Source organism: Brevibacillus sp. FSL L8-0520 (assembly GCF_037963895.1).
In the GTDB taxonomy this organism is placed as follows: Bacteria; Bacillota; Bacilli; order Brevibacillales; family Brevibacillaceae; genus Brevibacillus; species Brevibacillus borstelensis.
In genome coordinates this window covers 1,177,501-1,235,171 of sequence record NZ_CP150171.1, presented here as the reverse complement: position 1 = coordinate 1,235,171, position 57,671 = coordinate 1,177,501, and the positions used below count along the sequence as shown (strand labels likewise).

Sequence of the window (57,671 nt, the reverse complement as noted above, 5' to 3'; positions counted from 1 at the left end):
CGGAGATGCCCTGCTCATCTCTGATTTTTCCATGGAACCGATCACAGGCAGGCCCGTCCTCGTACGTCAAGAGGGACAGTATATCGTTCGTATTGCCAAAGAAGTCAATCCGGTAGAATGCGTTTTTACCTGCACGAACGATCTTCCGCCTCTGATCCTGCCCTCCGAAAACATACGCATTACAGGGGTGGTTTCCGGGATCATCTCTGAGCCGGCGATACACCGCGGAATCGACAGGCAATGAGACGGCTGTCATTTCATTTTCGATCCAATCCGGCGACCGTCGATTTCATCCATTCCTTCAGCACAGCGGCGGTCTGCTGCCACTGGTCTCCCGGGGGAATTGCGGCGGGCTGGTCTCCTTTTTGGGCCCCATAGCTTCCGAATTGAGCATGATTGCCCCCGGGAATCTTCAAGTAGACCGTATTGTCAGGGAGATACTGACGGGCCATTTCATAGGCCGAGCTGTTCACCACACCGTCTCTTGATCCGATCAGAGACAGCACCGGAATGGTTTTTTCCTTCAAGCTCCCTTTTTGATCGGGATACGATGCCAGAAAAAAAGTCCCCAAGACACGCTCGGGATGACTGGCTGCATACCGTGAGGCCATCGTCCCGCCGAGTGAATGCCCGCCGATCACGAACGGTTCCTCCGGATAAGCCAGCAGCACATCATTCGCACGGTCAACCCCGGTAAAGGCAAGATTCAGCGGCATTTTCACAATAACGGTCCGATGGCCGGACATAGCCATCAGCCTGGCAAGAGGCGCATAGCTCTCCGGACCGACCAATCCGCCCGGATACAGGATGATCCCGGGAGGAATATTTTCACCGCCTTCAAAGACGATCAGCCCCCCTCGTTCAGTTACGTTGACGCCATCCCCGTCACGCATAGCCTGCATCGCGGCATCATCCGGCTGATACGGATCGAGATACCAGGCGGCAATCGCTACCAGCACAGCCACGGCCACAAATACATAGATCAAGTAGCGGATAAAGTTTTTCCTCATCACTGTTCCCCCCTCTCGCATTGACTCATTTTTCCTATCAGTAGTATGCACTTTCATTGAAATCGTTTTCTCGATTTTTATTGACAATGAGATTCGACTATTTTTATAATGAATTCAGAGAATACGAAATAGGAACACTGTTCCTCATTGTGGAACAATCAGGAGGTGGAGAAAGATCAAGACTCCAAGAGATACCTCTTCGGTTCAATCCGTCGATCGAGCTTTGCACATTTTAAACCTGCTCAAGGAAAATGTGGACGGCTTGGGTATTACTGAATTATCCAACCGGATGGAACTCGCGAAAAGCACTGTACACCGCTTGCTCTCTTCCCTGAAAAACCAGGGATTCGTCAGACAAGACCCGCTTAGCGAGCGTTATCTTCTCGGTCTGAAGCTGATTGAACTGGGGTCGATCGTATCACAATCATTGGAAATACGAAAAATTGCCAACCCGATCATGAGCCGGCTGGTGCAGGAAACGGGCGAAACCTCCCATTTGGTCGTGCTGGAGGATGGAGAAGTGGTCTATATTGAAAAAATTGAAAGCCCTTACACCATCCGCATGTATTCGCTGATCGGCAAACGTGCCCCCGTTCATTGCACGGGTGTCGGAAAAGCGATCATTGCCCATATTCCGGAGAGTGACGTCAGAAAAATCGTCGAGCAGAAGGGTCTGAAGAAGTTTACCGAAAACACGATCACCACGATCGATGATCTGTTCGCGAATCTCCAGGAAATCCGAGAAAAAGGCTACTCGCTTGACAAAGAAGAGCATGAGCCCGGCATATACTGTGTCGCAGCTCCCATTCTCAACCACAATGGCGAGTCCGTCGCCGGTCTCAGCGTATCCGGCCCAACGATGCGCATGGATGAAGAGAAAGTGAAGTTTTGCATGGATCGCGTCGTCTTTTACGCTCGTGAAATTTCCAAACACCTTGGATTCCGAGGGTAATTTTTTTCACAGTATTTAGGAACAATGTTCCGCATTAAGGAACAAATGACTTATAAACAAATTGTCTACGCACTGCCCATGTACTGCTTTCAAAGGAACACTATGAACACATTCCTTAATTATTGGAGGATGACATCATGAAATTGAAAAGCATTTTCTCTGGTCTCGCCGCTACCGCTCTTATCGCATCTCTCGTCGGATGCGGTTCTGGCAACTCCTCTGCTCCCTCTGGCGATCAAGCAGCAGGAGAGGCAGAAGCGTATCCGAAAAAGCAAATCGAACTGATCGTTCCTTACGCAGCCGGCGGCGGAACCGATGCAGTCGCCCGGGCATTTGCGGACTCTGCGAACAAAGTTCTGCCCCAATCCATCGGCGTCGTGAACAAGACAGGCGGCGGCGGTGCCGTAGGCATGAGCGAGGGAGCCAAGGCAAAGCCGGACGGCTACAAGCTGACGCTGGTCACAGTGGAAATGACAACGCTTCCTCCACTCGGTTTGGCCACCTTCAAGCCGGATGACTTCAAACCGGTTGCCCGCCTGAATGCGGACCCGGCAGCCATTACGGTCAGTGCAGACGCTCCTTGGAACACGATCGAGGAATTTGTCGCCTACGCCAAGGAAAACCCGGGCAAGGTGCGTATCGGAAACTCCGGTACAGGCGCGATCTGGCATCTGGCTGCAACCGCGCTGGAACAGAAAATTGATACCAAATTCAACCACATTCCTTTTGACGGGGCCAATCCTGCTGTGACAGCTCTGCTCGGCGGGCACATCGAAGCTGTTTCCGTCAGCCCGGCAGAAGTAGCTGCACAGGTGGAAGCGGGCAAGCTGAAAATGCTGGCCGTCATGGCTGACGAGCGCCTGCCGAAGTTCAAAGACGTACCGACGATGAAAGAAAAAGGAATCGATCTGTCCATCGGTACATGGAGAGGAATCGCGGTTCCGAAAGATACACCGGACAACGTCGTCACCGTATTGAAAGACGCCGCGAAAAAAGTAACGGAAGACAAGGCGTTTACAGATGTACTGGAAAAAATGAACCTGGGCGTATCCTATGCTGACGATGCAGCCTTTTCAGAAGCTGTGAAAAAAGACAGTGAGCTGTTTACGAAACTCGTCTCCGATCTGGGGTTGAAAAAGTAAGAAGCGCTGGACACGGGCGATGCTGTAGTGCACTCCCCGTGTCCTCCGTTTTAGGGAGGGTAGCTCGTGAAGAAGACTGATCTGTTTGTCGGTATTGCTCTCATTCTTTTGTCCGTAGCGGTCTGGATCACGTCGGGGCAATTTCCGTCGGTCGGCGATACAGATGTCGGCCCCGGATTCTTTCCCCGCCTGATCGCCGGCGGCCTGATCCTGATGTCGCTGGTGCTGATCGCAGCCGCATTCCGTCCCGGACAGGCGGCCGAAGAAGCCGGGCCTCCTACGTCCTGGAGACGGACCATTCTTGGTTTTGTCTGTATGTTCGTATTTTTGGCACTCGTCTACCTCGGCGGTTTCCATCTGGCGACACCAGTGTTTTTGCTCGGTTTCATGTGGCTGTTCGGCTATCGGAAGCCGTTTGCGTCGATTCTCGTAGCCGTCCTGGTTACGCTGTTTATCTACCTCATCTTTGAAACAGTGCTGCAGGTTCCCCTTCCTGCAGGCGTCTTGTTCGAGTAGAGAATAAGGAGGGAACCGCATGTTTGATCTATTTGTAAACGGGTTAACGAACATCCTGACTGACCCCTTTGCCCTGCTGATGGCTGTCGTCGGCGTCATTATCGGGATCGTGGTAGGGGCTCTTCCCGGACTCACCGCCACCATGGGAGTCGCACTGATCTTGCCGATGACGTTTGGAATGGAGCCTGTCGCAGGTCTTTTGCTGCTGTCCGGCGTATATTTCGGCGGCGTCTACGGCGGCTCGATTACAGCGATTTTGTTGAAAACACCAGGAACTCCCGCAGCCGCGGCTACCGCTTTGGACGGCTATGCCCTGGCACAAAAAGGGATGGCGGGAAAAGCACTCGGTGCCGCGACTCTCTCCTCCTCTATCGGAGGCACGATCAGCATCATCATCCTGATGTTTCTCTCCCCTGTTCTGGCTACGATCGCTCTCGAATTCAGCGCACCGGAGACCTTTGCTCTGGCTGTATTCGGTCTTAGCATCATTGCCAGCATTTCCGGCAAATCGCTGGTCAAAGGACTGATTGCCGGTCTGGTCGGGCTTTTGCTCGCCACGGTCGGACTTGATCCGATCCTCGGCTTCCCGCGTTTCACCGGCGGCAGCGAACAGCTTTTGAACGGCGTCCCGTTCATTCCGATCATGATCGGCCTATTCGCCGCCTCGGAGGCGTTCAAGTCGCTCTCTGACATGAATGTAAAAGAAAAGGTCAAAGTGAAAATCGAAAAAATCGTACCGAGCTGGGGCGAATTCCGCGGCATTATCCCGACGATCCTCCGTTCGACCGGGCTTGGAACCTTTATCGGAATTATTCCGGGAGCGGGCGCCGATATCGCAGCCTTCGTGGCGTACAACGAAACGAAACGGTTCAACAAAGACAAAGAGCCTACGGACAAAAGCAGGATGGCTGGCGTTGCCGCATGCGAATCAGGTGCCAATGCATGTACCGGCGGCGCTCTGGTGCCGCTTTTGACACTGGGAATTCCCGGAGATGCCGTTACTGCTGTCATGCTCGGCGCTCTGATGGTCCAGGGACTGCAGCCAGGTCCGCTTCTGTTTAAAAACAACGGCGACCTCGTCTACACCCTGTTTATCGGGATGATCATCTGCTACGTGGTCATGTGCTTGCTCGGATTGTTCACGGCTCGCTACTTTGCCAAGGTTGTGCAAATTCCGAAAGAGATTTTGACCCCAGTCATCCTGGTTCTATGCATTGTCGGATCATATGCGATCAACAACAGCTTCTTTGATGTGTTGATCATGGCGGTAGCGGGTGTGATCGGCTTCTTTATGCAAAAACACGACTTCCCGGCTTCGCCGATCGTGCTGGCTCTGATTCTCGGCCCGATGGCAGAAAGCCAGTTCCGCAGAGCGCTAGCGCTTTCCAGCGGCAGCTACGATATTTTTTATACGCGGCCCATTCCGCTCATTCTTTTGCTGCTGTCGGTCATTACCCTGCTCACTCCGATCGTAAAAGCCATTTGGCAGCAGAGAAAACGCGCTCATCAATAACGCAGCCTGGAGGAAATCATGATGGACGTAGTCACTTTTGGAGAAACGATGGTACTGTTTACTCCGGAGAGCACTGGACTGATGCGCTATGCGCACACCTATACGAGAAAATTTGGAGGCTCGGAAACCAATTTTGCCATTGGGCTTGCCCGCCTCGGCCATTCTGTCGGCTGGATCAGCAGGGTAGGCAACGATGAGCTGGGCAAAGCGATGCTCTCGTTTGTCCGGGGAGAAGGAGTGGACACGAGCTGCGTCCGCCTTGATCCCGATGCGCCTACCGGCCTTTATTTCAAGGAAATCCGCAACGCCAGCGATGTCAACGTGTACTACTACCGCAAGGGCTCCGCTGCCAGCCGGATGACCGCTGCCGACCTCGACGAAGCCTATCTCGCGCAAGCCCGCTATTTGTTCGTGTCGGGGATCACGCCTGCGCTGAGCGAATCGTGCCGCGAGATGGTATTTGAAGCGATTCGCATGGCAAAAGCAAGCGGATTGACTGTCGTCTTCGACCCGAACCTGCGGAAAAAGCTGTGGACGGAAGAACAGGCCCGCGAAACGCTGCTTGCCATCGCCGCCCAGTCCGACATTATTTTGCCCGGACTGTCCGAAGGGACGTTTCTCTTTGGAGAAACCGATCCTGTCAAACTGGGAGAGCGATTCCTCAGCCTTGGTGCCAAAATTGTCGTTTTGAAGCTGGGCGAAAAAGGAGCCCACTACTTTACGCCAGAGGAAAACCTGCACATTCCCGGCTTTCATGTCGAGCAGATGGTTGACCCTGTCGGTGCCGGTGACGGATTCGCGGCCGGGTTTGTCTCCGGTCTGCTGGATGGCCTTCCGCTTCCCGAAGCGGTCAAACGGGCCAATGCTGTCGGTGCCATCGTCACGATGGTGAACGGCGATGTCGAAGGCCTGCCGGAACGCTCCGATTTGAAACGGTTCGTGGAATCGCCCGGCGAAGAAGTGATGCGGTAAAAGCTCGTTTTCGATAATGGGAAGGAGAATATGAGATGACCAAACTAGAGAAAATCCTCGACAGTGGTGTGGTAGCCGTGATTCGCGGGGCCAAGCCGGAAAAGATCATGGCGGTGGCAAAAGCGCTCTACGAAGGGGGCGTGACTACACTGGAGATTACGGTGGAAACGCCGAAAGTGCTCTCTTTGATCGAACAGGTTGCCAGCGAGTACGGAGACAAGCTGGTTATCGGTGCGGGAACAGTGTTGGACCCGGAAACAGCCCGCGCCGCCATCATGGCCGGGGCCCAGTTCATCTTTTCCCCGACCGTGAATCCGCAAACGATCCAGATGGCCAAGCGCTACGGTGTCGTGAGCATTCCCGGCGCCCTGACACCGACCGAGATTTTGACGGCGTATGAGCACGGCGCAGACGTGATCAAAGTATTTCCGGCCAACGTATTTGGCCCCGGCTACTTGAAAGACGTGCACGGTCCGCTTCCGCACATTCCGCTGATGCCGACCGGAGGCGTCGATCTCTCCAATGCAGCCTCCTATATCAAGGCCGGCGCGGTCGCCGTTGGCGTAGGAAGCTCTCTCGTCAGCTTCAAGGGAGCGGTGGACGAGGCGTATCTGAACAGTCTGACCCAAACAGCGCGCCAATTCGTCGAGATCGTCAAGGCAGCGCGATCCTAGAGAGGAGTCGAAACAGATGACAAAACCGCTTGTTTTTGTCCCTCACCGCATCGCTGAATCAGCGCTTGCCCTGCTACGCGAGCGCTGCGAAGTGGATTATCGCGACATCGAGGAAAAGCTGGACGACGCATCGTTTGCAGCCGGTCTGCAGCGGGCCGACGGGTTGATGATCTACTCCCGGCACAAAATCAATGCCTCCGTCCTGGAAAAGGCTCCCCGTCTACGGGTCGTCAGCAATATCGCGGTCGGTTACGACAATCTGGACCTTCCCGCATTGACAGCCCGCGGCATCCTCGCGACGAATACCCCGGACGTCTTGACCGAGACAACCGCCGATCTGACCTTTGCCCTGCTGATGGCGGCTGCCAGACGTGTACCGGAGGCTGACCGGTTTGTGAAAAACGGCCAATGGAATGAATGGCTCCCCAGTCTGATGCTCGGAAAAGACGTGCACGGCGCGACCATCGGGATCGTCGGGATGGGCAGGATCGGAGAAGCTGTCGCCCGGCGAGCCAAAGGCTTTGACATGAACATTCTGTACTTCAACCGCTCCCGCAAGCCGGAAGCGGAAAAAGCTCTGGGGGTACAGTTCACCTCGCTTGACGATCTGTTGTCCCGGTCCGACTACGTGGTGGTGATGACGCCATTGACCCCGGAAACAGAGGGCCTCATCGGAGAACGCGAGCTGGCTCTGATGAAAAGCGACGCCATTTTGATCAATACCTCCCGGGGACGTGTCGTCGATGAACAGGCCTTGATCCGTTCTCTGACGGAGCGCCGGATAGGCGGAGCCGGCCTGGACGTCTTCCAGATGGAGCCAACGCCAAAAGACAATCCGCTGCTTTCCTTGCCCCACGTGGTCACACTCCCTCATATTGGCAGCGCCACGAGGGAAACCCGGGAGAAGATGGCGCTCAAGGCCGCGCGCAACATGCTTGCAGGTCTTTTTGGGAAACGTCCGGAAAATTTGTTAAATCCTTCTTGACTCCGCTTTTTCAGCGTGATAATATCTAACCCATACGAAATCGGAAGGGTGACTTATGAACAATGGACATCTAATCCTGTCTCCATGAAAACAACCGTTTGAAAATAACCATGTCTGTGGGAAACGAAACGGTTTCTGGATAGGATTGGTATGGATGTTCATAGTCGCATGCATCTTTTTTCGGTGTCGACAGCTTGCTTTGTTGTCGGTATGAGGATGCACTCCTGAAGGGTGAACTTGCTTCCCAGAATCTCAGAAGCATGGCACATTCCTTTGGATAGAAGGAAGCCCCTTTGAGCTGTTTTTGGGCTTATGTTTTGTCTTCCTTGCGATCACGATCTCTTCGCCTCCTGTCCAGGAACTTGGATGAGGAGGTTTTTTTATGCGAGAAAAAGGAATCTTTCGCAATAAAGTCATACAAACGATCCTGCTGTCTGCGCTGTTTTTGCAAATCGGCGTATGGGTCCGCAACTTCGCGATCCTGCTGTTTGTCATGCAGCAAACAAACGGCGATCCTTTGGCTGTCTCGATGATTTACGTGGCGGAATACGCTCCGATCTTTATTTTTTCCTTTATTGGCGGGACGTTCGCTGACCGTTGGCGCCCCAAGCGAACGATGGTCTGGTGTGATATTTTAAGCGCGCTGTCTATCTTCGGAGTCCTGCTTGCTTTTGTGTTCGGAACCTGGAAAGCGGTCTTCTTCGCGACGCTGATCTCGGCCATTTTGTCCCAGTTTTCGCAGCCGTCCGGCATGAAGCTGTTCAAAATGCACCTTCCTGCCGAGCAGATGCAAGCGGGTATGTCCATCTATCAAACGCTTTTTGCCATTTTCATGATCCTTGGCCCTGCCCTCGGGACGTTTGTGTTTCAGACATTTGGGATCGGTGTAGCAATCGCGGTGACCGGTGTCGCTTTCCTGCTCTCCGGCGCCGTTCTTGTGCGGCTGCCCGCCGACCACGTAGAGGAAAACGGGCAGCAGCCGACAACTCTATGGCAGGAAATGGTCGACGGCATCCGTTATGTGTTGAAAAGCAACATTCTGACAAAGCTGGGCTTATGCTTTTTGGCAGCGGGCCTAAGCATCGGACTCATCCAGCCTCTGAGCATTTTTCTCGTGACGGAGCGATTGGGCTTGCCTATGGAATCCCTCAAATGGCTGATGACAGTCAACGGGATCGGCATGATTGTCGGGGGTGCGCTGACCATGACCGTTGCCAAAAAAGCCTCTCCGCAAAAGCTGTTGGTCATCGGCATGCTGGTCAATGCAGTAGCCATGAGCATCGCGGGCTTATCGACCAACCTCTGGCTGACGTTGACGGCCCAGTTGTTCAACGGCCTGTTTATGCCTTGCATTCAGATCGGGATCAATACGATGATCTTGAAGCATACCGAGGGCGCTTTTGTCGGCCGCGTGATGGGAATCCTGAGCCCTCTCTTCACCGGAGCCATGGTTTTGACGATGAGTATCGCGGGTCCATTGAAAAAACTGCTCTCACTCGTCTCTGTTTTCGAGATGGCTGCGCTTCTGTTCATTGTCGGCCTGCTCTTCATCGTACCGCTTTTGCGGTCGCAAGCAGGTTCGGAACAAGAAGCTTCCGGTTGAACCTGTTGAATGACAAAATGAAACCACGCGGGAGAATTGCACCTGCGTGGTTTTTTGTATCCTGCCGGAAGAGTTCCGGTTTTTGGGTTTTTGGTTTTCGGGTTTCGGTTTTCGGGTTTCAGCTTTTCGTTTCTCCTCTATCGGAATATGCCGGCTAACCTGCTTTCCTGCTTTCTTGCTTTCTGGCTTTCCCGCTTCCAGCCTTTCCCCTACCCGAACGCCTGTGCAGCAATTGCGTACAAGTGGCCGTTCCTCTCCGGCAGCTTTTCCGCATTCCTGATCATGATCGGAGGCTGGCTCGCCTTTTGAAATCCGCACTGCTCCAGAAAAACCAGGAATTCTTCATGTCCAGACGGTACATCGATCCGCAGCTTGCCTTGATATCCACTCGCAAGCTGTTCCACGATTTGTTTCGCTCCCTGCAGGTCAAAAGCGACGATCGGGCCGAGAATCAGGTTGACCGGCCCCTCTACAGACAGGCCATAGCCAATGACAGCTCCATCCTGCTGCTTCAAGACGACGCCATTTTGCGCCTGCTGGATGCGATGAATCAAAAATCTTCTGCGGTCCGCGCCGACTGCGGCCTTGTCCAGCTCCACGATTTGCTCCAGATGCTCCCCGGTCAGCTTCTCTACAAATGTATCTCCTGTATCAAACGATGCTCGATGCCGCTGGTACGCTTCGCATAAGTATTTGTGCACGCAATCTACGGACACAAAGCCCATGCTTTCGTACATCGGCTTTCCCTCCGGTGTGGCGATCAGCATCAGGGCTGTATCCGCTGAAGTCGAGGCGGCATCGATACAAGCCTGTGTTACTTGTTTCCCCAGCCCCATCCCTCTGCATTCAGGATGAACGATGACCATGCCGATGGAGGCAAGCGTTTCGCCGTATGGAACAATCGCGGCGCTTGAGTACACTTTTCCCTGGTCATCACGGTGTCCGAATACTCTCCCTGCAGCAATGAGGGTTGCCAGCTCTGCTTCATGGTAATCCCAGCCTACCGAAGCAGACAGCTCGATCAGCCCCGGAATATCCCCGCTGGCAAGCTCGTCCAACCTCAATTCGTGCCGTTTGCTGACAGTCATGTTCTTTTCTTCTCCCTTTCTCCCGATCTTCCTGGATTTATGTGTCTTTCCTCTCCTTTTTTTGCCGCTCGCGAAAGCGCCGCACTTTCATCAGGTTGCCGCACGCCTTATCGTCGCACCAACGGCTGGAGCGGTTGCGGCTCTCGTCGTAATACACCCAGAGGCAATTGGCGTTTTCGCAGATCTTCAATCGCCGCAAATCGGTACCAGCCAGAAGCTCGGCGAAGGAAAGTGCGATTTTCCCTATGACCAGGTCCCATTCTTCGCCTCGTACAACCTCCTCTATTTGAAAGCCATCCGGCCGATGAACGATGCGGCGGCAGCTAGGCACAGCCGCAAGCACCTGATTGATGCCGACCAGATCGCTTGGATCAGGTGCTTGTCCTGTTGCCACCGCTTCCGTGACATTTCGCATCTGCTGCCGCAGTTCTCTCAAGCTCTGGAGCAGCATAGGGTCTGTAGGAAGGGGGACTTTCAGCTCCCACTTCGTCGAAAAATACTGCCACCATTCAGGCTTGCCAAGCCGGTCATCCCGCTGTCCGGACCCTCGCCAGTCTCTGCAATCGCTGTTGATAAAATCAAGACATATCCACTCCACGGAGTTTTTTCTCCTCTCTTGAACCACTCGCCAAAATATGGTAAGGTATTGTTTGTAACCACCAAAATGTATTTAAGTAGTTACAGACGGTATTCTTCTCCAGATTCTACCTTCATTATACCGCCGTCAATCACTCTTTCCCAGATGAGGAGGACTTGCATGAACCGTATGGAGTTGCTGTTGCACGAGTGGGATTGTACATTCGCCAAAGAAGATTGGTATCCCCCCTTGAAAGACGCCTTGGCAGGACTCACCGCAGCCGAAGCAAGCTGGCGGCCGCCTGGCGAAGCTGCCAACACCATTTGGGAGAATCTGAGCCACTTGCTGTTTTACAAGGAACGGCTGCTTCACCGTTTGAAGGGCACCGAACAGCCTTCTACAGCTTCCACCAACGACGACACCTTTGCCCCATCCGGAGGACCAGAGGACGAGGAGGCCTGGCAAGCGGACGTCAAGCGGATGGAGACTCTCCACTATGAACTGAGAGACGTGCTCGCTTCCATTCCGGAGACCTCCTTCGATCAGCCGTCGCCTTCAAAGCCTTTGGGGCTGAGCGTATTCAGCATCATCATGCACGATGCGTTTCATACCGGACAGATTGTGCAGATTCGCAAACTGCAAGGCACCTGGCCCGCACGCAGGTCTTTTGATTAAGAATCCGCTTCCTAGACAAATACCCAAACCCGCCCGGCTATGCCCTCATACATTGTAGGGAAGTTCATCGGAGCGAGGCGATTCCATGAGTCAAAAGTCCGAAGGTATGTCGGCTGACGATCTTGCTTTATTGGCGGCTGTGATTGTATTAATCGGAGACTTTCTGGCGCTATTGGCCTTGGTGCGGGAGCGGCAGGAAAAGACTAAGAAATGAAGAAAAGCCGTTGCTCGCGACAGCAACGGCTTTCATTCGTAAATGAAGGAAATCGCCCTCTGCTTTTAGTAAGGCGATCCTTCTTTGCTTTCATTGATCGGATCACCGGGCTTCGGTGTGATTCCATACTGAAACGGGTTGCCTTTGCCCGATGGAGCCTCTACCTCAACGGCCGGAAGCTTGTCGACTGCCTGCTTGAATTCAGGGGCGTAATAGCTGGTCAGCTTGATTGTCGCCGTCATCCTGCTGTCTTTGGGGACGGTAAATTCATCCTTCTCCGCCGCAGTGACAGTGAATTCATCTACCCGCAAATATCGGGACAATCCCTGTACCTCCTTGAGGAAGAGGTACAGCTCATCGTATCCTCCCTTTACAGAAAGCGTGATCTCCACGCTTCCCAATGCGGTTTCCGGCAGCAGTCTCCTGAGCGTGTCTGCCGTGGGCATGGCAAGTGCAGCGCTGCGGTCCTTGGCATTAGGTTCAGATGCTATTCCTGTTGCTTCCGCTGTACCTGTTTCCTTTTTGTCCGTATCTGAGTTTGTTTTCGGCTCTTTGGCTCCAGTTGACTCTTCGGCCGCTGTATCCGCCCCCTGCTCTTCTTTCGAAATGATCTGCTCCGCCATGTCTTTCGTCGACAGCACTTTTGGCTGGGCAAAGCTGGCCGTAAGAATCTCGACCTTGCTGATCGTCTGGAGCTTGCCCAAATCCTTCACGAGCTGATCTGTATAGGGAGAGACGGGGATTGCCTCCGTTACCTTTGCCAATGCTTCCTCGGAAACGGCATCATCCTTCTTTTCCTCTGCATTCCTGCTGCTCAGCCCTTGCACCGTCGCTTGCAGCTGAGCCAGTTCTACCGTTAGCTTGCTCTTTTTTGCCTGCAACGGCGTGAGATAGATATAGTAGAAGACAGCGAGCAGGGCAAACAGCAAAGCAACAAACAAGAACAGGTATTGACGTGTTTTCTCAGCCATGTTCACTCTCCTACTTCTTCTGCTCTTGTGTACGTGCAGCAAGCTGCTTGTTCAGCACGCCCAGGTCCAGGGTGAGTACCTTCACTTCAAATGTAGCCGTGTAGCGGGGCAGGATGTCTCCGCCCACCGCACTCAACGCTGCCGAATGGGGCCTGCCTTTCTCGTCCACCGGCCCGGTCCACTTCACGGGTACGGAAGCGATTGTTTTTATCTGCGCTTCCCGTACGTATGGCGAAGCCTGCAAATTGTGCAGATAGGCGGCCACATCGTCATATTGCTCAAAGCGGCCGGTGAGCTGCACCGTGCCATCCAGGGCATAACTGATTTTCAGCAGCTTTCCCATCTCCGGCAGGTTTTCGGAAAAATTGTCGAGCAGGAGCGTTGTCGGGTAGAACAGATGCTGCATCTTCTCCGACAGCTCTACATAGTCTTGCAAAGTCGCTGTATTTGCTTTCAAGCCGATCCGCTTTTCCGCTGCCTGGACCATTTGTTTTTGCTGCGCGATTTCCTGCTGCAATCTTTCCACCGTTGCCTGATCGGCATAGTAGGCAAAGCCCATCCAAGCCGCCCCGATAAGCCAAAGCAGCCCTGTCGCGGAGAGCAACAGGACTCCGCCTCTAACCTTTTTCTTTTTTGGTAATAGGTTAATGGTTACCACTTGCGTCAACCTCTCAAGGTTAGTCCCGCCGCTGCCGTAAAGGCCTGAACATTCAGCGGTTGCGTATGCTGAAGGCGGATATGGTGGATGGGCAGAGGAACGATCTCAAAGCTCGTCATGCGATTTTTAAGAAGCTGGATGGTGTGCTCCAAATCGTCATCTTCACCGGTTACATAGATCGTCTGAATACGGGTCCCGTCATTTTTCATGCTGAACTGATAGAAGTTGATCACGCGGTCGACTTCCCTGACCAGATCAGCTACAAATAATGCATGGACGGCAGCAGCACCGTCTGTCCCCCCGGATGCGGAAGCCTGCTCATAATGGGCGAGATGGATTGGAATGTTTCGCAAAAACTCCGGAATATCGCTTTGAAAAATGCTGACGTTGACCGAATGCCGTCCGAGCTGCAGGAACATGAAGTCGGTTTTGTGGACTTCCCCGCTCTCCTCCAGCAGCCGGTACAGAGCAAGCGGTTCGATATCAACAGCCGTTACTTCGATATCGAGTACTTTCAACAATTCGATATATTGGTCGATCAAATCACCAGGAGCGGCAATCACCAAGTATTCATCCTCCGGCTGCGGCTCCTCCGCGAGGCTGTACTCTCCCAGCTCGTCCATCTCCAGCGACGGCGGCACTTCTCTGATCTTGTGAAAGTCAAAATAGGGCCTTGCAAAAGGAAGGTGAATGGTCGTCCCCAGCTCGATTTCGAGCAAAGAACGAATATCGTCCGTCGTCAGCTTGGGCTGAATGGTTTTTCGAATCACCACGGTTGACGTCGGAACGGAGAGAACCGCCTTCTTTTTGGAAAGCCGCAGCTCCTTCTTTGCTAGAGTCAACTGTATTTTTACCCGCTCGATATCCGTGATCCGCCCGTTCTCGAAGGTTCCTTCCTCCAGCGGGATCAGACCTGCCTGCCGTATCTCCACGCCTGTGTCCGTTCGCCGTGCTTCTGTAAAGCGAAGCCCGTCTTCTTCCACGGCAATGCCGATACGAACGGGATTCGTCATAAAAGGGATGCGCAGTTTCATCCGCCTCTTTTCCTTTCTGTCAGCCCCAGAGCTGATGCAATTCCAGTTCCTGTGTTTGGGAAATCCGGTTCCTTAATGCATGCGCAAGCTTTCGCCCTGTCGATGATTATTGTGTTATAGGAAGCTTGCCACTTGACGAAATTCTTCATTTTTCGACACATTTCTTCTATCACTCACTTATTTTTCGACACACCCTCCCGGTCAACCTCTGCTTAGCGGAAAAGGAAATTGCTATTTCATTTGCTGTCAGAAGAACACATCCACATACCAGCCGATGATCGCATCTCCTTTGAGATAGGCAAGCAGTGACCCGGCAGCGATGAATGGTCCAAATGGCACCTGCGTTTTCCTCCCCGCCCCTCGAAAGAGCATAAGTATGATGCCAAACAGCGTTCCCAACAGAGCTGACAAAAAGATGGAAAGCGCCAGCAAAGGCAGGCCCAGAAACAGACCCACTACGGCAAACAGCTTGATGTCGCCTCCGCCTACACCGCCGCGGGACAGTACGGTGAGCAGGAAGAACAGGCCAAATCCGACTGCCATGGCGATCAAGTGCATCCAGTAGGGCTGTGTCGGGTGGACGAGCAGCCGGAGTATGAGAAACAGAGCCAGCGCAGGCAGAGTCACCTTGTCCGGGATAAGCCGATAGGCGAGGTCAGCCACGCTCACAATGACGAGCAGCGAGACAAACAGCAAACCCATAAACATTTCGGCGCTCCAGCCGTATGTGAGGTAGACAAGGGCAAATGAGATACCGCAGATGCTTTCCATGACTGGATAAAGCAGCGAGACTTTTGTCCGACAATAGCGGCATGCCCCCCTATTCAGCAAATAGGAAAGAACAGGGATCAGATCGAGGGGACGCAGCCTGGTGTTGCAGCTTTTGCAATGAGACGGCGGTTGGACAATGGATTCCCCCTGCGGGACTCGCAGACCGACGACGTTGAAAAATGAACCGAATACGAGGCCGAATACAAACAGGACGGCCGTGATCAGGTACTCCATGGCTTCTCTCCTAGTTGGTGGAACGGGTATAGTTTGCTTTGATTCAGGAAAAAACTTCCTGCACCGCATTGGGATGTAGGAAGTTTTTATTGGTTCATTTTGTTGCCCGTGTTTTAAAAAGCGCTCGTAGCCGTGGCTGTAGTGGAAGAAGCCTGTTTCCAGGCTCCCTCCGGTTCCGCCCTGCATAGAAGCGGGGCCTGTACGCGCCGAGGCGATTCGGGTGGGAGCGTCAAAGTCGGACAGCTTTAGGGTCAGGGTCACTCAGAGGTGACGCTCCTGTTTCCTGCGACTCGCTGCTCTGCTGAGCCAGGCTGGACAAGTCGTACATCAGGAAACAGGCTTCTTCGGCGAGCGTTTGTTTTCTCAATAGATATATATTCTCTTATAAATCTTGAGTTGATTTTTTACTTTTTACCATCAAGGTATACTTTGTCTCGATCCAAGGCACTAATATCTTCATCTACAAAAACCCTATCTCCTTCCTGCAACTTTACTTCAATTACTTGCTTCGTAATTTTTGTATCATTGTCCTCTTTAGCGGTAATTGTGACTTCGCTTTTCTTAACATCGTAAGTTTTATCTTCCCCTGGAACCTGAATGTCACTAATAAATCCTTCTTTTTGCAACTCTTCCAAGGTATAATCCCCAGTCGCTTTCCCTTCAGCAGTAGCTGCCATTCTCGCCGCATTTGCCAACATTTGCGCATTCGCGATGTGCGCATCCTTGCGGCTATTTTCAATGATATTTCCTACTGACGGAATCGCAATCGCCGCAATAATCCCCAAAATCACCACAACGGCGAGCAGTTCCACCAGCGTAAGGCCTCGTTGATCCTTCAAATAACGTCTAAACATATAAGTTCCTCCCCACAAAAACATCTTTCATGCCTAGTGCACTTTTCCAAAAATCTCAAACATCGGAATCATGATGGCAAGTACAATCGTACCCACAATCGCCGCAAGCAGGACGATCATCAATGGTTCGATCAGCGACTTGATTTTGTCAACGGCACTGTCCACCTCCGCCTCGTAGAAATCAGCTACCTTTTCCAGCATCTGATCCAGTGATCCGGTCTCTTCTCCGATGGCGATCATGCGTGAGACGAGCGGCGGGATTACCCACGCACGCTTTAGCGGCTCGGATAGCGGCCTGCCCTCGCGCAAGCTGGTTTTTGATTCATGCACGGCTTGACTGATAATCTTGTTGCCAACGACGTCTTCTACAATCGTGAGTGCTTGCAAAATCGGCACCGAGCTGGAAAATAGCGTACTCAGCGTCCGGCTCATGCGGGCCAATGCGCCTTTCTGCATAAGTTTGCCAAATATCGGCAATCTCAGTGTAGCATAATCCGCAAAATATCGTCCATAAGAAGTATTGACAATAATTCGAAATACAAAATATATGCCAATTAGACCTATTGCATATAGGTACCAAGAACTAACTACACTTTCACTAGCTGCCATGACCATCTGGGTCATCGCGGGAAGCTCGGCGTGAAAGCTGGCGAACATCGAGACAAAGGTAGGCACGATGTTGATCAAAAGGTACATCGTTACGGCAATAGACAAAATCCCGACTGTGATCGGGTACATCATCGCCGACTTGATTTTTTCCCGCGTGTAGTGCGACTTTTCGTAGTAGGTAGCAAGCCTGTCCAGGACGATTTCCAGACTTCCCGACGCTTCCCCGGCCCGAATCATGCTGAGAAACATTGCTTCAAAGACCTTCGGATGCTTGCCGAACGCCTCAGACAGCTGTCCGCCCTTGCGAATCTCCGCTTCTACCTCCTCCAGTATCTTGCGCAAGACTTTACTCTCGCTTTGCTGGGCAAGAATATGGACGGAATCGACAATCCCGATCCCCGCCCTGATCAGGGTGGCAAGCTGGCGCAGAAATACGACGAACTCCTGCGACTTCACCGGCTTGCCGAAATGGATTTCGCGCTGCAGGAAGCCTTTCGCTTCCTGTTCAATCGAAAGCGGGGCCAGCCCTTGACGCTTCAGCTCAACGATGGCGACTGGCTTGGCGGCAGCCTCGATCTTCCCGCGCTTGCGCCTGCCTGTGCGGTCCTTCGCTTCGTAAATAAACGTCGGCATCTACTCTAGCGCCCTTTCATTCAAATAGTGTTGCGCGGCTTCGGGAGTAATCTGTCCCTTGTCCACTAGCTCTTTGACGGAGCTTTCCATCGTGTGCATTCCCAGTTCGCGTCCCGTCTGCATCAAGCTTTTGATTTGATGATTCTTCTCGCTGCGTATCAGGTTGGCGACAGCATGTGTATGAACGAGAATCTCAGTGGCGACTGCCCGGCCGCCCCCGACCTTCGGAAACAGGCGCTGCGAGACGATCCCGACCAGAACGGAAGACAACTGCATCCGAATCTGGGATTGCTTGTCGCCCGGAAAGACATCGATAATCCGGTCGATGGTCTTGGGCGCATCGGTTGTATGCAGCGTCGCGAGCACCAAATGTCCCGTCTCCGCCGCTGTGACTGCTGTCGAGATCGTCTCCAGATCCCGCATCTCGCCGACCAATATGACGTCAGGGTCCTGCCGCAGCGAAGCCCGCAGTCCGCTGGCAAAATCTTTGGTATCAAAGCCGATCTCCCGCTGATTGACCATGGAGAGCTGATGCTTGTGCAAATACTCGATCGGGTCTTCCAGCGTAACGATATGCTTTCTCATCGTCCTGTTCATGTAGTCGATCATCGCCGCCAATGTAGTCGACTTGCCGCTTCCCGTCGGCCCTGTAACGAGCAGTAACCCTTGGGGCTTGTGGCAAAGCTTCCGGATTACCTCCGGCAGTCCCAGCTCTTCCAGTGACGGGATGCCTGTCGGAATGACCCGGGCGACAAGCCCGATGCACCCGCGCTGGTGGTACGCATTGACGCGGAAGCGCGAGATGCCCGGCAGTCCGTAGGAGAAATCCAATTCTCCCTTTTCCAGAAAGGACGGATACAAATGCTGCGGGATCAGCTCCTTGGCCATTTCCTCGGTGTCGCTTGGCGCAAGCGGAGAAATGTCGAGCCGGCGCAGTTCCCCGTCAATCCGGAATACGGGAGAGGTGCCTACTGTCACATGCAGGTCCGATGCCTTTTTTTCAAAAGCGTATCTGAGCAGCTTTTTGATTTCGACGCCAGCCATCCGTTCTTACCCTCCTTGGCATTGATCCGGCCACTATTCCGGCAGTGCGATCCGGTAGATTTCTTCCAGGGTGGTCAACCCCTGTCTTACCTTCAACAGGGCATCGTCAAACATCAGCACCATCCCGTTTTTTACGGCGTGTCGCTTGTATTCGACAGCGGGGAGACGCTGAATAATCATCTGCCGAAACGCATCGTCCATGACGAAGCTTTCGTGGACCGCCAGCCTGCCGCGATACCCTGTCATGCTGCAACTGCCGCATCCCACGCCGCGCCAAATCGTCTCAATGCGCAGTCCGCGCTGGGAAAAGATCGCTTTTTCCTGCTCGGTGGCCGGCATCTCTTTTTTGCATTCCTTGCAGATACGCCGGACGAGTCGCTGGGCTACGACTCCGTTGAGCGAAGAAGCCAGCAAAAACGGAGGAATGCCCATATCCAGCAAGCGCGTAACGCTGCTCACGGCGTCGTTGGTATGCAGCGTGCTTAGCACCTGATGCCCTGTCAATGCTGCCCGGATCGCGATCTCGGCCGTATCTTTGTCGCGAATCTCCCCGACCATGATAATATCCGGGTCCTGACGCAGGATGGAGCGCAGCACGGATGCGAAGCTCATGCCGATTCCGTCGTTTACGTGCACTTGATTGATTCCGTCCAACTGATACTCGACCGGGTCTTCCACCGTAATGATATTGACATCCTCCTGGTTGAGGTGGTTGAGTGCCGCGTACAGCGTGGTCGTCTTCCCGCTTCCCGTCGGTCCCGTCACCAGCATGATGCCGTTTGGCCGGTTGATCAAATTCCGGAAATAGGAGAGATTTCGATTGGTCAAGCCCAGCTTGTCTATTTCGATCAAGGCATTGGACACATCCAGGAGGCGCATGACGATTTTCTCGCCGTAAATGGTCGGAAGTGTCGATACCCGAACGTCGATCTCCTTGTAGTCCACATGCATCTGAATCCGGCCGTCCTGGGGAGTGCGCCGCTCCGCGATGTTGAGGTTGGACATGATTTTGATCCGCGCTGTCAAAATGCCGATCATGTGGCGCGGCAGCACGCGCTCGGTCCGCAAGACGCCGTCTACCCGATAGCGGATGCGGACCCCGTCCTCCTGCGGATCGATATGGATATCGCTGGCACGCAGCTGGACTGCCTGTTCAAACATCTGGTTGACCAGGCGAACGATCGGGGAATCTTCATCGACGATGCGAGATTCTTCAATCTCGTCCGCCTCGATCTTTTCCATCAGCTCCTTCACCGAGCCCTGCATGCTGTACATCCGGGAAATCGCCCGCTGGACCTCGTCCCGGGTAGCAATGACCGGCTCGATGACAAAGCCTGTGCTGAGCCTCAGCTCATCGATCGCAAAGTAGTCGAGCGGATCGATCATCGCCACGGTCAGCTTGTTTCCCTCTTTTTTCAACGGAATGAGAGAATATCGTTTCGCCACCTCTTCCGAAACGATGCTGGACAAGGACGGGTCTATCTTGACGCGATACAGGCTGACGTGAGGGATTCCCAACTGGAATTCCAAAATCTCGATCAGCTGCTGCTCCGTAATGTAGCCCTGCTGCAGCAAATGATCCCCCAGCTTCAGCTTCGACTTTTTCTGCTCGACCAGCGCCTCCTGTAGCTGCTCTTCGCTGATCAGGCCGCTTTCGACGAGGATGTCCCCCAGCCGTTTCCTACCCATGCCCGTCACCTCTCAGGCGCGTCATGCAAAATAATGACGCCGTTGTTTTTCTCGACCTTTACCGCTGCTCCCGCACCAACCGAAGCTGAGCCTTGAGGAACGGCAGCCCCTGCGTTTTCCGGCAAAGGGGCTATATCGGGAGGTCTTGCGCTGCTGCCTGTATCGCCAGGAGTGCCGCTATCCTCAGATGGCTTCACGCTTCCGTAGATGATTTCCGGCGGCAATTCCTCTTCCGCTTCGCTGCCGACCCATGGCTCCGCTTCCGCTTCTGTCGGCCAGTCGTCCTCCCGGCTTTTCGTTCGGACTGCTCCCTCTTCTCTCGGACCGACAGCGATCACGTTCGGGACAGGCTGATACAGGTTGTCCGAGACGAGCACCTTTTGATTCAAACCCGGATCGTAGAGGAACACCTTTGCCCGCAGCCCTTTTTCTCCGACGCGCACGATCCGCTCCTGATTCGGTTTCATATCGCGGTCTACCCGAACGATCGTACCGGGGCTAAAGGTTTCGGTCGTTTCCGCCATGAGCTGCGGCTTGCCCTTCTCCAATGACTGACCGCTTCCGTAGAGCGCGACCCGTAAACGGCCCTGCTCAACCGCTGCATGGATATAGACCGGCGTCTTCATTCGATTGGCCAAGCGCAAATCCATATCCCGTCCGTTTACGAATGCTTCCAGTCCGATCCTTTGAAAATCGACCGGGCGTTTCGCGCTGTGCCGCTCCACCACGCTCAGAGAGCTGGTGAGCGCCGTTTCGTACAACGCAGAGGCTACCTGTACGGCGCTTCCGCCAAGACCGTCGGGTATTGCCTGCCGTTCATCTATGAGCTGGAAGCCTTTTGCTGTCGTAAACGGCCCGGCAGCTTCATTGAAGGAAAACACCTGGTCCGGCATCAGGATGGTGCCATTGAGCAGTTCGGCAGCCCTTTTCACGTTCACCAGGCGAGAAGGCCCCCCCGTGCCAATCGTCCCGTTCCACTCGCCCAGCAAATCCACGCTTTTCTCCAGATCCTTTCGTGTGATTGCCGGCTCGTCCTTTTTCGCCTTGATCGGTATGCGCAGACCGTAGCGCAGGGTGCGAAACTCTGTTTCGACAGCCGAAACAGTCTCTTCCACATCGACCTGATAACCAGCCTGATCCGGTATCACGACTGCTTTATTGTTTTCGATTCGGAGTGTAGCCGCGACCGCTTTCCGGTCAATTTCGCCGGCGATGCGCTCCACCTGCCGAACCAGCTCGGAGCGGTCGTAGTGAACGGCCAGCGGTACTGTGCCGTCCGCTTGTTTCCCTGCCAGCCGCTGAAACCATCCTGCCAATCCCGCAGAATCGCGAGAGCGCTCAACGGCTTGCCGGATCGTCTCTTCTGCCTCGAAACGCAATCCCAGCTTTTCCTTGTCAAGTAAATAGGTGCGATCTTCGAGGGTAAGCACGGCGGGCATTCCGGAGAGGTCCTCAACCTTTCGTTTCACGCTGGCCCGCGCTTCTTCTATCGTCAGCCCGGCTAGCGAAAGGCCGGCTACCTGTACATCGGACAGCCTCCCGCCCGCCTCCGAATCCGGTTGGTCCCACAAGCCGGAGGCGAGCAGGGAGACCGCCCCGAACACACATGATTGGATAAGCAGGAGCGCAAAGGCCCCGCCAAACAACTTGTACTGTTTTTTTTCCAACACGATCCCGCTCACTTCCGATTTGATGTGTCCTGCTCATGCTTTGCTCCCGAGGCATGGCCCGGCGATGTTCCAGTGCCTGTCGATGTTCCGGCACCTGTCAAAGAAGGATCATCCACACGGTCCAGTTCTTCCTCGAACCGGCTCAACAGCCTGCCGGATTCATCATGCAAAGACCCGACCAGGGAGAGCTCCTCCCAAAAACGTTGTCCATCAGGGGACGTCTGCGGCTCCCCCGGCTCCGTTCCGGGTGAATCTGCGTCCTGCGAAAAGAAATCAGCGTTTATCGGCTCATCCGAAAATCTCCACCCGAAATCGTCCAAGTCCTGCTCCGCCGATTCTGCCGTCATTTCAGAACCTGCTTTTATCTCTGCCATTTCTATCTTCTCGATCTTCTCTATCTTCTCTGCCTTCGCTATCCTCTCTATCTTTCCGCTTCCCGTGTCCTCCTCCTCAAACTCAAAGAACGGCAAGGGTGATAAGCAATCCGCTTTCGTTGCATCCGCTGCATCATCCGTTTTCAAACCGGATTGTCTTCTCGTATCTATTCCCGTGTCTTCGAAGCTGCCAAACTCCGCAAAAGCTGGATCAGCAGCGTGGTAGTACGGGAACGCTTCAGCGGGGCTTCCCTGTTTTTCAGCCCATTCAGATTCATCTGCCGGTTTACGTTCCGGTTCAGGCCACGGTTTAAGCTCTGATTCAGGCTCTAATGCAGTCTCCGATTCGGTCCACCGCCCAGCCTCGACGCCGTCCGCTTCCTGCTCCATGGCAGCCGCAATCTCCTGGAACGCTATGCTCTGTCCCTGCTCATACCAGTAAAGCCGCTCTCCACGCTGATCAGGAGCAGTCAAATCTTTGGAAGCAGCAGCGTTTCCGCCACCAGGCAGCCCCTGCTGAGCAGCAGTATCGGCAAATACTTGAGCAGCGAGAATCCCGGTGTTTTCCGTAAAGTCATTTTTGGCAAAGTCTCTCGCAATGAAATAGGAAAGGAGCAGCGTGATCAGGATGGTTGCAACAGCCGTTTCCAACCTCCCGAAAAGAGACAGGGAAAATGGCAGGAGCGCTCCGAGCAGGAAGGCACCCCCGGAAGCTGTCATCACGGACAGCCGTTTACGAGAAAAGAGGCGGCGACGGAGCAGCAGGTACAACAGAAGGGTTAGAAGCAGGTACACAATGTAATAGCCGCTTAAACCTGATAGAAGCATAGGATCACCTGTTTTATAGCCAAAAGGCGTAGATCATAGTACATTAGTAGTAGATTAGCATAGTTCTTTGGTTGCATCCATTTTTATGCAATAACTTAATTTCGACAGGTTTCATGCATCTCCTCTAAAATTTTGTCGAAAAATATTCTCCCTCCCTCGAAATGTCACCTTTTATCCATATTGGAATACGCTTTCAACCGATTATCATGAAATACGAGAATTAGTAAGAAAGGAGGAATTGCGATCGTGTGGGAACAAAGCAGAAATGAAAACGGGATGACGCTGATCGAAGTGCTCGCTTCCATTGTCATACTCTCCATCGCTTTCCTATTGCTGAGCAATTTTCTCGTGCGCGGTCTGGAGCTTTCCGGAAAAGAGGACAGCAAGCTGGTTGCGATGAATCTGGCAAGGCAGTTGGCAGAAAGCTGGCGATCAGGGAACGGAGACTTGAAGACTGCAGCGCTCCCGGATGATTCCCTCCGAGACTATGCCTCCGACAAGCTTACTTATCCAAAGCTTGCGGCATTAACCGACCACCTGAAGAACAAGGAGATTTCCTTTCCCGATGTGGAGGTCAACGAAAGAATCTATCAGCCAAAGCTCTCTCTTTCTTTTCTGGACAAGCACAACGGCGGGTACAGGCTTGACGATCAAACGATGATCCTCATCACAGTTCGCGTCACTTCTCCCGAGGGACAGCAGCTTGCCATGCTGCAGACCGCCGTCGCCGATCCCCGGACAGGAGGAACAACGCCATGAAGCTGAGGACTCGAATCTCTCGCCTCCTGCGTGATCAATCCGGGATGACGCTGCTGGAAACGCTCGCCTCCCTGTTCATCTTTCTGATCATCCTGATCCCGTTAACCTCTGTCTACGTCTCAGGCGTCCAGGTCTTCAACCAGACGCGGGAACAGACTGACCTGCGCAATGTCGCTGACTTTGCCATCGGTGAAGTGATGCGGACTGTGCAGGGAGCGACTTATTTTGAACTGGAAAAAGACGGCGGTTCACTCGATTCCGAAAACGAGGAAATGGACACTTTGCGCCAGATCATGCAGAGCAAAAAGGCCGGCGAGCTGCTTTTGGCCGAACAGGGAGGAGCGGGAGCGGGAGGGTACGGAGCAATAGACGCGGAAGAAGGCACCCGAGAAATCGGCGTATCGCCCCAGTTCTCTACTGGCCTTGTCGTTTTCACCAGCTCGACTGTCTATGTCCCTTCCGATCAAGACTCTTCCGATGCCGAGTCCGGCAGCACGCAATCCTTTGTAAAACGAAATGTCTACCGCTTTACTCCCTCTGATCCTTCAGACGGGCTGGTCAAGTCATTTCGCTTTGAACCGGGTTATCTCGTCCGCGGACTCTTTTTGACCTCGGCGGACAACAAGACCTTGTCTCTCTATCTGGTGGTCGCACCGTACGGAGAAAGGGTTGTCGACCGCGACGGGCAGCAGATGAGGTTTCCAAATCTGGAGGAGGTCAGGGCCGAGCTGGAGCGAACAGAAGCATCCGGCAAAGTCAACAGCTACATTCGCCTGGTCAAAACGGAATTCGCCGTCTCCAATCTGCAGAGGAGTGAGTAGATGAACCGCCTCAACAACGAACGCGGAAGCGCGCTCTTGATCGTCCTGTTTATCGTCGTGCTGTTTACGGTGCTCGGGCTGTCCATCCTCAGCTACGTCGCGCAAAGCTCCCGGCAGCACGTATTCTCCGAAGACGAGATTCAAGGGAAAATGCTGGCTGACATGGGCCTGGCCTACTTTCAAAAATACGCCGAGCAAAACCTTTCCTTTGACGATGAGGAACTTGCACAAGCGCTGGAAGATGGGAGCGGCCAGGAAAAAATCAAGAACGTCCTAAGCAATATCGCCGCTGAAATGAACGACACCGACTGGGAGAAGGGCCCTTACAAGCAAACCATGCTCCCTCCCCTGCCGGACGGGACAGCCCAAGGCTTCGCCATCGGTTACCGCATTCTGGACGAAATCCGTTTGCAGAAAGATCCCGGACAGCCATACGTGCTGAAGCTGAAGGTCTCCGCGATCGGCATTCCGGCTCGCGGAAGCGAAGACCTGTCCGTAGTGAAAAGCCGGGTTCGCCTGGATTCTACCGTGTACATAAACACGATCGCCGCACCGTTTCATTATGCAGTCAGCACTCCCGGAGAGCTGCGCCTGTTCGGCGGCTCCAACATCATCGGCAATGTGACGGCTCACCATGTGGTCACTGCGACACACTACCGGTACAGCGAGGAGACCCCCGATGGGCAAGGCGCCGAGTGGACATCAGGCTCTTTTGAAAAGAACCTTCCATATTTGGAAGGCGTACTGTCGCTTTCACAGAATGCGAATCGTTCCGGCGGACTGGTTAGCGGACTGTATCAGCTTGAGAGACTGGAGGAGGAGGCTCCTTCCGCTGCAACGCTCGCAGACGAAGCCGACCAGGCACTCATCTCTGACCGGCAAAGCCTGGCGTCGCTTTTTTCTCCCAAGACGCTGCCCAAAGACAGCAAAGAGACGCTTCTCTCCGCGCCATCGGACAGGCCGTACGAGCCCGGCTATGAGCCTCCCGTCGTGCAAAATACAATCGATTCGGCCAGGTCTCTGTCCTTCCCTGGAGGAGAGTCGACGAAACAATACATCTCTCAAATGATACGTGAGGGAAAAGCAAGCTCGCACGAAGAAAGAGTAGCAGCAGACGAGTCCGTTCAATTGGAAGAGCACAGCGGGGACTACGCGTATCTGAATGAAGGGTTCCGCCTCATCGACATTCCTACCGGAAGCGAATCCATCGCGATTCTGGCCGAAGACAGCAAGGAAGGCTTGGACGGCTCCTCCGCCGTATCCCTGACCGCCCGCTTGACCGGGGATGAATTGGCCGGGGGATCTGTGCGCAAGCTGTATATCGCACCTGCCTCTTCGGACGAGGATTCTTTGGCTACGGTTGAAATGGGCAGACTGGGCTCCTTCATCCCGGATGCGGACGCCTCCGAGAGAAACAGCGGAGAGCCCTTCACCTTTGAGGGAACGATCTATATCAAAGGAAATCTGGACATCGTCGGTGACATCCGCATCAACGGCACCATTTTTGTCGATGGCGATGTGCTGATCCGGGAGATTACCAACCTGGACGACAAGAATCTGGCGATCGTCGCAACCGGCAAGATCAGCCTGACCTCCCGTTACACCGAGGAGACCGATCATACGAGCAGCGTCGATGCGTGGAAATCGCTTCCGCCCATCTCGGCCTTTCTCTATTCGGAAAAGTCAATGGAAATCTACTCGGTTGCCTCCTTTAACCGCATCCAGGGCGGCATTGCGACTGGCGGCCCGTCCTCCTACATCGAGCTGAACACCAAACGAAACGAGGACGACCGTCTCGCCTCCCGTCTGGCCATTCAGTTCAACCGCAGGATTTTCGAGCAGGAGACCCCCGGCCTGCCTGTTGCCGAGGAGTTCTTCGTCGATCTGTACGATCTTCAGTACAGTCCCCACCCCGACGAGGTGGAGCTCGTTCCGTAAACGTTCAGTGATATCCTGAGCGAGTCCGGGGATGCTCGGCTTTTTCGGCCTTCCCCCTCGTCTCGCCCCTCCCCGTACGGGCCAAAAATAGAAACGACCCTATCAAGCCAAAAAGAACCTGAAGCCTTTCACAGCTCCAGGTTCTTTTTGCTAGTTCAAGTTGTTTTTCGCTTTGACGGTGACCGTTTCGATCTTCTGATACGGCCTGCTCTCCAATAGCTCGCCTGTTAAAGAGTGATAAATATTCACCTTCACAAAGATCGCGATCTGATACGTTTGACTTTGACCGGAGCTTGTCTTCAGGTTTTTGACGATTTTGTTTTGCTTCCCGTTCAGAATACTGGTTCCTTTACCCGCAACGATTTCTCTCAGCAAGTCCGCATCCCCATCGGAATCGCCAATCGCATATCTCGCTGCAGCCAGCTCCAGATCCTTCTCTGCTCGGAACGAATACCCGATCTCCACTTGAACAGCCCTGTTTTCCAAAGCTGCTGTACCGTTGTTCACTCTAACGTAAAGGTTGGGCAAATCATCATAATCCGGGTCACCCCCACCGCCGCCGCTTCCCGGTTTGGGCACTTCTATGATCGCCGTTTTTACGGTGGGAATCCCCAAATGGATGTCGCCATTCAGCGGATTTACCGCCTTTACAGCAACCGGCGTATCCACGTATTTGCCGTTCACTTTTACGTAATCGACCAAAAACTCTCCTCTTGCCTTCCCCTTGTCGTTCTTGTCGAAAGCCACCGGGAAAGACTGCCACTCGCCCGTCCCTACTCTGTAAAACCATTGCGTATGCTCGTCAACGGTATCCATGACAGGGGTGACAATGACTTTTGCGCTGTCCGGCAGCGTCAAGCCCTGGCTCAGTTCAAAATCAGGCGGAACGATAGGTTGTCCCAATGACACCTCGCGAACGACAATTTCATTTTCATCCGGTGTCCCATCCGGTTGGGCATAGTTTCCATCGCGGTTAAAGTCCTGAAACATCCCGACGACAAGCGTGGTCGGACCGGAGGGATTCAAGGGAATGCCGGTCGCCTTGTTGCCCAGATTAAAAGGAACCCACGGGGAGGATGCGCCCACCTCCGAAAGGTCGACACCGGGCATCCAGAAAAACTTCACGTCTTCCATGACCAGCGTTGTCGGCTCTGCCTTCAAGCTGCCCTTTTGATTCAATGGCGAACCCTCTCGCTCCAGTGTCGCTGCAAATGCCGTTACGGGATTCAGCAGCAAGGTATTGCTCACAGGATCGGCCGATTTGCCGCTGGCGTTTTTCGCCTCTGCCTGGACAGGCGTCGGCCCCACTCTCAGCACTTCGCCGATTTCCTCGCCGCTTTTCTTGCGAGCCGCTTCCACTTCAAATGTATAGGTGACCTTTTGTCGCCCATCTCCCAAAGAAGACGGCTTTGCTTCATACAGCGCTGAGGCGGGGAGCTCAGCACCGCCAACCTTGACTGTCAGCTTCATCGGGAACGACTCTGGAAAATCGATGACTTCCGCCGTTACAACCGCTTTTTCCGGATACATCGCATCCCAGCCATTGTTCGCAGCAAGGTCGAGGACTGGCTTGCTCGTTACCGTAATCTCACTTGAGGAGGAGAATTTGCCGTCCGGTGTTCTGGCGGTAATGACCGCACGCCCTGGCTTCACCCCCGTGACGATGCCGTTGGAGGAGACTGTAGCGACCTTGCTGTCAGCAGACGTCCAGATCACGCTTTGATCGGCGTTGTCAGGCGTAATTCTGGCCTTCAAGCCGACCGTCTCCCCTACGAGGATCGAGGCTTTTTCCGGGGTGACCTTCAGTCCTGTCACTGGCGGAATATTCGTATCCACCTGCAGTGTCAAATTGTTGAAGAAACGGCTGTTGACCGCGTTTCCTTCCCGGTACGTCAGCTGCGAGTCGGACAGCAGGTACGTGCCGGTCCTGGTCGGCTTCACGGTTATGCCAAACGAAACGGGCGCAGCCTGATACACATCCCCTTTGCGCTCGTAGGTGATGTCCGGAAGCTTCAGCGTCAGCGTCCCATTGTCGCTTCGCTTGCTCCACGACTTATCGATGCTCTCGATTGGCACCTCCGCAGGGAACGGCTCGGTCAGCGTAACGTCCGTGACGGCGAATGTCTCCGGCAACGGACCATAGCCCGCAAAATTAGCGATTACCCTGTTGTTGACTACAGACAAACCAAAAGTGGCAAAGGCGTTGACCGTGACCGAATCGCGGCCCTTCAGCATATCGGCGAGCTGGCTTTCGTCTACCAGGGGAATGGTGATTTCCTTGACTCCCGAGCGGATCAAATCTTTCAGCGTGTCCAAAATGTCATCCTGCTTTGCGCTCGGTTCCGCAGTGAGCTGTTGGTTGACAGACACTTCGCCGCTATAGCCCGATCTCATCACACTGAGAAAATGGCTTTTTCCTCTTCCACCCAAAGCAAGTCCGCCGTTGTTCGAATTCCCCTTTCCGTTCACCTTCACTTTGTCCAGTTCATAACCGATGTCATAGCCTTTTCCGTAGACAAACGGCTGATTCAGCAAAAAGAACGGACGAATCCCCGTTGCTCTGCCGGCGGGTTTGTCGGCCAATCCTTCAGCCGAAAAGGACTTGGGCGTGACCGTGTAGCGGATTACACTCGTTTCCCCCAGCTTGATCGCCGATTTGGACAGGGAACGGGCGAGGTCCACCGATGTGAGCGGCGTATGGATCGTCACCTCGTATGTGCGTTTCGTCTTTCCGTCCTGCGCCGTGACGACGATCGTGACCTTGGTCGCACCCGGCTTGACCGGGATCACCTTGGGGGTGCCGCTCTGATGACTCTCTCCGTTTACGGTCATGCTCGCCCTGCTGTCTTCGAGCGTGGGGGTGATCGCAACAGTTTGGACATGGCTGTTCAAATGAACGTCATAGCTGCCTTGCGACCTGTCAAAGCCGGGCTCAAGCGGGACCAGTGTCTCCCCTTTTACCGTCAGATTTTGCAGGTAGGCGTTGTCGCTTGGCTGCGGGGCGAGCTGAAAGTCCAGTATAGCGGTGTCTCCTGCCTCAAAGTTTTCAATCAGCTTGAGCTGCGGGATGTACCCGTCCTTGGCCGCTTCCACAGAGACCAGACCTGCGGGGACATCCTGGAGGATGTACTCGCCTTTCGCATTCGTCACTGCCGAAACAATTCCCCCGGCAGATACGACAGCACCCGCGAGCGGCTTGGGAGGCGAGCCCGAATCCGTAACCTTGCCTTTGATCGTACCGGTGTGCTTGTACTCTCCGAGATTGATCAGCAGCTTGACAAAATCGATGGCTGCACCGTCTCCGTACGGATTTCGCGTCGTCTTGTCATCGAGAAGGATGGTCAGGCTTCCGTCCTTCAAGAGCGGCAGGTATTCATCCGGAATTTGGACGCTGATCAGCTTTCCGATCGGCCCATGCTGGTTGAGCGAGTTGATAACGTTCTCCAGAAACGGCGCCCGGACGCCGTTCAGCTCGGCTGTATATTTGACCCGCCCCGGATACTTCCGCGGCTGATAGTCATTGATGAACATCTGGAGAATGGCCCCTTCGATCGGGGTGTTTTTCGTGTCAAAGGTTACCTTGATGGGAACGACCGGATTGGCTGTCTTGCTGTAATTGTTTCGGGTATAGCCGTCCGCCACATGATCATTGGCATCATTTTTGGGGTTCCGCAAATCCGGATATTGAAAGGAGCTGATCACCATCAGCTGGTCCGTTCCTGCCGGATCGGTCGGCTGGTGAGTTACTTTCGGATATGGGGCCCCTGTGCTTTTTCCCGAAAATGGATCGTAGCCGTTCGGCCAGCCTCCGCCCAGATTGTCGATATCCCCGACCCGGACCATCAGATCGGCCTCTGTCGTATCGTACTTTACGGCATACGGCTTGGACCAATCCCCGTTTAACGGATCGTTCGTGCGATTTACCGCCGACGCAGCCATAGCAGGACTGCTTGTCCATTCCAGCGAAAAACCGGTAAAGCAGATCAGAAATGCGAGGCACATCAAAAACAGTCGATGCAGACTCCGCTTCATGAAAACGGCTCACCTCTTTCCTTTATTTGCGTTCGAGCTATGCAGTGTCTTTGAAGGGAAGACATCTAACATTCCTAATTATGGTACTATTTTACCATGAATAAAGACTTAGATGACTAGATGGTTTTTGTAGCATCTGTTACACATTTTTTTGCAGCCTGCGATCCCATTAGCTGTCATATCCACACCATAATCTTCATACTGTCAGAGCATGGCCCTCTTTTCCTTCGTACCCTTCTCCAGCTTCGATAAACCAAAAATAATAGACCGTCGCGATGTCCCGGACCTCACTGCCACAAAATCACACTTGATTTTAAAGGAAAAACCCATATACTTGAACCATAACATAATCTCATAGCAATTATCCTCATCAGACACGATGAGGATAGAGGTCGCGGCTTTTATATTATTCTGTACGAGATCCAGAGAAGATTGATGACTCCAGAAGAAGGAAAAGCTGCCGAAGTCTGCCGTGTATTCTCTGTACACACAGGCTGGGGCTGTACCCGACAAGGGACAGAACTGTCACGTTTGCCAGCCGAGCAAGCGTGGTGTGCTATCTTCCGTGAAGGCTTGGTGGGGATTGGATCATACCGCCCTTTTGCCGTTTTTGGCTTGTGGTGGTATTTTTATTTCCGGCCTTCCTTCCCGCAAATCAAGAGAAAGGTCGTGTTTTTATTTTATGTCTTCCAATCAATTGCAACGCGGATTGAAAGCCCGTCACTTGACGATGATCGCCATCGGCGGATCGATCGGTACCGGACTTTTCCTGGCGAGCGGCGGCTCCATTCACTCTGCCGGTCCGGGCGGTGCTTTGGTTGCCTATATAGCGATCAGCCTGATGGTCTTTTTCCTGATGACGAGCCTCGGTGAGATGGCGGCGTTCATGCCGGTATCCGGCTCCTTCAGCACTTATGCGTCCAAATTTGTCGATCCGTCCCTCGGCTTCGCGCTCGGATGGAATTACTGGTACAACTGGGCGATCACGATTGCCGTCGAGCTTTCAGCCGGTGCGCTCATCATGAAATACTGGTTCCCGGACACGCCGTCCATTCTCTGGAGCGCGCTTTTCCTCGTCCTTATGTTTGGCTTAAATATGTTATCAGTAAAAGGATACGGCGAATCCGAATATTGGTTTTCCTTGATCAAAGTAAGTACGGTCATCATCTTTATCATCGTCGGCGTATTGATGATTTTTGGCATTATGGGCGGCGAAGCAGTCGGCTTCCACAACTTTACCAAGGGAGATGCGCCGTTCAGCGGCGGCTTTATGGCGATGCTCGGCGTCTTCATGATCGCCGGCTTTTCCTTCCAGGGAACCGAGCTGGTCGGGATTGCCGCAGGCGAGAGCGAGGACCCGGCCCGCAACATTCCGAAAGCCATCAAGCAAATCTTTTGGCGCATCCTGCTGTTCTATATTTTTGCGATCTTCGTCATCGGGATGCTGATCCCGTACGACAATCCGAATCTCATAAACAGCGACATTACGGACATTGCAGTCAGCCCGTTCACGCTGGTGTTTGAAAAAGCGGGGTTTGCCTTTGCCGCTTCTGTCATGAACGCCGTCATTTTGACATCCGTCCTCTCGGCGGGCAACTCCGGGATGTACGCGTCTACGCGGATGCTGTATGTTCTCGCCAAAGAAGGAAGAGCTCCCAAGCTTTTTGCCAAAGTGAACAGCCGCGGCGTGCCGACCAACGCCCTCCTGCTGACAACGCTTATCGGGATGTTTGCCTTTCTGTCCTCGCTGTTCGGGGATGGCACCGTCTACGTCTGGCTCTTGAATGCTTCCGGGATGTCCGGCTTTATCGCCTGGCTCGGGATTGCGGTGAGCCACTACCGCTTCCGCAAGGCGTATCTGGCACAAGGCTACGATCTGAAGCAACTGCCTTACCGGGCGAAATGGTTCCCGTTTGGACCGATCCTCGCCTTCATCATCTGCCTCATCGTCGTGCTTGGCCAAAACTACACCGCCTTTACCGGCGAGACGATCGACTGGGGCGGCGCACTTGTATCGTACATCGGCCTGCCGCTCTTCATCCTCGTCTGGCTGGGCTACAAATACACGAAAAAAACCAAGGTCGTTCCGCTGCACAAAGTGGATTTGACCAACGAGCAATCATAAGCGGCGGCTCTCCTGCTCTCCTGCAATGATGTGCTCACCATCCAACAGGCAAGGCCGGGATCAGCTCCCGGCCTTTTTCCATGCACGCCAATCTTATTTGGCAGAAACCTTTTGGACAAAACGTCCCATCCGCTCCAGCGCCTTTTGCAGCTGTTCCAGCGAAGTCGCATAGGAGCAGCGAATATGGCCCTTGCCGCAGTCGCCAAACACATCACCCGGCACCACTGCCACCTTTTCCTCCATCAGCAGGCGTTCGGCAAATTCGGCTGCCTCCAGGCCCGTAGAGCGAATGGAAGGAAACGCGTAGAAGGCTCCCTCCGACTCATGGCAGGCCAGGCCGATGTCCTGAAACCCTTGAACGACGAAGTTGCGGCGCTGACGGTAGCTCTCCACCATCCGCTCCATGTCTGCCTGTCCGTGACGCAGCGCTTCCAAGGCAGCCATCTGAGCCATTACCGGCGCGCACAGCATCGTGTACTGATGGATTTTCAGCATCCCCGCAAGCAGGTCGGGAGAAGCGCAGACATAGCCGAGCCGCCATCCCGTCATCGCAAATGCCTTGGAAAAGCCGGAAATCAAGATCGTCCGGTCCTTCATCCCCGGCAGAGCCGCGATGCTGTCGTGCATTCTTCCATAGGTCAGCTCGGCGTAAATCTCGTCGGAGATGACCAGCAGATCGTGCTTTTCAATCACCGGAAGCAGCTTGCTCCACTCCTCGGCAGTCATCGTGCTGCCCGTCGGGTTGTTCGGGTAGCAGAAGATAATCGCTTTGGTCCGCGGGCTGATGTGGGCTTCCAGCTCCTCCGGCGTCAGCTTGAATTGCTGCTCAGCGTTCGTCCGCAGGAAGACAGGCTCCCCGCCAGCCAGCCGGATAACCGGCTCGTATGATACGTAGCAGGGCTCTACGACCAGCACCTCGTCGCCCGGGTCGATGATGGCGCGCAGCGCGATGTCAATCGCTTCACTGGCCCCGACAGTGATCAGCATTTCTGTCTCCGGATGATACGAAACAAAGAAGCGCTCCTCCAGGTATTTGTGAATTTCTTTTCTGAGCTCCAACAGCCCGGCATTGGACGTGTAGGCCGTATAGCCCCGCTCCAGCGATGAGATGCATGCTTCCCGGACACGCCAAGGAGTGACAAAGTCCGGCTCCCCTACGCCGAGCGAGATGACGCCCTCCATCGAAGCCGCCAGATCAAAGAAGCGGCGGATGCCGGACGGCTTGAGCGAAGCAACAGTTTGCGACAGGCGGTTTCGTAACACAGTGTGCTGACTCATGGGGTGACCACCATCCTGCGGTCCTCATCCCGGTCCTCAAACTGGATGCCGTCATGCTTGTATCTTTTCAGAATAAAGTGCGTCGCTGTCGATACGACCGAATCCATCGTCGCCAGCTTCTGCGAAACGAATGCAGCCACTTCCCGCATCGTTTTGCCCTCCAGCACGACAGACAAATCGTAGCTGGCTCCGGACATCAGGTAGACAGCCTGGACCTCAGGAAAGCGACAGATGCGATCCGCCACCTCGTCAAAGCCGACATCGCGCTTCGGCGTTACCTTGACATCGATCATAGCCGTGACGTACGGATGGTCCTCGACCAGCTCCCAGTTGATCAGCGCCGGGTATTTCACGATCACTTTTTCGTTTTCCAGCGCGGCGATGGCCTCTTCCACCTCCGCCTGCGATACTCCCATCAATCTGGCGATCTGTTCGGCGCTGCGACGGCTGTCCTCTTCCAGGAGCCGCAGCAGCTCGCGTTGCTTCTGTCGATCCATTTCCTTTCCACTCCATTCCATTCATGTTGTGTGCCCGTGAATAAAAAACGCCCCGGCAACCGACCCGGCTTTATCCGGATTGTCGGTTGCTGAGGCGATCTGTTCGCGGTACCACTCAGCTTTCTGTTTTCCTCACGAAAAACAGACTCATGAAGTCTTCCATAGACTTGCGACTGATAACGGAGTCCTGTCCGCTGCTTTCTACTGAACGGTTCAAAAGCAGAGCTCCAAGGCGGCTTCAAAGAGAGGTGACGGCCGCCTTCACAGCATTCAGGCAGGCTCTCTGGGCGTCAGTGCCCTCTTTTACTCTTCCTTTTCCAAGCGATATGTGGTGTTCATCTTTGCATTTCGGGAATGTCTCAGATTATAAAAAGTTCTCGGGCTGTTGTCAACAAAGGGTTGCCTGGGAGTCTCTTCCATCCCCCTTCACATCCCTTTGTTTATAAGCATTGAACAAGCTTCCGTTTTTTTCAACAATGCATAGGGCCAACCAGAAATCGCTTGCAGTGAATTGTTGCTGGACGTGGGACAAATCCGGCGCATATGCAACAAAAAACCAAATCAGCAACTGATTTGGCTCTCATGAACTATGAAAAATATCTTTTTATGAGCTTCCCTGGGAAAGCAAAATATTGGCGTACCAGGTGGAATGCCGCTGCTCATCCTCTGCTGCCCGCTGAAAAGCCCTTCTGATGCGGGGATCGGTAGCTCGCTCAACGATATCCCGATAAGAATCGACCGCCTCCAGCTCGTCGCGGATGGCCAGCTCTACGCCTCGTTGAAATGACTCCGGGGCCGGGACAGGCTCACGCAAAAGCTGCGGTTCTCGACCGGTCAACCGAGAATACAGCTGCGAAAAGTTTTGCAGATGCTTGATCCGTTCGTCCTTGATGATCGTAATCAAAACTTTCACATTTTCCGTAGGGGCTAGTTCTGCCAGGCGCGTGTAGAAATTTCCAGCCCTCTCCTCCCGATGGACTGCCTGCAGGATTTCCGCAGCCAGCGAGCGATCTGTTGTATCAACAGCCCTGCGTCTTCCGCCATCCTGGACAGGCAAGGGCCAATGAACATAGTTGACGGGGTATCCGTACATGCCTTCTACCTCCAGACGGTATAGGTGTTTATACCATAGCTTATGTCGCGCCCAAGAGGTGGTGCGCCCAACTATGCTCTCGCGAAAGGATTGCGTTCCCTACGCTTCCGCCCCCTTTAGCCATCCTGTCCGCTGCGTCCCTTCCAAGAGCCAGTCAGTTGTTTTGAACAGCAAGCAAGTAATGTTCAAAATCCCGCGTCGGAAGAGGCTTGCTGAACAAATAGCCCTGACCTTGATCACACCCGTTCTCGCTTAGCGCCGCTACCTGATCGAGCAGCTCGACACCTTCGGCGATGACGTTGAGATTGAGGCTTTCCGCAATCGTCACGATGGCTTTCACAATCGCCTGGCTTTCCTGATTTTGATGGATATCCTGAATAAATGAAGCATCGATTTTAATCGTATCGATTGGCAAATGTTTAATATAACTAAATGAATTATAGCCTGTACCGAAATCATCAATGGAAATTTGAACGCCTGATTCGCGTATCGCATGCAAAATGGTGATGGCTTCTTCCAATTTGACCAGTACACTTTCCGTGATCTCCAGCTCCAGCCACTGCGGATCAAGACCTGTTTCCTGAAGGATGGCTTCGATCACCTCGACCAGATTTTTCTGGTGAAGCTGGCGGGCCGACAGGTTTACCGATACTTTTAGCGGAGGAAATCCTTCCTCCTGCCAGCGTTTATTTTGCTGACAGGCACGGCGCAAAATCCATTCGCCAAGCTCGATAATCATACCCGTTTCTTCAGCGATCGGGATAAAGCGGTTGGGCGGAATCACACCCAGTTCAGGATGAATCCAGCGCACGAGCGCCTCCATCCCGGTCAGCTTCCCTGTAGACAAGTCTTTTTTCGGCTGGTAATAGATTTCAAAATGCTCCTGCGCTATCGCTTTGCGCAGTTCATTTTCCATCAGAATTCGCTCCAGCGTCTTAACCTCCATCGTCGGATCGAAGAACTCGTACCCATTTCGTCCCCTCGATTTCACTACGTAGAGAGCAGTGTCCGAGCGCTTCAGGAGATCATCCGTCTGTTCCCCGTCTTCCGGGAACATGGCGATCCCGATGCTCATGGACAAGGTAAAGCTCTGACCGGCTACCTCCAGAGGCTTGCGCAGCTCGCTTTGCAGTCGAAAGACAATCCCTTCCACCTCATCGCGCCCCGTGATATTGGGCAGGACAATCGTGAACTCGTCACCGCCCAGGCGGGCCACCATGTCATGCTTGCGTGTACAGCTTTTCAGCCGTTTCGACGCCTCCAGCAAAATCAAATCGCCGACGTCGTGCCCCCATGTGTCATTGATGTCCTTCAATCGATCCAAATCCAGGAACAGCACTGCGAGCTTGGAGCCGACCCGTTTGGCTTGGTTCAGCTCCTTGCTGAGATACTGCACAAACAGTCTGCGATTTGGCAAGTCAGTCAACGTATCATGGTAAGCCAGGTGATGAATCGTCTGTTCCGACTTCTTTCTCTCCGTAATTTCACGGCAAACCAAAACCAGTTTTCTTACATTTCCTGACTCGCTCATTACGGGAGTGATCGTCGTTTCGACCCAGATACATTTCTGCTCGAGCGTGCGGAGGCGGTATTCAATCTGCCTGCTCTTTCGGGCCGAAAACGTATGTTGAATGGCTTCGACCATAATCTCGCGGTCTTCTTCTTCGATCCAGGCGAGCAGATTGTTGACCCCGACATTACGGATATCGTAGCCGAGCACCGTTTCATGCGAGGGGGACAGGTATAGAAAATTTCCTTCCCGATCAATCACGGAGATCATGTCAGTCGTATTCTCCGTGATCAGCCGGTACTTTTCCTCACTCTGTCGGACTTCCTCCTCCATTTTTTTGCGTGCGGTAATGTCGTTTCGAATGGAGACGTACTGATACGGTTTGCCCTCTTCATCCAGAAACGGAACAATCGTCGTATCTACCCAGTAGAACGAGCCGTCCTTGGCCCGATTTTGAATCTCTCCGCGCCAGATCTCACCCGATCCGATGGTTGCCCACATGTCTTTGAAAAATTCCTTGGGGTGAAAACCCGCGTTCAGGATGCGATGATCCTGGCCGATCAATTCCTCCCGCAAATAACCGGAAATCTTGCAAAATTGATCATTCGCGTGAAGAATCGTTCCCCGGCGATCTGTAATCGCAACGATCGAGGACTGGTCGAGAGCGTACTTCACATCGGCAAGCTCTCGCTCCACCTCTTTTAGTTTGTCGGTTTGTTCCCGTGAAAGCTCCTTTGGCTCCCCCTGTTTCACAGAAAATGCGTCCGTACTCATGTTTTATCACCGATTCTTTTTATTGGATGCGCCAGCGCAAAAACGAATGCTCCGGCGGGTATACAAGAGCAAATTATTGAGATGCTTCATTTTACCTTACCATATCTATACAGGTTGACAACCAAATCGGAGGTAAGTTACGAAAAGTGTACGAATTGACAAAAGTTATTATCGTCATACCTCTCTCTTCAGCAGCTCCATTTTGACAACGCCGGAATTGGCATACAAGGCATGACCCGCCTCTTCTCTCCTTGTTTCATTAGAGCTTCAATCCAAATTCTTCTGACAGCCCGCTGATGCCTGCAGCCGTCACGCGAACAGCCCGCCCATCCGGAAGTCGCTCGATCCAGCCCAGCTCAAACAGCCGTTTGGTCAGCGAAGCCCCCAAGCTTCCTGCTACGTGATGGCGGCGTTCACTCCAGTCCAGGCATTGACGGGCAAAATGGCGGCGGCTTTTTGGGGGAGGATCGACCTCAACCCCCAGGGCCTGCAGCTTTGCTTTGCCTTCTGCACTCAACAGAAAGTCCTTTCCCGACTCCTGGATCAACCCCAATTCGAGAAGCCTGTCCGTCAAGGCCACGCCGATCTTGCCCGCGAGGTGATCGTAGCAAGTGCGTGCGTATTGCAAGGCCTTCATCTGGTCCGATTCCCGCAGCGAGCGTACCGGTTTCGGCACGGCAATTGCTTGCAACGCTTCCAGTGCATGCGCCACCTCGGGATTGGCGAGCCGGTAATAACGATGGCGCCCATAAGACTCCTGGCTCAGAAGACCGCCTTCTACCAGCTTGGCAAGATGAGAGCTGGCTGTCTGCGGAGTAATTCGGGCTATGCGGGCCAATTCGCTGGCAGGCAATGCTTTTCCCCCGATCAGACTGATCAGGATCGCTACACGGGACGGTTCTCCGATCAGCGAAGCGACTTCGACAATATCCGGACTTGAATTCACTTCTGCACTCCTCCTTCACATTGCATGCACACTTCGACATGAACCGAAGCGATTTTATACTATTCTAAAAGCAAGCTGCAGAGACATCCGCATCCTGCATTCATAGTTCGATAGTAATCAAAATGTAAAATCAATACAATACTGAAAAAATCGTTGCCTGATTTATCCAGAAAATGGAAAAGCTGTTCTTTATCTCACCGGTTCCGGCCAGGCATCACAGTTTGAACTGATCACGGTCCGGGAGCAAATCTGCACCGTAAAATAAAATACACCTCCTAAAGCAGCATTGGATTTCATTTGCGATCTCCAATGCCTGCTTTAAGAGGCGCGCTTTCATAGCTGCAAGGCAGGTTCCTATTACTATCTTTGAGGTTCGCGATTTCTGTTTCTGCCCATTAAGCCTGCAAGACCAGCCAGGCCCAGCAAACCAATCCAGCCCCAGTCCGTATCATTGTCGGCAGCGGCTGTTCTGTACGTGCCCTGGTTTACATTATTGACGCCCGCATTACCGGGCCCACCTGCTCCGGTCATATTCCCGGGAGCATTGGTTCCCCCTACATTCCCTGTGCCTCCGGTTTCCGCGTTAGCGGTCAGTCCCATAGTTGCTGCCAGGACCAAAGCCAGTGCCAAAACGTTCATCTTTTTAAACATGAAGAGCCCCCCAAACTTTTTGTTGACTTGCTATTAGCCATATTTTCCATTGGAGGGGAAAAATATTCACTCCGCGACTGTCCGCTTCTGCTGAAGAATGCAATCAACCTGATGCGCAGAATCCAGTTTTTCTTGCTGTCGTTCCTCGGACTGTTTATGTAAATTCAGGCAAGGTTCATATGACTCCTATTTTATGGTATTATTACATCTGATTAAAAAAATTTTGATGGGAGGCTTTCTGTCCCTTGAATAATCGCTCGATCAATTTTTACATCATTGCCGTGTTGATCCTGTTGGCGTGTGCCATACCGACCATTGCCAAAACTTTTATCGACGTGCACCCACTGCGCTATCTGTTTGTCGTGATATTCGTTATTGGCATAATCGTCGGATACTTGCGCTATCTGATGAAGCTGAAAAAAGAGAGCATGCAAAATAAGAGCAAATGGCTGCGATACGGGTTTGTGCTTCTCTTTGTCTTAGCCTACATGGCAATAAGGTATGGAGTACGGACTGTTGTCAGTTACGAGGTTTCCGGCGATGACTACGGCATCGTCATGGCTTTCTTTATTCTAGGCCTGTTTATTTCTTATTATGGTCTGAATCTGGTGCAGTTGTGGAAAGCAAAGAAGCAATAGGTCTCTCTTGAACGACAAGTTTTAAAAACCTAAGGGAGCTATGTTCATGTGAAAAATATGTCAATCCTGTTTGACAATGTCCTTAGCTCTCCTGCTGATTTCAGGCTGTGCTCCCGATGCTGGTGAACCTTTCAATCAGGCAACCATCCAAAACCCACTCAACGACTACCTCCATCAGGTTGATCAAACGGAGCGGGAAATTGAATTCAAACGCGTACAGACACATGCATTCACGTAAAAATCCGGGGATATCTACGCAGATATTCGCTACTCCTGCGGTGCAAAGCTTTGTGACCACGCATTGGTCCAGATTAAAAACGATGAACAGAAGGTTATCCACTTGCATTCCGGCAGCATTTTTCAGAGACATATTTTTTCCCCCGACGGCAACTATGTAGCTGTCCTATTGGGGAGAAATGAAGGGACGGAGGTTGTCAGAAACAGTGTCATGGTGATTCGCACAGAGCCATTTACCTTGGCAGAATTTCAAAGCAAAAACGAATTGGCCAGCATGTTGACTGCACCGGAGTTTACAATCCCGATCATTTCGCTGGATTGGGCAAATGACACAACGTTGAAAACCGAGATACCCGGCACAGCAGATTACACATTTGAAACGTTGGCAACATGGAATCAGCATAGAAGCAAGACGATGGATGTTAGGTTGACAGTCAAGTAACGGAATGGATGTTGATGTATATTTCTCTCCATGTAAAAACGCCTCTCTCGAATTGAGAAAAGGCGTTTTTATTGCTTCTTGGAGCGATGTGAATATTTCGTGTTCACTGACGCGGCCTCCGGTGTTTCCAGATATTGGGGAGAAACTTCATCAAAAGCTGCAAAACGAACGGTCAGGATAAAGAAATCGAAATGTGCCAGGGCACGATACTCTCATACGAAAACTAAGCAATTCAAAAGAAATGAGAACACAATCTGTGTGCTAGTATATTACACATAGTAATTTACTGACCATGACATCTAAAAAAGGAGGTTGAAAGCAGTGACAACCCCATCGAGCAAGAGGAGAACCGACACTGCTTCGAGAATCATCAAGGCATCCCCAAGCAAAATCTATGAGGCCCTCGTGGACCCGGTGGCTCTGATTTCGTGGCTGCCCCCAAAGGGGATGAGTGGCCAAATCTTAAAGTTTGAGGCTCGTGTCGGTGGATCTTATCAAATGTCTCTAACCTATCTCGATAAAGACCATTCAACCCGTGGTAAAACCTCGGAACATGCCGATGTCGTCAATGGTAAATTTTTAGAGCTTACCCCAGATGAGCGAATTGTACAAGCAGTAATTTTTCAGTCCGACGACCCCCAATTTTCAGGGGAGATGATCATGACATGGACTTTAGCAGCCGTTCCAGAAGGCACTGCTGTTACCATTCAATGTGAGAACGTACCTGAAGGTATTCGAAAGGAAGATCACGACGTTGGTTTAAGGTCTAGCCTGGAGAACCTCGCCGAATACATTGAATAATTCACTCAAGAAATACATCATTCATGCAGACGAGAACGACCGTTTAACGGGACAAACGGCATTCTAGGACGTCATTCTTACTCCTAGCTGCCGCTCTTTTTTGTCCAGTCATCGCTTAACGTCGTCCCCGATCAGGTTCGAGGCCGGCTCATCGTCCTGGCGTTAATAAATGCCGCCGGGACTTCCCGAGGGCCGTTGATGGATTACATGACAGTGTGAGTAATCACATTTGATTCACCTTCGTTCTTTCCACCTGTAATGACAACCTACACCGTGCGGGCGACTTTCATCGCACACAGCGTTCTATCAACGGATCAGAAGACAATGTACAACGGGCAAAACAAAGCATACAACAGCATGGAATCCGCGTCTGCTATCGAAGGTTGACTGCCTACCCGTTCAGGGAAAAAGGGAGCCGAAACAGCAGCTCCCCATGAAAAAACGCCTCCCCCCATTTGAGAAAAGGCGTTTTTATTACCTCTTGCAGAGATGCATTTACTTTGGATACCTTGACGTATTACTTCTCCCGCTACCTCACAATCTCTTCCTTCTTCCCAAAAAACGTCCGCAGCGCTTTGTATACCTCGCCTTTTTCCCTGATCACGCAATGCATGAACTTCGGGTCCTTGATGTGCCGATAAGCGGACATCAAAGTGGAGTGCCTGTTGTATTGGTTGACCTCCCCATACCCGAACATATTGCACCGCTCCATCAATTCCTTGACCAGCTTGACGCAGCGTTCATTGTCTGAAGTCAGGTTGTCGCCGTCGGAAAAGTGAAACGGATATATGTTGTACTGTGAGGGCGGGTAGCGGCTGTCGATGATTTCCAGCGCCTTTCTGTAGGCCGACGAACAAATCGTTCCCCCGCTTTCGCCCTTGGAGAAAAACACTTCTTCCGGCACTTCCTTGGCATCTGTATGATGGGCGATAAAAGCAATGTCCACCTTCTCGTACTTGGTCCGCAGAAAGCGAACCATCCAGAAAAAGAAGCTGCGGGCGATGTACTTTTCAAAAACCCCCATACTTCCCGACGTATCCATCATCGCAATGATCACAGCATTGGAGTGCGGCTTGATGATCTCCTCCCACGTTTTGAATCGCAGGTCGTCGTCGCTGATCCCCAGCTCCATGTCGCTGTACCCGGCCAGCGCATTGCGACGAATCGCCGCGATCAATGTCCGCTTTTTGTCAATATTGCCCATCAAGCCTTTTTTGCGAACGTCGTTAAACCGCGTCTCTTCGATCACGATCTGGTCTTCGTCCTTGCGCTGGAGATTCGGCAGCTCCAGCTCCGAAAAGAGCATTTCCTCAAGCTCTTCCACGGTGATTTCCGCTTCGAAATAGTCGACGCCCGGCTGGTCGCCGGCGCCCTGGCCCTTCCCGGCCCCTTGGGCGGGATCGCCGTCCTTGGCAATGACATCCCCTACTCTGGTGTCCCCTTTTCCTTGCCCGGCATGCTTTCCTTTTTGGAAGTTGTACCGCAGCCGGTATTCATCCAGAGAGCGAATCGGAATTTTAATCACGTCACGCCCGTTTGACATGATGATATTTTCTTCGCTGACCAGGTCAGGCAAGTTCTTCTTGATCGCTTCCTTCACCTTTTCCTGGTGGCGGGTTTGGTCCTGGTACCCTTTGCGGTGCAGCGACCAGTCTTCCCTGGAGACGACAAACGGTACCGAATCCTCCATAGGGTCCCCTCCTACTGGCGCAGCTGCGCCGAATTACTCCTTCGTCAAGCCAGATCCAAAGTGCCCTTTGGGTGCCTCCTACTGGCGCAGCTGCGCCGAATTACTCCTTCGTCAAGCCAGATCCAAAGTGCCCTTTGGGTGCCTCCTACTGGCGCAGCTGCGCCGAATTACTTCATCGTCAAGCCAGATCCAAAAGTGCCCTTTGGGTGCCCCCTTTTACCTATTCAGCAGACTGCCTACATATCGCAGCAGCTCGTTGGCACAAACAGGGCAATAGTGATGCTCATCGATCAACCTTCGCGTTACTTCATTGATCTTTTTCAATTGATGTTCATCCGGCGTTTTGTTGGAGGTCGTAATTTTGACGACGTCCTTCAAATCGGTAAACAGCTTTTTCTCGATCGCTTCGCGGAGCCGGTCATGCGTGCTGTAGTCAAATCGCTTTCCTTTGCGGGCGTACGCGGAAATCCGGATCAAAATTTCTTCACGGAATGCCCGCTTCGCATTTTCCGAGATGCCGATCTGCTCTTCAATGGAACGCATCAAGCGCTCATCCGGGTCCATCTCCTCGCCGGTGACCGGGTCGCGGAGCTTATTCATATTGGCGTAGGCTTCCACATTGTCGAGGTAATTGTCCATCAGCGTTTTGGCGGACTCCTCGTAGCTGTAGACGAACGCCTTCTGAACCTCTTTTTTGGCCAATTCGTCGTATTCCTTGCGAGCCATGGAAATAAAGTTGAGATAACGCTCCCGCTGCTCCTTGGTGATGGACGGATGCTGGTCAAAGCCTTCCTTCAACGCGCGCAGAATATCGAGCGCGTTGATGCACTCCGTATCCCGTCGGATCAGCGCGCTGGAGATACGGTTGATCACGTAGCGGGGATCGATGCCCGACATCCCTTCGTCAGCATGCTCGTTTCTCAGTTCGTCCAGATCGGAACCCTTGAAGCCCTCCACCGACTCGCCATCGTAGAGACGCATCTTTTTCAGCAGATCGGCTCCTTGTTTCTTTGACTCCTTCAGGCGGGTCAAAATGGAGAAGGTTGCCGCCGACCGCAGCGCGTGCGGAGCGATATGCACGTGTCCCAGATCAGACTGCTTGATCAGCTTTGCATATATTTTTTCCTCGTCGCTCACCCGCAAATTGTAGGGGATCGGCATGACGATGATGCGGGATTGCAGCGCTTCGTTCTTTTTATTGGCGATAAAAGCTTTGTACTCTGACTCGTTCGTATGCGCGACGATTAGCTCATCGGCAGAAATCAAGGCAAAGCGTCCAGCCTTGAAATTGCCTTCCTGTGTGAGCGAGAGCAGGTGCCAAAGAAATTTTTCATCGCACTTCAGCATTTCCTGGAATTCCATAAGGCCCCGGTTGGCCTTGTTCAGCTCGCCATCGAAGCGGTAGGCGCGGGGGTCCGATTCCGAGCCGTATTTCGTGATGGTGGAAAAATCGATGCTTCCCGTCAAATCAGCAATATCCTGAGACTTGGGGTCAGATGGACTGAAGGTTCCGATCCCGACACGCTCCGCCTCCGAGAAAAAGATTCGCCTGACGGGGAAGTCTTCAATACGCCCTCCGAACTCGGTTTCCAGACGCATGCGATTATAAGGAGTCAATTCCCCTTCGATCTTGATCCCCAGCTCTTCCTCAATTTCCGGTCTCAATTCATGCGGAATCAGATGGAGCGGCTCTTCCTGCATCGGGCATCCGTCCAGTGCATAAACGGCTCCCTCATCTGTCCGGGAATACTCCTCCAATCCCTTTTTGAGCATCGTCACAATCGTCGATTTCCCGCCGCTGACCGGGCCCATCAATAGCAAAATCCGCTTGCGTACATCCAATCGGCGGGCGGCAGAGTGAAAATATTCCTCCACCAATCGTTCAATCGCGCGATCCAGACCAAAAATCTCCCGACTAAAAAAACGATAGGAGCGGCTATCGTCCTCGTTTTCCTCTACGCCGGCACTCTTGATCATATTATAGACGCGTGAGTGAGCAGTCTGGGCAATCTGCGGATTTTTACGAACCAGTTCCAGATATTCAGCAAATGTGCCTTTCCACATCATCTTTTCTTCTCGGGCCCGATGCTCGGCGATGCGCTTTAAAATGTCCATGCTCGTCTCTCCTCCCTCTTAAGCCCTCTCTCTTCGCGAACGACCATGTACTTTCATGTATATGTCCGCCAGCGGCCACGCATTCTTATCGAAGCTGCTCTCAACCAAAGACACGACATTTTTGCTGTCTTTTCCTATCTGTATGCGCGAAGACGACACATGTTTCAGCGAACTTGATGATCGGATAAGCGTTTTGGCATGGGCCTGTATCGCTGCCCGTTCCCTCTGGAAAACGGCGCCAAAAAATTCATCAGAATGACAGAAAGCGCTCTCCGTATTTCCCTTGCAAACAGGGAAGGCTAGGTTATAATGGGAGTAGTTTGGTAACGAAAGGAGCAGTCCAACATGGGTACGTTTATCGTAGGATTGGTCTTTGCCGCATTTCTGTTTTTCATTCTGACGGCAGGATATAACGAAGACAAGACCTGGAATCTGTAAGGCCAAGCCTTATTGAGGCTTTCCTTTTCACATCGCTCCCAGGAAAAAAACAGGCTGCCTTTGACAGGCATCCTGTTTTTTTTGATCGCGAAACTTGGATAGGCCAAGCTTTTCGCCGAAGCCTTCGCTCCCTTATCCTTTTGATCGAAAAAAAGGAGCCATCGAAACACGATGACTCCATTCCCCAAGACCCACTACGAGGGTTGTTACACCTGATTCTGTTGCTGAGCTGCTTGTTTTGGTGCTTGTTTTGGTGCTTGTTTTTCCTGTTGCCTTGCTTCTTGCTTCGCCTTTTGCTTTGCCTCTTTGCTCGCTTGCTTCTCTGCTTGTTTCTCAGCCTTTTTTTCGGCTTTATTCGCTGCTTTCATTTCGGCCTTTTTCGCTTTGATCGCTTCCTTCAGCTCTTTTGCTGTTTTTCCAGTTGCATCGGTCCCCAGCTGAGCCGCCTTTTCCTGCAGCTTGGCAATATGCTCTGCCTGTTTGGCTTGACGCTGCTGTTTGGTTTCGGCCTTTTTGGCCTGGATCATCTGTTTGATTTCCTTCGGAGTCTGGCCAGCAGATGTTTCTACCCCCGCTTTTCCGGCCTTTTCCACAAGCTTGGCCAGCTGCTGCTCGTGCTTTTCCGCTTGTTTTGCCTTTACGGCTGCCTTCACTTCTTTAGCCGTCTTTCCATCGAGCTGTATGCCCCACTTTTGGGCCTTTTCCTTGAGCTTGGCCAATTTCTCCGCGTTCAATTCCGCACGCTTCGCTTTGTAGGCCTCTTTCATTTGCTCGACTGTCATGTTCGTGGTATCAATGCCCCATTTTTCTGCGAGCGCTTTGATTTTGTCCAGATGCTGCTGGCGCGCTTCAGCCTTTGCCTGTTTCCCGGTGTTTGCAGGTTTGCTCGCTTTTGCATGAGCTGCCTTGTCCACGGATGGCACTTCCGCTGCGTTGACAACGGATACGCCTCCCAAAAGCAGGCTCAATGACAAAATGGAAGACACACATTTTTTCATCAAAACCCTCTCCTTCACTCTTGCCATCTCCAGATTTCCTGGTGCAGGAATAGAGTAGCCAAGAACTATGTGAAAATGATGGGATAACAATGAAAGATTGTGGCTTGTCTGCTGCAGCAGCAATATACGCAATCTGAGCATGCGCTTCTCCTACGGCGTACGTCGCTGGGTGAAAACCGTACGTGTGTCTCTCGGATTTTCTCGCCATGCGATCTGAACATGCGTCCCTTCCGACCTACGTCGCCGGCGCAATCTGAACGTGCTCCAATTCTGAGTTAAATTGCGGCGCAGTATGGCGGTGGTCCAACCACAAAAAGAGCAGGCACCTGGTACCTGCTCAATCTTTCAGTATAAATCGCTGCCTTCAGCATTACTTGGCAAACAGGCCTGTCCGCTCCGTGATCGCCGTATAAAGCTCCTCGAGCGTTCCCTGTTGATCGACTGGATATTGCGGCTCTCCGCGATCCTCCAGCCAATTTGTCACGAGGAACGTCTTCATCCCCACTTTGCTGGCGACCATATCTTCCTGCATGTGGTTGCCGACCATGACGCATTCCTCAGGCTTGACTCCCAGCTTGCTGCAGATCTCCTGGAAGTAGCCCGGATTCGGCTTGGTAAAATGGGACTCCTCGTAGACTGTGACCAGCTCAAAATCGTCCGGAGACAGTTCAATCCAGGCCAACCGGCTATGAATGGCATCACGCGGAAAAACCGGATTCGTGGCGACAGCTACACGATACCCTTGCTCTTTTGCCGCTTCAATAATTTTTTTCGCCCAAGGGGACGGATGCGTCAGATGGGAGAGCGATGGGAACACTTCTTGATAAAACTTGTCGAACAGCGGCCACAGCTCTTCCTTTGACCAAGGGCTGTGCTCTGCAAAGTATTCGATGAAGACTTGCTCATTCGTTTTTTCGGGGTCCTGGTTCATGATCATCGTTTTGGTCGCTTCCCAAATGATCCCGAGCAGCGCCTGACTATCGTAGTTATCCCCCATATACTGCCCCAGTTCCTTCAGGTATCCTTTTACGAACGGGTCCGTCCTCATTTCCAGCAGTGTTCCATCGAGGTCAAATAGGATCGTTGTCGTGTTCATGTACGTTCTCTCCCTTGTTTGGATGATTGTCAGGCTACGGGTCATGCTCGTTATTTGAGTCCGGGGAAGCCCAGCTGTCTGAGCCCTTCAAACAGGACAATGGCAGCGCAATTGGACAAATTGACGGATCGGGTGGCGCCGCTCATCGGAATGCGAATCGTCTGTTCCCGGTATCGGTCTGTCAACTCCTCCGGAAGACCGGTTGTTTCCTTGCCCAAAATGATATAATCGCCATCACGGAAGGAAACCTCCGTGTAAAGCTTTTCTCCCCACGTTTCCACGAAGTAAAACGTACCGGCGTTTTCCCCCTGCTCGCGGACGAAATGGTCGAAATCATCGTAGTGATGCACCTGTACCGCGTGCCAGTAATCAAGACCTGCCCGCTTTAAATAGCGGTCGTCTGTGGAAAAGCCGAGCGGATGAATCAAGTGCAAATGCGCACCCGTAGCAGCACAGGAACGGGCAATATTTCCCGTGTTGGCAGGGATGAGCGGCTCATGAAGGACGATGTGTAACGGCATAATCAAAAATCTCCTTGGTTACCGGACTTTCAAACATCCTCTATTATACATAAACAGACATAGGGAAGGCCACCCGCTTGCCCCGTTGGAATGGCTTTGTAACAGGCTCCGCGTTTAACACTGATTCGCTTCATCCGTTTTTTATCGTATCGCCTTTTTCATAAAACCAGTTTTTCTTATCATCCCTTTTTCATAAAATCCGCTATTCATCTCATCCTCTTAGGAGATCATCTTCTTATCGGATCATTCCTATCCAGCCGATTCTGAAGGAGGAAATCCGCCCACTCTTGCAATCGCAATAACCTTCACTTTCCAACAAGCGTGTAACGAACATTTCTTTTGAAGACGCCACTTCCTGTAACAAATCAGAGGTGTCCTGCATCAAAAAGAAAACGGGTATCGCACCGAAAGGGAGTGGCCTTGCAAATGCGTTTGTTTCGTTTCCTTGCCTTTATCGTCAGTCTGCTTTTTCTCCTTGCTGTATTTTGGATCAAGTGGCCGCAATTTTCTTTTTTCCGCACGCCTGAAGCCCTGAGTATGATTTCCGGATATTTGGCATTCCTGCTGATCAGCCTCACTTTGCTGCTCGGTCCAATCAAACAGTGGCTTGCGCGCTTTGCCCCCCAGCTTTTGTTGCTCCGAAGAGACTTGGGCATTATCGGCGGCGTGTGTGCACTGGTCCACGTCGCACTCGTCCTGTTTATTTTCGAAAAAGGGCCTCAGCTGCATTTTTTGCAAAGCGATATAACCGCAAAAGGGTGGCTCGGTCTTTTCTTCCTGGACGCCAGTGTCTACGGCGGCGGACTGTCTCCCAATTTTACTTTTACCGGCATAGCCAACTACATGGGTCTGATTGCTTTTATCCTCCTGTTCTGTCTCTGGATTACGTCTTCCCGCTATGCAGAGAAGCTGCTTGGCGGCTCCAGCTGGAAACGCATCCACATGAGCAATTTCCTGTTATTTGTCCTGGTCGTGTTTCACGCCCTCATCTATGTGAATTCGATAAAAGGCGAACCGCATACTCCGGGCGATTTTTTGTGGATAGCCGGAATTGTCGTCGCCATTCGTCTCATTGCCTTTGTAAAAACCGTCTTCTTGCGCCGGACAAAATGAATAAGGCCTCTCGCACAGAGAGGCCCTGTCTTGTTTATGGATAGCCAACAGACTCCGCATCCGATCACGTTCCACGGATGCGAAAAAAAGCGTACCGGATTTGCGGGGTATAGGCCGTCGAATCGCGGTAGTCCCAGTAACGCAGGCGGCTGTTGGTTGTATTTGCATTGACCAGAGGCATGTTGTTCGCGTCTTTTGCCACGACGATGGTATTGTGCTGGAATCGTCCGTCGCCGTTAAAATCATAGCAGATGATATCTCCCGGCTCCAACTGCTCGACAGAGGGCACTGCCACTGCCCGCATCGGCGGCCGGCCAGACTTTAAGAGCAAATATAAACTATGTGCCACCGTCCAGCTGTAGCTCCAGTTGGCACCTTTTCCGCTGCCCCGCATCCACCAGCCCTTCCCCTGTTCCCGGGAAAAAAGCATCGGAATCCCGCCTGCATGCAAGCATTGCGAGATAAAGTTCGTACAGTTATCAGTAAAGAGCGGATAGGCAGGATTGGCTGTATTCCAGTATCTCTCCGCATACGCGATAGCCTGACCCGAATTGTATCCTCCTGCTCCGTGCACGAAAAGAGTAGGGAGGAGATTATCCTCGGGTTCTTCTAGAGTTGACAGCGTTTCTTTCGTTTCGTCAGACAAGGCTCCGTCACCTTTGATTTCTTCGATATGATCGACATGCCATCCTCCGTCTGCGCGGTTCAGGATGACACGCAAAATTCTCTCTGCTTCCTCTACTCTGCTCTCTCCCTTTAATGTATACCATCGCTGGACGTTCCAGCTCATGCAAAGCTGAATTTCTCTGCCCTTTTCCATCCAGAAGAGGGGGATGGCACGCCCGTGAACAGCGGTAGTAACCGCCCCTCTCTCCTGAAGCTGATCTTCCCAGCGCTGCCACTGTCTCCAAAAGAGCGATTCCCGTATTTTCCCTTCTTTCCAAAACGGCCAGATGCGTTCGTAACCCTGATCAACTCCGTAGCGGTGAACGTCATCCAGATAGTCCTTTAGAAACTGCTGCCATTCTTCTTGATTCACAGCCGCCGCTGAATCCTGCCGGTTCACCAATGCACTTCCTCCCCTCTTTCTAGTCTGTCCTGCCGGGCTCCTGTGCGTCCTGTCAGGCTCCTGTGTCTCCTGTCAGGCTCCTGGGTGTTCTGTAAAGCTACTGTGTGCCTGTAAAGCTACTGTCTGCCTGTAAAGCTACTGTCTGCCTGTAAAGCTACTGTCTGCCTGTAAAGCTACTGTCTGCCTGTAAAGCTACTGTCTGCCTGTAAAGCTACTGTCTGCCTGTAAAGCTACTGTCTGCCTGTAAAGCTACTGTCTGCCTGTAAAGCTACTGTCTGCCTGTAAAGCTACTGTCTGCCTGTAAAGCTACTGTCTGCCTGTAAAGCTACTGTCTGCCTGTAAAGCTACTGTCTGCCTGTAAAGCTACTGTCTGCCTGTAAAGCTACTGTCTGCCTGTAAAGCTACTGTGTGTCCTGTCAGGTAGCCTGTATCTCTCGTCAGGCGTCTGTTGTCTCTTCAGGCTCAGGCTCCAATGCGTCTTGTCACAAACCTGTACGTCCTGCCACATACCTTTTATTTCATGCATGCCTTCCATGCTGATAAAATATGATCCGACACATTGATTCAGAAGAAAAAGATACCAGCAGGAGCCCTCCTCCGCGGCTGTTTTTGGAACAGCCGGAAAGCCGAGTCACACTTGGATCTTTCTATTCTCGATGTTCCAGATGCTCGCAAAACCAATAAAAAAGCTATCCGGACTAGCGGATAGCTTTTGCTGATTCGATGGAAGGAGCGGGGTTTCCTGCTCCTTCCAAAGCTAATAGTTGCTCTTTAATGGATAAGCCGCCTCCGTAACCGACAAGCGCTCCATTTGAACCGATTACCCGATGGCAAGGAACGATGATCGGAATCGGGTTGCGGTTATTCGCCCCGCCAATCGCCCGGACCGCTTTTGCCTGCCCGATGGCCAAAGCGATCTCCTTGTACGATCTTGTTTCCCCATACCCGATCCGGGTAAGCTCATTCCACACAGCTTTTTGAAATGGGGTCCCGAACAGTAGAATCGGAACGTCAAACCGCGTCCGCTTTCCGGCAAAATACTCTTCCAGCTCAGTTTGCACAGCCTGATTCAATGCAGCATCTTTCTCCAGATTTGCGCCGAGAAAGGTTTTGCGAGCCCACCGCTGCAGCAGAGGAAGCGCGGATTCCTCGTCTCCAAATTCAATATAGCACAGCCCTTCCTTTGTAGAAGCTAATAACAACGGTCCGATCGGTGAGTCCATGGTGGTGTAACCTATCGTTTGTCCCACTTTATCATTCCTCCCTTGCCGTTTTTTCTTCTCCTGTAAACGTGTGCTAACTGATCTCTTCCGTTTTTTCCCGGGAAACAGTCCCTTTCCGCAGAGAATGGACCTGCTGCAGCATCGAGATTCCCTTCCGAATCTCGGCCATAACTTCTTCCGATTGTTCCTGTTCTGCTGCCTTGTAAAGAGCCTCTGCTGCTGCTTCACCGCCAATTTTCCCAAGAGCCCATGCCGCTGTACCTCTGATCACTTCCCGCGGATCGCTTTGCATCAATCGGATCAGATCCGGTACAGCGGATTGATCCCGAAAGTGAGCCAAGGCGAGAATCGCATTTCGCTGAATAGGCTTTTTCCCTCGCCATGAAGAGGAGGAGTTGCCGAACTTTTGCTTGAATTCCTTGTTGCTCATCTGCAGCAGTGGCAGCAGCAATGGTTTGGCCAGCTCCGGGTCCGGCTGAAACTCGGGATGATGCTCAAAATGCAGGCCCCGGTTTTTGGGACAAACCGTCTGGCAAGTATCGCAGCCATACAATCGATTGCCGATCTTGCTTCGGTACTGATCGGGAATAAAACCCTTTACCTGTGTCAAAAAGGCTACGCATTTCTGCGAGTCCAGTTGTCCTCCCTGAACAAGCGCCCCGGTCGGGCACGCCTCCACACAAAGATTGCAGTCGCCGCAGCCTTCTTCTACCGGTGTATCCGGTGGCAGCGGAAGATTGGTCAGCATCTCGCCTAGATAAACCCAAGAACCGAATTCAGGGGTAATGAGCGCACAGTTTTTTCCCACCCAGCCGAGGCCGGCTCTTTCGGCGACCGCCCGATCCGAAAGCGCTCCGGTATCGACCATGGACTCAAGCCGGGCATGCGGCTCCAGTTGTCTGATGTAATCAGCAAGCTTGTCCAGCTTCTCCCGGAGGACATGGTGGTAGTCGGTCCCCCAGGCTGCTCGGCACATAATTCCTCGATACGCCCCCGGCTCAGACTTGGGCGGATTCTTCAGCTTGGATGGATAAGCCAGTGCGATCGAGATGATGGAACGAGCCCCTTCCAAACTCAGCGAAGGCTCGGTTCGTTTGTCCAAATCCGGCTCTTCAAAGCCGGATTCATAGCCTTTTTCCCGGTGCTCTACGAGACGCTGCTTCAAGGTGAGAAACGGGTCAGCGCTGGCAAAACCGATCTTGTCTATCCCCATTTCCTTGGCATAGCGGATGATGGCCTGCTTTGTGTCTTCCCAGTATTGGCGCTCGTTCACAGCTTCTTGATCGCTCCTGTTGCCAGCTCATCGCAGCGGTTGTTCCATTCATTGTCTGCATGCCCTTTTACCTTGACGTACTGAACGGTATGAATCTCCATCAGCCGCAGCAATTCCTTCCACAAATCCTGGTTTTCCACTGGCTGGTTCTTGCTGTTCTTCCATCCGTTTCGCAGCCATCCCTTGTACCAGCCTTGCTGAAAGCAATTTACCAAATAAGCGCTATCGCTATATAGAGTGACCTTGCAAGGCTCCTTGAGGACGGACAATGCCTCGATCGCGGCCTTCAGCTCCATCCGGTTGTTGGTCGTTCCCTGCTCGGCACCGGACATCTCCTTTTTATGTTCACCATACATCAACACGGCTCCCCAGCCTCCTGGGCCGGGATTGCCGGAACATGCTCCGTCGGTATATATCGTAACTTCACGCATCGTCAGGGAATCCCTCCTGTCTTCTTCTTATTGTATCGAAGGATAGTCGCGATCACAAAATTTTTTTGCTATACTACCAAAAAATGCTGTACGCAGGGAGTGATCGCCATGAAGGTACGGCTTGCCAAAGAGGTAGCCGGGATTCTTCCTTCGTTTTCGCTGGGAGTTATTCATTATACAGACGTTACCGTAAGCACTTCTCCAAAAATGCTTCAGGGACGGATTAATCTATTTGTGGAGTCGCTGCGTCTGGAGCACGAGCTGTCGCAAATTACGGAAATCGCAGGGGTTCAGCACTGGCGCTCGGCATTTAAACGCCTCGGCATAGATCCGGGCCGCTATCGCCCCTCCTCGGAAGCGCTGCTGCGCAGACTCCTCCAAGGGAATGCCTTCTTTTGGATCAACAGCGCTGTCGACGTAAACAATTTTTTCTCCATTCTGCAAGCCCTGCCTTACGGTATATATGATGAAGCACAGATACAGGGAGACGTCGTCTGCCGCTTGGGACAGGCCACGGATGTTTACCAGGGCTTAAACGGCAGAGAAGTACATATGGAAGGCAAATTGGTTCTGGCCGACGAGCTGGGGGCATTCGGCAGTCCGATCGTTGACTCAAAGCGCACCCCGGTTTCCGAAGAAAGCAAGCAGCTGATGCAGGTCATCTTTTTCCATGAACAGCTTACACTTCCCGAGCGCGAGGAAATCATGGGGACGACAGCCAGAATGTTCACGGAAATCAACGGTGGCCTCGTTTCATCCTCGTACATCGTCACCGGCTGATCTGAGGCAACACCCCACGATATGTTCCCCGCAACTCTCAGGAAAAAGACGGCTCGTCACTCGGACTGGCCGTCTTTTTCCGCTATTTCTTCTGGTTTTTGCCGAAACACGACATGCTCCAGAACCAGGCTGACCAACACGCCAAGCAGCAATCCGTTTCCAAACAGGAAGCTGGCCAGGGACGGAAGATGCTGCCAAGCTGTCGTCGGAACGAACATAACGCCGATCCCGACGAGGATTGAACTGCCTGCCACGGTAATTGCCCGAGTGTCCAGCTTGACGGAGGCGATGTCCTTCAAGCCGAAGCCAAGGAGCTGCGTGTAGGTAATAAACATGCCAGCATATGCGACAGGCGTAGGCAATGCAGCCAGGAACTGAGATACGGCCGGCAAAAGGCCGATCAGCATCATCCCTGCCATCGCTACCAAAAACGGGAGACGAGCTGCCATTTTGGTCGTTTCGATCACTGCTGCGGCGATCGAAAGCGGAATCATTCCGACAACACCGGATACACCGGACAACATGTGGGAAACGCCCGTAAATACCCCGCCACGGTTGTACTGGCTCACTGTCGGAGGTGTTTGGGTTGCTTTGCCCATCACATTCATGCTTGTTACCAGGTTGGTAAGCAGAACGAAGCCTGTCAACAGACTGGTCAACACCACGCCCCAGTCCCACCTCGGTTCACCCCAGAAAAACAGGGTTGGCATCACGATCCATTGATCCGTATGGCGTACCGGTTCCGTCCAGCCTAGCACAGCAAACAAGATCCAGCCGGCCGCCATCCCGAGCAGCACGGCAAAGCTGGCAAACCGCTTCGTTCGCAAAAATATCAGGACCAGAGCAACGATTAATACGGAAACCAGGGCGATCCCGGGACTTACTTCTTTCGCGTGCTGATAGCCAATACCCAGCATGCCCGATACGATGCTGCTGCATAAGGACACTGCCAGAAGCACCATGTATGTGCCTGAAACAAGAGGAGTAAACCAGCGTTGGATTTTTCCGATCCACCCGAGCAGGCCAAACAAAAAGAACATCGCACCGGCCAACAGCAGCCCAAGCTGGAACGACTGCCCGATTTCCCGCGGAGCGATACCCACACTGGTTCCGATTTGCGCCAAAATGATAAAGATTCCCCACCATAGCCCTGCCGGCCCTTCGATCATCGGATATCGATGGCCGATCCATACTTGCAGGAAGGACGCCAGTCCGACGAAAAACATGGTCTGCTGCATCAGGAGGCCGACCTCATCAGGGGTAAGTCCGTAAATGTCTCCAATCGCCAACGGTACGGCGACACTGCTGGAGACAGTGACGATCATCCATTGCAAAGCTGACAGAATGGTCGTTCCAAATGGAGGCTTCTCATGTAACCCATATCCCACTTCTCACACCTCTACTCTCGATTCCCATCTGCTGAATCACATCGCAGAATCCTACTCTTACGGCGTCGACGATCCTTCAAAAGAAAAGAGAAAGCACGCCATGGTAAGCGTGCGTTTTGTCTATGCCTTCAATAAGGATAGCATTCACTGAAGAGCGTCAGGGAATCCTTTTCGTGACCTAGTTATTTTAACATAAGAGGACGAAATGTGTATCTGTGAATCTGCTCCCGACCACATTTTGCAGGAAGGCGATTATGCTCATTTGCTTGGCTTTATTCTAACAAGGAAGCGGCTGAAGCACCTGTAGTCACAAATAAATCGAGAATATCTTTTGCCGTTTTTGCTTGTTCCGCTTGGCAGGAAATTTCCATTTTCAAAAACCTCTGGCTTCCTTCTTGGGAAAGGTGATGCGCCACACCAGAGATGTGATAACCGTCTGGAGAATCGGCGAGGAGATATTGTACGGTTGTTGGGGAGACCAGCGTCCTTTCTTTAAATGCAACTTTCGCAGAGATCGGAAATCCTTGTTCCTCTGCCCACTTCTCCTTGTCCGGGAAGTATGTTCCAATCGAGGTAATCGCGCATCCTTGGCATCCTCCGGCGTTGTCGGAGTAGTTGAGCTTCTGGTTCGGATCATGCGGATTAACCAGTTCGATGCCAATCGATCCATTTGCGCCAATACCAGCTTGCCCTAAGGTCCAATCCCGCGGTCCGATAAAAAATACGCTTCCTCCCCCCAACACATCCATCCAATACGCACCAAGCTCATCCTTGCTTGATTGCGGAATCGATAATGGAATCACCGGGTATGGCTTTTTGGGCCCAACAGTCTGCGGCTGGTCCCCATCGATGTAAAATTCAGCCTTAATCACTTTTAGCGGAAGCGAAGTGATCGTCTCTCCAGTTTTGCCTTGAAACGATACTTGGCCTGCTTCAATCATAAACGAAGCGGGCAGTTTTTCAGCTGCGTCCTCCTTTTGAACAGGTGAATCATTCAAAATAGCTGCTGCAGCTGCGGTAATCTCGCCAGGCTTTTCCGTATGCAATGCTGCCTGTGGCCCAGTGGAACATCCCACTGCTGCGAGAGACAAACCAACCATGAGCAGGTTCTTGAAACGTAACGCGCTTCTCTTTTCTTTCCCCATGTGTTACCCCATTCTTTTCCTATTTCGTATTCATTTTAAAGACGGTTCCCTTTGCTGTTTCGTTACGCAAAGTAAAGTGTGTAAAAATACTTTTGTATCGGAGTGTACGGTTTCCGCTCTGCCGCAGGTTTTGTTATCAGGTGATAGTTATCATGAAACATAAAAAAGAGGAACCCATAATGGATTCCTCCTTGGTCAAGCATATGGTGCCGGTAGAGGGACTTGAACCCCCACGGTTTCCCTCACGATTTTGAGTCGCGCGCGTCTGCCAATTCCGCCATACCGGCACTGTTCTATGGAGGAGGCACCCGGATTTGAACCGGGGATAAGGGTTTTGCAGACCCGTGCCTTACCACTTGGCTATGCCTCCGTATTATGCATCAAAATGATGCTTCATAAATAAAATTCTGTTATGGTTTCAATGGAGCGGACGACGGGGCTCGAACCCGCGACCTTCGCCTTGGCAAGGCGACGCTCTACCAATTGAGCTACGTCCGCAAAGTGGCTGGGGCACTAGGATTCGAACCTAGGCATGACGGAGTCAAAGTCCGTTGCCTTA

At 52.6% G+C, this 57,671-nt stretch carries 52 protein-coding genes, 4 tRNA genes, 1 riboswitch and 1 other annotated feature (2 of these 58 only partly in view); of the genes, 20 read left to right on the top strand and 36 right to left on the bottom strand.

Annotated elements, in window-relative coordinates; all coding sequences use genetic code 11:
- A protein-coding gene (locus NSQ24_RS06420) for a hypothetical protein (RefSeq protein ID WP_031933486.1) crosses the window boundary here: on the top strand, nt 1-244 show its 3' portion. The gene continues 170 nt to the left of window position 1, outside the view; 244 of the gene's 414 nt are visible here — the last part of the coding sequence; its start codon lies beyond the left edge, outside the window; its stop codon occupies nt 242-244.
- Between the two features lie 13 nt (nt 245-257).
- On the opposite strand, the gene NSQ24_RS06415 is transcribed toward NSQ24_RS06420, so the two are convergent.
- Nucleotides 258-1,010, bottom strand: a complete 753-nt coding sequence (locus tag NSQ24_RS06415; protein ID WP_031933487.1) for an alpha/beta fold hydrolase — start codon at nt 1,008-1,010, stop codon at nt 258-260.
- Between the two features lie 157 nt (nt 1,011-1,167).
- On the opposite strand from NSQ24_RS06415, the gene NSQ24_RS06410 reads away from it, so the two are divergent.
- The 8 genes from NSQ24_RS06410 (at nt 1,168) to NSQ24_RS06375 (ending at nt 9,367) form a co-directional block, all read left to right on the top strand.
- Nucleotides 1,168-1,962, top strand: coding sequence for an IclR family transcriptional regulator (locus NSQ24_RS06410; RefSeq protein ID WP_311135373.1), 795 nt, complete (start codon nt 1,168-1,170; stop codon nt 1,960-1,962).
- A 137-nt stretch (nt 1,963-2,099) separates the two neighbouring features.
- Entirely contained in the window at nt 2,100-3,104 is a 1,005-nt protein-coding gene (locus NSQ24_RS06405; protein WP_003392124.1) for a tripartite tricarboxylate transporter substrate binding protein, read from the top strand.
- 66 nt (nt 3,105-3,170) lie between these two features.
- Nucleotides 3,171-3,620, top strand: coding sequence for a tripartite tricarboxylate transporter TctB family protein (locus NSQ24_RS06400; protein ID WP_024985521.1), 450 nt, complete (start codon nt 3,171-3,173; stop codon nt 3,618-3,620).
- A 19-nt stretch (nt 3,621-3,639) separates the two neighbouring features.
- On the top strand, nt 3,640-5,133 hold the full coding sequence (locus NSQ24_RS06395) for a tripartite tricarboxylate transporter permease (protein WP_003392128.1): 1,494 nt from the start codon (nt 3,640-3,642) through the stop codon (nt 5,131-5,133).
- 21 nt (nt 5,134-5,154) lie between these two features.
- A complete protein-coding gene (locus tag NSQ24_RS06390; RefSeq protein WP_003392130.1) occupies nt 5,155-6,105 on the top strand; it encodes a sugar kinase in 951 nt (316 codons plus the stop codon).
- A 35-nt stretch (nt 6,106-6,140) separates the two neighbouring features.
- On the top strand, nt 6,141-6,779 hold the full coding sequence (locus NSQ24_RS06385) for a bifunctional 4-hydroxy-2-oxoglutarate aldolase/2-dehydro-3-deoxy-phosphogluconate aldolase (protein WP_024985520.1): 639 nt from the start codon (nt 6,141-6,143) through the stop codon (nt 6,777-6,779).
- 16 nt (nt 6,780-6,795) lie between these two features.
- On the top strand, nt 6,796-7,764 hold the full coding sequence (locus NSQ24_RS06380) for a D-glycerate dehydrogenase (RefSeq protein ID WP_024985519.1): 969 nt from the start codon (nt 6,796-6,798) through the stop codon (nt 7,762-7,764).
- Between the two features lie 382 nt (nt 7,765-8,146).
- A complete protein-coding gene (locus NSQ24_RS06375; protein WP_003392138.1) occupies nt 8,147-9,367 on the top strand; it encodes an MFS transporter in 1,221 nt (406 codons plus the stop codon).
- A gap of 209 nt (nt 9,368-9,576) precedes the next feature.
- Here the strand turns inward: NSQ24_RS06375 and NSQ24_RS06370 are convergent, their stop codons facing one another.
- Together NSQ24_RS06370 and NSQ24_RS06365 are read right to left on the bottom strand one after the other, a co-directional pair.
- Nucleotides 9,577-10,455 (bottom strand): GNAT family N-acetyltransferase, encoded by an 879-nt coding sequence (locus NSQ24_RS06370; protein ID WP_024985518.1) that lies wholly within the window; start codon nt 10,453-10,455, stop codon nt 9,577-9,579.
- 37 nt (nt 10,456-10,492) lie between these two features.
- Nucleotides 10,493-11,053, bottom strand: a complete 561-nt coding sequence (locus tag NSQ24_RS06365) for an ABATE domain-containing protein (RefSeq protein WP_003392145.1) — start codon at nt 11,051-11,053, stop codon at nt 10,493-10,495.
- A 159-nt stretch (nt 11,054-11,212) separates the two neighbouring features.
- On the opposite strand from NSQ24_RS06365, the gene NSQ24_RS06360 reads away from it, so the two are divergent.
- On the top strand, nt 11,213-11,707 hold the full coding sequence (locus NSQ24_RS06360) for a DinB family protein (protein ID WP_003392147.1): 495 nt from the start codon (nt 11,213-11,215) through the stop codon (nt 11,705-11,707).
- Between the two features lie 85 nt (nt 11,708-11,792).
- On the top strand, nt 11,793-11,921 hold the full coding sequence (locus tag NSQ24_RS06355) for a hypothetical protein (RefSeq protein ID WP_277614088.1): 129 nt from the start codon (nt 11,793-11,795) through the stop codon (nt 11,919-11,921).
- Nucleotides 11,922-11,986: 65 nt separating this feature from the next.
- Here NSQ24_RS06355 and NSQ24_RS06350 read toward each other — a convergent pair whose 3' ends face one another.
- The 10 genes from NSQ24_RS06350 to NSQ24_RS06305 form a co-directional block, all read right to left on the bottom strand.
- The gene (locus tag NSQ24_RS06350; RefSeq protein WP_339167455.1) at nt 11,987-12,892 is read right to left on the bottom strand and encodes a hypothetical protein; all 906 of its coding nucleotides are present in this window, start codon (nt 12,890-12,892) and stop codon (nt 11,987-11,989) included.
- A gap of 10 nt (nt 12,893-12,902) precedes the next feature.
- Nucleotides 12,903-13,550 carry a PilN domain-containing protein gene (locus tag NSQ24_RS06345; RefSeq protein WP_003392153.1) on the bottom strand — a complete coding sequence of 216 codons (648 nt, stop codon included), beginning with the start codon at nt 13,548-13,550 and terminating at the stop codon, nt 12,903-12,905.
- A gap of 5 nt (nt 13,551-13,555) precedes the next feature.
- Nucleotides 13,556-14,584 carry a pilus assembly protein PilM gene (gene pilM, locus NSQ24_RS06340; protein WP_003392157.1) on the bottom strand — a complete coding sequence of 343 codons (1,029 nt, stop codon included), beginning with the start codon at nt 14,582-14,584 and terminating at the stop codon, nt 13,556-13,558.
- 246 nt (nt 14,585-14,830) lie between these two features.
- Nucleotides 14,831-15,589 (bottom strand): prepilin peptidase, encoded by a 759-nt coding sequence (locus NSQ24_RS06335; protein ID WP_339167453.1) that lies wholly within the window; start codon nt 15,587-15,589, stop codon nt 14,831-14,833.
- Between the two features lie 404 nt (nt 15,590-15,993).
- Complete coding sequence (locus tag NSQ24_RS06330) at nt 15,994-16,443, bottom strand: prepilin-type N-terminal cleavage/methylation domain-containing protein (RefSeq protein ID WP_339167451.1); 450 nt, start codon at nt 16,441-16,443, stop codon at nt 15,994-15,996.
- A gap of 33 nt (nt 16,444-16,476) precedes the next feature.
- Nucleotides 16,477-17,685, bottom strand: a complete 1,209-nt coding sequence (locus NSQ24_RS06325; protein ID WP_339167450.1) for a type II secretion system F family protein — start codon at nt 17,683-17,685, stop codon at nt 16,477-16,479.
- Nucleotides 17,686-18,729, bottom strand: a complete 1,044-nt coding sequence (locus NSQ24_RS06320; protein WP_003392164.1) for a type IV pilus twitching motility protein PilT — start codon at nt 18,727-18,729, stop codon at nt 17,686-17,688.
- 33 nt (nt 18,730-18,762) lie between these two features.
- Complete coding sequence (locus tag NSQ24_RS06315) at nt 18,763-20,418, bottom strand: ATPase, T2SS/T4P/T4SS family (protein WP_024985513.1); 1,656 nt, start codon at nt 20,416-20,418, stop codon at nt 18,763-18,765.
- A 5-nt stretch (nt 20,419-20,423) separates the two neighbouring features.
- Entirely contained in the window at nt 20,424-22,088 is a 1,665-nt protein-coding gene (locus NSQ24_RS06310) for a VanW family protein (RefSeq protein WP_339167449.1), read from the bottom strand.
- An 8-nt stretch (nt 22,089-22,096) separates the two neighbouring features.
- A complete protein-coding gene (locus tag NSQ24_RS06305) occupies nt 22,097-23,290 on the bottom strand; it encodes a hypothetical protein (protein ID WP_339167448.1) in 1,194 nt (397 codons plus the stop codon).
- A gap of 246 nt (nt 23,291-23,536) precedes the next feature.
- On the opposite strand from NSQ24_RS06305, the gene NSQ24_RS06300 reads away from it, so the two are divergent.
- Genes NSQ24_RS06300 through NSQ24_RS06290 form a run of 3 tightly spaced genes read left to right on the top strand, consistent with a single transcriptional unit; the run spans nt 23,537 to nt 26,808 of the window.
- The gene (locus NSQ24_RS06300) at nt 23,537-24,049 is read left to right on the top strand and encodes a type II secretion system protein (protein ID WP_003392172.1); all 513 of its coding nucleotides are present in this window, start codon (nt 23,537-23,539) and stop codon (nt 24,047-24,049) included.
- Entirely contained in the window at nt 24,046-24,870 is an 825-nt protein-coding gene (locus tag NSQ24_RS06295; RefSeq protein ID WP_339167447.1) for a prepilin-type N-terminal cleavage/methylation domain-containing protein, read from the top strand. The genes NSQ24_RS06300 and NSQ24_RS06295 overlap by 4 nt, the downstream gene beginning before the upstream one ends.
- Nucleotides 24,871-26,808: a hypothetical protein gene (locus NSQ24_RS06290; protein ID WP_339167445.1), complete on the top strand. Its 1,938-nt coding sequence runs from the start codon at nt 24,871-24,873 to the stop codon at nt 26,806-26,808.
- A 150-nt stretch (nt 26,809-26,958) separates the two neighbouring features.
- Here the strand turns inward: NSQ24_RS06290 and NSQ24_RS06285 are convergent, their stop codons facing one another.
- Entirely contained in the window at nt 26,959-30,840 is a 3,882-nt protein-coding gene (locus tag NSQ24_RS06285) for a cadherin-like beta sandwich domain-containing protein (RefSeq protein ID WP_339167443.1), read from the bottom strand.
- A 378-nt stretch (nt 30,841-31,218) separates the two neighbouring features.
- Nucleotides 31,219-31,407, top strand: a riboswitch (Lysine riboswitch).
- A 115-nt stretch (nt 31,408-31,522) separates the two neighbouring features.
- On the opposite strand from NSQ24_RS06285, the gene NSQ24_RS06280 reads away from it, so the two are divergent.
- Entirely contained in the window at nt 31,523-32,965 is a 1,443-nt protein-coding gene (locus tag NSQ24_RS06280; RefSeq protein WP_003392184.1) for an amino acid permease, read from the top strand.
- A 93-nt stretch (nt 32,966-33,058) separates the two neighbouring features.
- On the opposite strand, the gene NSQ24_RS06275 is transcribed toward NSQ24_RS06280, so the two are convergent.
- From NSQ24_RS06275 to NSQ24_RS06250, 6 genes are all read right to left on the bottom strand, one after another.
- A complete protein-coding gene (locus tag NSQ24_RS06275; protein WP_339167442.1) occupies nt 33,059-34,243 on the bottom strand; it encodes an aminotransferase in 1,185 nt (394 codons plus the stop codon).
- Nucleotides 34,240-34,740, bottom strand: a complete 501-nt coding sequence (locus tag NSQ24_RS06270) for an Lrp/AsnC family transcriptional regulator (protein WP_003392188.1) — start codon at nt 34,738-34,740, stop codon at nt 34,240-34,242. Before NSQ24_RS06270 ends, NSQ24_RS06275 begins: the two co-directional genes overlap by 4 nt.
- An 87-nt stretch (nt 34,741-34,827) precedes the next feature.
- Nucleotides 34,828-35,069: a binding site (T-box leader), on the bottom strand.
- A 275-nt stretch (nt 35,070-35,344) separates the two neighbouring features.
- Complete coding sequence (locus NSQ24_RS06265) at nt 35,345-35,833, bottom strand: ferritin-like domain-containing protein (protein ID WP_024985507.1); 489 nt, start codon at nt 35,831-35,833, stop codon at nt 35,345-35,347.
- A gap of 154 nt (nt 35,834-35,987) precedes the next feature.
- Nucleotides 35,988-38,117 carry a bifunctional diguanylate cyclase/phosphodiesterase gene (locus tag NSQ24_RS06260; RefSeq protein WP_031933501.1) on the bottom strand — a complete coding sequence of 710 codons (2,130 nt, stop codon included), beginning with the start codon at nt 38,115-38,117 and terminating at the stop codon, nt 35,988-35,990.
- A 259-nt stretch (nt 38,118-38,376) separates the two neighbouring features.
- On the bottom strand, nt 38,377-39,063 hold the full coding sequence (locus NSQ24_RS06255) for a winged helix-turn-helix domain-containing protein (protein WP_003392195.1): 687 nt from the start codon (nt 39,061-39,063) through the stop codon (nt 38,377-38,379).
- 360 nt (nt 39,064-39,423) lie between these two features.
- Complete coding sequence (locus NSQ24_RS06250; protein ID WP_003392197.1) at nt 39,424-39,714, bottom strand: WGxxGxxG family protein; 291 nt, start codon at nt 39,712-39,714, stop codon at nt 39,424-39,426.
- Between the two features lie 245 nt (nt 39,715-39,959).
- On the opposite strand from NSQ24_RS06250, the gene NSQ24_RS06245 reads away from it, so the two are divergent.
- Entirely contained in the window at nt 39,960-40,352 is a 393-nt protein-coding gene (locus NSQ24_RS06245; RefSeq protein ID WP_031933502.1) for a hypothetical protein, read from the top strand.
- 100 nt (nt 40,353-40,452) lie between these two features.
- Here the strand turns inward: NSQ24_RS06245 and NSQ24_RS06240 are convergent, their stop codons facing one another.
- Nucleotides 40,453-40,722, bottom strand: coding sequence for a hypothetical protein (locus NSQ24_RS06240; protein WP_122958342.1), 270 nt, complete (start codon nt 40,720-40,722; stop codon nt 40,453-40,455).
- A 36-nt stretch (nt 40,723-40,758) separates the two neighbouring features.
- On the opposite strand from NSQ24_RS06240, the gene NSQ24_RS06235 reads away from it, so the two are divergent.
- Nucleotides 40,759-41,031 carry a hypothetical protein gene (locus NSQ24_RS06235; protein ID WP_141334227.1) on the top strand — a complete coding sequence of 91 codons (273 nt, stop codon included), beginning with the start codon at nt 40,759-40,761 and terminating at the stop codon, nt 41,029-41,031.
- 321 nt (nt 41,032-41,352) lie between these two features.
- Nucleotides 41,353-41,832 (top strand): SRPBCC family protein, encoded by a 480-nt coding sequence (locus tag NSQ24_RS06230; RefSeq protein ID WP_024985504.1) that lies wholly within the window; start codon nt 41,353-41,355, stop codon nt 41,830-41,832.
- A 529-nt stretch (nt 41,833-42,361) separates the two neighbouring features.
- On the opposite strand, the gene yhbH is transcribed toward NSQ24_RS06230, so the two are convergent.
- The 5 genes from yhbH to trmL form a co-directional block, all read right to left on the bottom strand.
- Nucleotides 42,362-43,522, bottom strand: a complete 1,161-nt coding sequence (gene yhbH / locus NSQ24_RS06225; RefSeq protein ID WP_171505801.1) for a sporulation protein YhbH — start codon at nt 43,520-43,522, stop codon at nt 42,362-42,364.
- A gap of 216 nt (nt 43,523-43,738) precedes the next feature.
- Entirely contained in the window at nt 43,739-45,637 is a 1,899-nt protein-coding gene (locus NSQ24_RS06220; protein WP_003392210.1) for a PrkA family serine protein kinase, read from the bottom strand.
- Nucleotides 45,638-46,281: 644 nt separating this feature from the next.
- On the bottom strand, nt 46,282-47,073 hold the full coding sequence (locus tag NSQ24_RS06215) for a hypothetical protein (protein ID WP_003392212.1): 792 nt from the start codon (nt 47,071-47,073) through the stop codon (nt 46,282-46,284).
- 370 nt (nt 47,074-47,443) lie between these two features.
- Nucleotides 47,444-48,169 carry an HAD family hydrolase gene (locus NSQ24_RS06210; protein ID WP_003392214.1) on the bottom strand — a complete coding sequence of 242 codons (726 nt, stop codon included), beginning with the start codon at nt 48,167-48,169 and terminating at the stop codon, nt 47,444-47,446.
- A 50-nt stretch (nt 48,170-48,219) separates the two neighbouring features.
- Complete coding sequence (gene trmL / locus NSQ24_RS06205) at nt 48,220-48,690, bottom strand: tRNA (uridine(34)/cytosine(34)/5-carboxymethylaminomethyluridine(34)-2'-O)-methyltransferase TrmL (RefSeq protein WP_003392216.1); 471 nt, start codon at nt 48,688-48,690, stop codon at nt 48,220-48,222.
- Between the two features lie 426 nt (nt 48,691-49,116).
- Between trmL and NSQ24_RS06200 the strand changes: the two genes are divergently transcribed.
- Nucleotides 49,117-49,803: a ferric reductase-like transmembrane domain-containing protein gene (locus NSQ24_RS06200; RefSeq protein ID WP_003392219.1), complete on the top strand. Its 687-nt coding sequence runs from the start codon at nt 49,117-49,119 to the stop codon at nt 49,801-49,803.
- Nucleotides 49,804-49,867: 64 nt separating this feature from the next.
- On the opposite strand, the gene NSQ24_RS06195 is transcribed toward NSQ24_RS06200, so the two are convergent.
- From NSQ24_RS06195 to rnhA, 4 genes are all read right to left on the bottom strand, one after another.
- Complete coding sequence (locus NSQ24_RS06195) at nt 49,868-50,869, bottom strand: amidase domain-containing protein (protein WP_338462266.1); 1,002 nt, start codon at nt 50,867-50,869, stop codon at nt 49,868-49,870.
- Nucleotides 50,870-51,570: 701 nt separating this feature from the next.
- A complete protein-coding gene (locus NSQ24_RS06190; RefSeq protein WP_122958339.1) occupies nt 51,571-52,122 on the bottom strand; it encodes a methylated-DNA--[protein]-cysteine S-methyltransferase in 552 nt (183 codons plus the stop codon).
- A gap of 46 nt (nt 52,123-52,168) precedes the next feature.
- Nucleotides 52,169-53,368, bottom strand: a complete 1,200-nt coding sequence (gene queG / locus NSQ24_RS06185) for a tRNA epoxyqueuosine(34) reductase QueG (protein ID WP_141334229.1) — start codon at nt 53,366-53,368, stop codon at nt 52,169-52,171.
- Complete coding sequence (rnhA, locus tag NSQ24_RS06180; RefSeq protein ID WP_003392226.1) at nt 53,365-53,799, bottom strand: ribonuclease HI; 435 nt, start codon at nt 53,797-53,799, stop codon at nt 53,365-53,367. The genes queG and rnhA overlap by 4 nt, the downstream gene beginning before the upstream one ends.
- A gap of 108 nt (nt 53,800-53,907) precedes the next feature.
- On the opposite strand from rnhA, the gene NSQ24_RS06175 reads away from it, so the two are divergent.
- Complete coding sequence (locus tag NSQ24_RS06175; protein ID WP_031933505.1) at nt 53,908-54,579, top strand: phenylalanine--tRNA ligase beta subunit-related protein; 672 nt, start codon at nt 53,908-53,910, stop codon at nt 54,577-54,579.
- A 56-nt stretch (nt 54,580-54,635) separates the two neighbouring features.
- Here the strand turns inward: NSQ24_RS06175 and NSQ24_RS06170 are convergent, their stop codons facing one another.
- The 6 genes from NSQ24_RS06170 to NSQ24_RS06145 form a co-directional block, all read right to left on the bottom strand.
- Nucleotides 54,636-55,967: a purine/pyrimidine permease gene (locus tag NSQ24_RS06170; protein ID WP_024985499.1), complete on the bottom strand. Its 1,332-nt coding sequence runs from the start codon at nt 55,965-55,967 to the stop codon at nt 54,636-54,638.
- 272 nt (nt 55,968-56,239) lie between these two features.
- The gene (locus NSQ24_RS06165) at nt 56,240-57,112 is read right to left on the bottom strand and encodes a DUF4850 domain-containing protein (RefSeq protein ID WP_003392231.1); all 873 of its coding nucleotides are present in this window, start codon (nt 57,110-57,112) and stop codon (nt 56,240-56,242) included.
- A 204-nt stretch (nt 57,113-57,316) separates the two neighbouring features.
- A tRNA-Leu gene (locus NSQ24_RS06160) sits at nt 57,317-57,399 on the bottom strand.
- A 9-nt stretch (nt 57,400-57,408) separates the two neighbouring features.
- Nucleotides 57,409-57,482: transfer RNA gene (locus NSQ24_RS06155), tRNA-Cys, on the bottom strand.
- Nucleotides 57,483-57,534: 52 nt separating this feature from the next.
- A tRNA-Gly gene (locus NSQ24_RS06150) sits at nt 57,535-57,610 on the bottom strand.
- Between the two features lie 4 nt (nt 57,611-57,614).
- Nucleotides 57,615-57,671: transfer RNA gene (locus NSQ24_RS06145), tRNA-Gln, on the bottom strand; it runs 18 nt beyond the window's last position.

Bases quoted from the DNA above. Each gene is read 5' to 3' on its own strand.
- NSQ24_RS06220 (WP_003392210.1), bottom strand. From the start codon at position 45,637: ATGGACATTTTAAAGCGCATCGCCGAGCATCGGGCCCGAGAAGAAAAG.
- NSQ24_RS06280 (WP_003392184.1), top strand. From the start codon at position 31,523: ATGTCTTCCAATCAATTGCAACGCGGATTGAAAGCCCGTCACTTGACG.
- NSQ24_RS06415 (WP_031933487.1), bottom strand. From the start codon at position 1,010: ATGAGGAAAAACTTTATCCGCTACTTGATCTATGTATTTGTGGCCGTG.
- NSQ24_RS06375 (WP_003392138.1), top strand. From the start codon at position 8,147: ATGCGAGAAAAAGGAATCTTTCGCAATAAAGTCATACAAACGATCCTG.
- NSQ24_RS06200 (WP_003392219.1), top strand. From the start codon at position 49,117: ATGCGTTTGTTTCGTTTCCTTGCCTTTATCGTCAGTCTGCTTTTTCTC.
- NSQ24_RS06385 (WP_024985520.1), top strand. From the start codon at position 6,141: ATGACCAAACTAGAGAAAATCCTCGACAGTGGTGTGGTAGCCGTGATT.
- trmL (WP_003392216.1), bottom strand. From the start codon at position 48,690: ATGCCGTTACACATCGTCCTTCATGAGCCGCTCATCCCTGCCAACACG.
- NSQ24_RS06265 (WP_024985507.1), bottom strand. From the start codon at position 35,833: ATGTACGGATACCCCGTCAACTATGTTCATTGGCCCTTGCCTGTCCAG.
- NSQ24_RS06390 (WP_003392130.1), top strand. From the start codon at position 5,155: ATGGACGTAGTCACTTTTGGAGAAACGATGGTACTGTTTACTCCGGAG.
- NSQ24_RS06370 (WP_024985518.1), bottom strand. From the start codon at position 10,455: ATGACTGTCAGCAAACGGCACGAATTGAGGTTGGACGAGCTTGCCAGC.
- NSQ24_RS06210 (WP_003392214.1), bottom strand. From the start codon at position 48,169: ATGAACACGACAACGATCCTATTTGACCTCGATGGAACACTGCTGGAA.
- NSQ24_RS06325 (WP_339167450.1), bottom strand. From the start codon at position 17,685: ATGCCGACGTTTATTTACGAAGCGAAGGACCGCACAGGCAGGCGCAAG.
- pilM (WP_003392157.1), bottom strand. From the start codon at position 14,584: ATGAAACTGCGCATCCCTTTTATGACGAATCCCGTTCGTATCGGCATT.
- NSQ24_RS06315 (WP_024985513.1), bottom strand. From the start codon at position 20,418: ATGGGTAGGAAACGGCTGGGGGACATCCTCGTCGAAAGCGGCCTGATC.
- NSQ24_RS06335 (WP_339167453.1), bottom strand. From the start codon at position 15,589: ATGGAGTACCTGATCACGGCCGTCCTGTTTGTATTCGGCCTCGTATTC.
- NSQ24_RS06270 (WP_003392188.1), bottom strand. From the start codon at position 34,740: ATGGATCGACAGAAGCAACGCGAGCTGCTGCGGCTCCTGGAAGAGGAC.
- NSQ24_RS06305 (WP_339167448.1), bottom strand. From the start codon at position 23,290: ATGCTTCTATCAGGTTTAAGCGGCTATTACATTGTGTACCTGCTTCTA.
- NSQ24_RS06320 (WP_003392164.1), bottom strand. From the start codon at position 18,729: ATGGCTGGCGTCGAAATCAAAAAGCTGCTCAGATACGCTTTTGAAAAA.
- NSQ24_RS06165 (WP_003392231.1), bottom strand. From the start codon at position 57,112: ATGGGGAAAGAAAAGAGAAGCGCGTTACGTTTCAAGAACCTGCTCATG.
- NSQ24_RS06240 (WP_122958342.1), bottom strand. From the start codon at position 40,722: ATGTCTCTGAAAAATGCTGCCGGAATGCAAGTGGATAACCTTCTGTTC.
- yhbH (WP_171505801.1), bottom strand. From the start codon at position 43,522: ATGGAGGATTCGGTACCGTTTGTCGTCTCCAGGGAAGACTGGTCGCTG.
- NSQ24_RS06330 (WP_339167451.1), bottom strand. From the start codon at position 16,443: ATGTTTAGACGTTATTTGAAGGATCAACGAGGCCTTACGCTGGTGGAA.
- NSQ24_RS06395 (WP_003392128.1), top strand. From the start codon at position 3,640: ATGTTTGATCTATTTGTAAACGGGTTAACGAACATCCTGACTGACCCC.
- NSQ24_RS06405 (WP_003392124.1), top strand. From the start codon at position 2,100: ATGAAATTGAAAAGCATTTTCTCTGGTCTCGCCGCTACCGCTCTTATC.
- NSQ24_RS06275 (WP_339167442.1), bottom strand. From the start codon at position 34,243: ATGAGTCAGCACACTGTGTTACGAAACCGCCTGTCGCAAACTGTTGCT.
- NSQ24_RS06380 (WP_024985519.1), top strand. From the start codon at position 6,796: ATGACAAAACCGCTTGTTTTTGTCCCTCACCGCATCGCTGAATCAGCG.
- NSQ24_RS06290 (WP_339167445.1), top strand. From the start codon at position 24,871: ATGAACCGCCTCAACAACGAACGCGGAAGCGCGCTCTTGATCGTCCTG.
- NSQ24_RS06260 (WP_031933501.1), bottom strand. From the start codon at position 38,117: ATGAGTACGGACGCATTTTCTGTGAAACAGGGGGAGCCAAAGGAGCTT.
- NSQ24_RS06355 (WP_277614088.1), top strand. From the start codon at position 11,793: ATGAGTCAAAAGTCCGAAGGTATGTCGGCTGACGATCTTGCTTTATTG.
- NSQ24_RS06175 (WP_031933505.1), top strand. From the start codon at position 53,908: ATGAAGGTACGGCTTGCCAAAGAGGTAGCCGGGATTCTTCCTTCGTTT.
- NSQ24_RS06350 (WP_339167455.1), bottom strand. From the start codon at position 12,892: ATGGCTGAGAAAACACGTCAATACCTGTTCTTGTTTGTTGCTTTGCTG.
- NSQ24_RS06285 (WP_339167443.1), bottom strand. From the start codon at position 30,840: ATGAAGCGGAGTCTGCATCGACTGTTTTTGATGTGCCTCGCATTTCTG.
- NSQ24_RS06295 (WP_339167447.1), top strand. From the start codon at position 24,046: ATGAAGCTGAGGACTCGAATCTCTCGCCTCCTGCGTGATCAATCCGGG.
- rnhA (WP_003392226.1), bottom strand. From the start codon at position 53,799: ATGCGTGAAGTTACGATATATACCGACGGAGCATGTTCCGGCAATCCC.
- NSQ24_RS06215 (WP_003392212.1), bottom strand. From the start codon at position 47,073: ATGAAAAAATGTGTGTCTTCCATTTTGTCATTGAGCCTGCTTTTGGGA.
- NSQ24_RS06250 (WP_003392197.1), bottom strand. From the start codon at position 39,714: ATGTTTAAAAAGATGAACGTTTTGGCACTGGCTTTGGTCCTGGCAGCA.
- NSQ24_RS06360 (WP_003392147.1), top strand. From the start codon at position 11,213: ATGAACCGTATGGAGTTGCTGTTGCACGAGTGGGATTGTACATTCGCC.